At 41.2% G+C, this 49411-nt stretch carries 52 protein-coding genes, 2 tRNA genes and 1 pseudogene (1 of these 55 running past the window's edge); 19 read left to right on the forward strand and 36 right to left on the reverse strand.

The window, feature by feature from the left end; all coding sequences use genetic code 11:
* The 3 genes from OIZ54_RS18510 to OIZ54_RS18520 all read right to left on the reverse strand — a co-directional run.
* Positions 1-144, reverse strand: partial view of an endonuclease/exonuclease/phosphatase family protein gene (locus OIZ54_RS18510; RefSeq protein WP_264391018.1) — the 5' portion only. 936 nt of this gene lie to the left of the window's left edge; only the first 144 of its 1080 coding nucleotides appear in the window; it begins with the start codon at positions 142-144; its stop codon lies off the left edge, out of view.
* 23 nt (positions 145-167) lie between these two features.
* Complete coding sequence (locus OIZ54_RS18515) at positions 168-530, reverse strand: hypothetical protein (protein ID WP_096042200.1); 363 nt, start codon at positions 528-530, stop codon at positions 168-170.
* Positions 531-606: 76 nt separating this feature from the next.
* Positions 607-855, reverse strand: coding sequence for a TIGR03643 family protein (locus OIZ54_RS18520; protein ID WP_054983514.1), 249 nt, complete (start codon positions 853-855; stop codon positions 607-609).
* A 118-nt stretch (positions 856-973) separates the two neighbouring features.
* Here OIZ54_RS18520 and OIZ54_RS18525 point away from each other — a divergent pair, with 118 nt between their 5' ends.
* The 3 genes from OIZ54_RS18525 to OIZ54_RS18535 all read left to right on the forward strand — a co-directional run bounded on the left by OIZ54_RS18525 (position 974) and on the right by OIZ54_RS18535 (position 4469).
* A complete protein-coding gene (locus OIZ54_RS18525; RefSeq protein ID WP_264391019.1) occupies positions 974-1666 on the forward strand; it encodes a substrate-binding periplasmic protein in 693 nt (230 codons plus the stop codon).
* A gap of 11 nt (positions 1667-1677) precedes the next feature.
* On the forward strand, positions 1678-2334 hold the full coding sequence (locus OIZ54_RS18530) for a YoaK family protein (RefSeq protein ID WP_096042202.1): 657 nt from the start codon (positions 1678-1680) through the stop codon (positions 2332-2334).
* 74 nt (positions 2335-2408) lie between these two features.
* Entirely contained in the window at positions 2409-4469 is a 2061-nt protein-coding gene (locus tag OIZ54_RS18535; RefSeq protein ID WP_264391020.1) for a TonB-dependent receptor, read from the forward strand.
* Between the two features lie 15 nt (positions 4470-4484).
* Here OIZ54_RS18535 and OIZ54_RS18540 read toward each other — a convergent pair whose 3' ends face one another.
* Complete coding sequence (locus OIZ54_RS18540; RefSeq protein ID WP_264391021.1) at positions 4485-5267, reverse strand: AraC family transcriptional regulator; 783 nt, start codon at positions 5265-5267, stop codon at positions 4485-4487.
* A 101-nt stretch (positions 5268-5368) separates the two neighbouring features.
* Between OIZ54_RS18540 and OIZ54_RS18545 the strand changes: the two genes are divergently transcribed.
* A complete protein-coding gene (locus tag OIZ54_RS18545) occupies positions 5369-6571 on the forward strand; it encodes an MFS transporter (protein WP_264391022.1) in 1203 nt (400 codons plus the stop codon).
* On the opposite strand, the gene OIZ54_RS18550 is transcribed toward OIZ54_RS18545, so the two are convergent.
* From OIZ54_RS18550 to OIZ54_RS18600, 11 genes are all read right to left on the reverse strand, one after another.
* Positions 6568-6792 (reverse strand): hypothetical protein, encoded by a 225-nt coding sequence (locus tag OIZ54_RS18550; protein ID WP_004588490.1) that lies wholly within the window; start codon positions 6790-6792, stop codon positions 6568-6570. The genes OIZ54_RS18545 and OIZ54_RS18550 overlap by 4 nt on opposite strands.
* A 117-nt stretch (positions 6793-6909) precedes the next feature.
* Positions 6910-7752 (reverse strand): glycosyltransferase family 2 protein, encoded by an 843-nt coding sequence (locus tag OIZ54_RS18555; protein ID WP_162985982.1) that lies wholly within the window; start codon positions 7750-7752, stop codon positions 6910-6912.
* A complete protein-coding gene (locus OIZ54_RS18560) occupies positions 7742-8812 on the reverse strand; it encodes a glycosyltransferase (RefSeq protein WP_264391023.1) in 1071 nt (356 codons plus the stop codon). The genes OIZ54_RS18555 and OIZ54_RS18560 overlap by 11 nt, the downstream gene beginning before the upstream one ends.
* Positions 8796-9830: a glycosyltransferase gene (locus tag OIZ54_RS18565; protein WP_054983523.1), complete on the reverse strand. Its 1035-nt coding sequence runs from the start codon at positions 9828-9830 to the stop codon at positions 8796-8798. The genes OIZ54_RS18560 and OIZ54_RS18565 overlap by 17 nt, the downstream gene beginning before the upstream one ends.
* Positions 9827-10846: a glycosyltransferase gene (locus tag OIZ54_RS18570; protein WP_264391024.1), complete on the reverse strand. Its 1020-nt coding sequence runs from the start codon at positions 10844-10846 to the stop codon at positions 9827-9829. The genes OIZ54_RS18565 and OIZ54_RS18570 overlap by 4 nt, the downstream gene beginning before the upstream one ends.
* Complete coding sequence (locus tag OIZ54_RS18575; protein WP_096042209.1) at positions 10843-11427, reverse strand: glycosyltransferase; 585 nt, start codon at positions 11425-11427, stop codon at positions 10843-10845. Before OIZ54_RS18575 ends, OIZ54_RS18570 begins: the two co-directional genes overlap by 4 nt.
* Positions 11428-11512: 85 nt before the next feature.
* Positions 11513-11665, reverse strand: coding sequence for a hypothetical protein (locus tag OIZ54_RS18580; protein WP_024031649.1), 153 nt, complete (start codon positions 11663-11665; stop codon positions 11513-11515).
* Positions 11666-12035: 370 nt separating this feature from the next.
* Entirely contained in the window at positions 12036-12449 is a 414-nt protein-coding gene (locus tag OIZ54_RS18585) for a GFA family protein (RefSeq protein ID WP_004588484.1), read from the reverse strand.
* Positions 12450-12479: 30 nt separating this feature from the next.
* Positions 12480-13121, reverse strand: coding sequence for a TetR/AcrR family transcriptional regulator (locus OIZ54_RS18590; RefSeq protein ID WP_264391025.1), 642 nt, complete (start codon positions 13119-13121; stop codon positions 12480-12482).
* A 73-nt stretch (positions 13122-13194) separates the two neighbouring features.
* Positions 13195-14484: a M20 family metallopeptidase gene (locus OIZ54_RS18595; protein ID WP_054983526.1), complete on the reverse strand. Its 1290-nt coding sequence runs from the start codon at positions 14482-14484 to the stop codon at positions 13195-13197.
* 19 nt (positions 14485-14503) lie between these two features.
* A complete protein-coding gene (locus OIZ54_RS18600; protein WP_264391026.1) occupies positions 14504-15937 on the reverse strand; it encodes an amidohydrolase family protein in 1434 nt (477 codons plus the stop codon).
* 135 nt (positions 15938-16072) lie between these two features.
* Here OIZ54_RS18600 and OIZ54_RS18605 point away from each other — a divergent pair, with 135 nt between their 5' ends.
* Positions 16073-18142, forward strand: a complete 2070-nt coding sequence (locus OIZ54_RS18605) for a bifunctional 2',3'-cyclic-nucleotide 2'-phosphodiesterase/3'-nucleotidase (protein WP_264391027.1) — start codon at positions 16073-16075, stop codon at positions 18140-18142.
* Positions 18143-18201: 59 nt separating this feature from the next.
* Here OIZ54_RS18605 and OIZ54_RS18610 read toward each other — a convergent pair whose 3' ends face one another.
* On the reverse strand, positions 18202-19941 hold the full coding sequence (locus OIZ54_RS18610) for an alpha-amylase family glycosyl hydrolase (protein ID WP_264391028.1): 1740 nt from the start codon (positions 19939-19941) through the stop codon (positions 18202-18204).
* A gap of 20 nt (positions 19942-19961) precedes the next feature.
* Positions 19962-20930: an aldo/keto reductase gene (locus OIZ54_RS18615; protein ID WP_264391029.1), complete on the reverse strand. Its 969-nt coding sequence runs from the start codon at positions 20928-20930 to the stop codon at positions 19962-19964.
* Between the two features lie 119 nt (positions 20931-21049).
* On the opposite strand from OIZ54_RS18615, the gene OIZ54_RS18620 reads away from it, so the two are divergent.
* A complete protein-coding gene (locus tag OIZ54_RS18620; RefSeq protein ID WP_264391030.1) occupies positions 21050-21925 on the forward strand; it encodes a LysR family transcriptional regulator in 876 nt (291 codons plus the stop codon).
* 1 nt (position 21926) lies between these two features.
* On the opposite strand, the pseudogene OIZ54_RS18625 reads toward OIZ54_RS18620, so the two are convergent.
* Positions 21927-22268: pseudogene (locus OIZ54_RS18625) on the reverse strand (LysR substrate-binding domain-containing protein); the annotation flags it as partial.
* A gap of 125 nt (positions 22269-22393) precedes the next feature.
* Between OIZ54_RS18625 and OIZ54_RS18630 the strand changes: the two are divergent.
* From OIZ54_RS18630 to OIZ54_RS18655, 6 genes are all read left to right on the forward strand, one after another.
* Entirely contained in the window at positions 22394-23308 is a 915-nt protein-coding gene (locus tag OIZ54_RS18630; protein ID WP_024031645.1) for a LysR family transcriptional regulator, read from the forward strand.
* Positions 23309-23416: 108 nt separating this feature from the next.
* Positions 23417-25372, forward strand: coding sequence for a TonB-dependent receptor domain-containing protein (locus OIZ54_RS18635; RefSeq protein WP_264391031.1), 1956 nt, complete (start codon positions 23417-23419; stop codon positions 25370-25372).
* Positions 25373-25694: 322 nt separating this feature from the next.
* Complete coding sequence (locus OIZ54_RS18640) at positions 25695-26162, forward strand: DUF4405 domain-containing protein (RefSeq protein WP_138684343.1); 468 nt, start codon at positions 25695-25697, stop codon at positions 26160-26162.
* Positions 26162-26455: a hypothetical protein gene (locus tag OIZ54_RS18645; protein WP_138577629.1), complete on the forward strand. Its 294-nt coding sequence runs from the start codon at positions 26162-26164 to the stop codon at positions 26453-26455. Before OIZ54_RS18640 ends, OIZ54_RS18645 begins: the two co-directional genes overlap by 1 nt.
* A 78-nt stretch (positions 26456-26533) precedes the next feature.
* Positions 26534-27262, forward strand: coding sequence for a GDSL-type esterase/lipase family protein (locus OIZ54_RS18650; RefSeq protein ID WP_264391032.1), 729 nt, complete (start codon positions 26534-26536; stop codon positions 27260-27262).
* Positions 27259-28032: a polysaccharide deacetylase family protein gene (locus OIZ54_RS18655; RefSeq protein ID WP_264391033.1), complete on the forward strand. Its 774-nt coding sequence runs from the start codon at positions 27259-27261 to the stop codon at positions 28030-28032. The genes OIZ54_RS18650 and OIZ54_RS18655 overlap by 4 nt, the downstream gene beginning before the upstream one ends.
* A 252-nt stretch (positions 28033-28284) precedes the next feature.
* On the opposite strand, the gene OIZ54_RS18660 is transcribed toward OIZ54_RS18655, so the two are convergent.
* A tRNA-Leu gene (locus tag OIZ54_RS18660) sits at positions 28285-28369 on the reverse strand.
* 306 nt (positions 28370-28675) lie between these two features.
* Here OIZ54_RS18660 and OIZ54_RS18665 point away from each other — a divergent pair.
* Positions 28676-29176, forward strand: a complete 501-nt coding sequence (locus OIZ54_RS18665) for an RDD family protein (protein ID WP_004588476.1) — start codon at positions 28676-28678, stop codon at positions 29174-29176.
* 299 nt (positions 29177-29475) lie between these two features.
* Here the strand turns inward: OIZ54_RS18665 and lptG are convergent, their stop codons facing one another.
* Complete coding sequence (gene lptG, locus OIZ54_RS18670) at positions 29476-30543, reverse strand: LPS export ABC transporter permease LptG (RefSeq protein ID WP_031289389.1); 1068 nt, start codon at positions 30541-30543, stop codon at positions 29476-29478.
* Positions 30540-31652, reverse strand: coding sequence for an LPS export ABC transporter permease LptF (lptF, locus tag OIZ54_RS18675; RefSeq protein ID WP_024031637.1), 1113 nt, complete (start codon positions 31650-31652; stop codon positions 30540-30542). The genes lptG and lptF overlap by 4 nt, the downstream gene beginning before the upstream one ends.
* Before the next feature lie 308 nt (positions 31653-31960).
* On the opposite strand from lptF, the gene pepA reads away from it, so the two are divergent.
* The 3 genes from pepA to OIZ54_RS18690 all read left to right on the forward strand — a co-directional run bounded on the left by pepA (position 31961) and on the right by OIZ54_RS18690 (position 37095).
* Positions 31961-33472, forward strand: coding sequence for a leucyl aminopeptidase (gene pepA, locus OIZ54_RS18680; protein ID WP_264391034.1), 1512 nt, complete (start codon positions 31961-31963; stop codon positions 33470-33472).
* A gap of 268 nt (positions 33473-33740) precedes the next feature.
* On the forward strand, positions 33741-34187 hold the full coding sequence (locus tag OIZ54_RS18685; RefSeq protein ID WP_024031635.1) for a DNA polymerase III subunit chi: 447 nt from the start codon (positions 33741-33743) through the stop codon (positions 34185-34187).
* Between the two features lie 55 nt (positions 34188-34242).
* Positions 34243-37095 (forward strand): valine--tRNA ligase, encoded by a 2853-nt coding sequence (locus OIZ54_RS18690; RefSeq protein WP_138611378.1) that lies wholly within the window; start codon positions 34243-34245, stop codon positions 37093-37095.
* Between the two features lie 105 nt (positions 37096-37200).
* Here OIZ54_RS18690 and OIZ54_RS18695 read toward each other — a convergent pair whose 3' ends face one another.
* The gene (locus OIZ54_RS18695) at positions 37201-38469 is read right to left on the reverse strand and encodes an outer membrane protein transport protein (protein ID WP_029772473.1); all 1269 of its coding nucleotides are present in this window, start codon (positions 38467-38469) and stop codon (positions 37201-37203) included.
* 281 nt (positions 38470-38750) lie between these two features.
* Between OIZ54_RS18695 and OIZ54_RS18700 the strand changes: the two genes are divergently transcribed.
* The gene (locus OIZ54_RS18700; RefSeq protein ID WP_029772472.1) at positions 38751-39074 is read left to right on the forward strand and encodes a hypothetical protein; all 324 of its coding nucleotides are present in this window, start codon (positions 38751-38753) and stop codon (positions 39072-39074) included.
* Here OIZ54_RS18700 and OIZ54_RS18705 read toward each other — a convergent pair.
* Positions 39034-40260, reverse strand: coding sequence for an HD-GYP domain-containing protein (locus OIZ54_RS18705; RefSeq protein WP_029772471.1), 1227 nt, complete (start codon positions 40258-40260; stop codon positions 39034-39036). The genes OIZ54_RS18700 and OIZ54_RS18705 overlap by 41 nt on opposite strands.
* A 151-nt stretch (positions 40261-40411) precedes the next feature.
* Positions 40412-40486, reverse strand: a tRNA-Arg gene (locus OIZ54_RS18710).
* 234 nt (positions 40487-40720) lie between these two features.
* On the opposite strand from OIZ54_RS18710, the gene OIZ54_RS18715 reads away from it, so the two are divergent.
* A complete protein-coding gene (locus OIZ54_RS18715) occupies positions 40721-40903 on the forward strand; it encodes a hypothetical protein (RefSeq protein ID WP_024031630.1) in 183 nt (60 codons plus the stop codon).
* On the opposite strand, the gene OIZ54_RS18720 is transcribed toward OIZ54_RS18715, so the two are convergent.
* The 3 genes from OIZ54_RS18720 to OIZ54_RS18730 are packed head-to-tail and all read right to left on the reverse strand — an operon-like array spanning position 40900 to position 42620.
* Positions 40900-41706, reverse strand: a complete 807-nt coding sequence (locus OIZ54_RS18720) for a phosphotransferase (RefSeq protein WP_264391035.1) — start codon at positions 41704-41706, stop codon at positions 40900-40902. The two genes, OIZ54_RS18715 and OIZ54_RS18720, sit on opposite strands and share 4 nt — an antisense overlap.
* Positions 41707-41709: 3 nt before the next feature.
* Entirely contained in the window at positions 41710-42327 is a 618-nt protein-coding gene (pnuC, locus tag OIZ54_RS18725; RefSeq protein ID WP_121637034.1) for a nicotinamide riboside transporter PnuC, read from the reverse strand.
* A gap of 41 nt (positions 42328-42368) precedes the next feature.
* A complete protein-coding gene (locus tag OIZ54_RS18730; RefSeq protein WP_004588464.1) occupies positions 42369-42620 on the reverse strand; it encodes a hypothetical protein in 252 nt (83 codons plus the stop codon).
* A gap of 98 nt (positions 42621-42718) precedes the next feature.
* On the opposite strand from OIZ54_RS18730, the gene OIZ54_RS18735 reads away from it, so the two are divergent.
* The gene (locus OIZ54_RS18735; RefSeq protein WP_004588463.1) at positions 42719-42958 is read left to right on the forward strand and encodes a DUF2960 domain-containing protein; all 240 of its coding nucleotides are present in this window, start codon (positions 42719-42721) and stop codon (positions 42956-42958) included.
* Between the two features lie 14 nt (positions 42959-42972).
* Here the strand turns inward: OIZ54_RS18735 and alr are convergent, their stop codons facing one another.
* The 9 genes from alr to rpsF form a co-directional block, all read right to left on the reverse strand.
* Positions 42973-44052, reverse strand: a complete 1080-nt coding sequence (gene alr, locus OIZ54_RS18740; RefSeq protein ID WP_264391036.1) for an alanine racemase — start codon at positions 44050-44052, stop codon at positions 42973-42975.
* Positions 44052-45431, reverse strand: a complete 1380-nt coding sequence (gene dnaB, locus OIZ54_RS18745) for a replicative DNA helicase (RefSeq protein WP_004588461.1) — start codon at positions 45429-45431, stop codon at positions 44052-44054. The genes alr and dnaB overlap by 1 nt, the downstream gene beginning before the upstream one ends.
* Positions 45432-45544: 113 nt before the next feature.
* Positions 45545-46483 carry a DUF4097 family beta strand repeat-containing protein gene (locus OIZ54_RS18750; RefSeq protein ID WP_264391037.1) on the reverse strand — a complete coding sequence of 313 codons (939 nt, stop codon included), beginning with the start codon at positions 46481-46483 and terminating at the stop codon, positions 45545-45547.
* A 9-nt stretch (positions 46484-46492) separates the two neighbouring features.
* Complete coding sequence (locus tag OIZ54_RS18755; RefSeq protein WP_024031625.1) at positions 46493-46969, reverse strand: hypothetical protein; 477 nt, start codon at positions 46967-46969, stop codon at positions 46493-46495.
* Positions 46962-47510, reverse strand: a complete 549-nt coding sequence (locus tag OIZ54_RS18760; protein ID WP_264391038.1) for an RNA polymerase sigma factor — start codon at positions 47508-47510, stop codon at positions 46962-46964. The genes OIZ54_RS18755 and OIZ54_RS18760 overlap by 8 nt, the downstream gene beginning before the upstream one ends.
* A gap of 210 nt (positions 47511-47720) precedes the next feature.
* A complete protein-coding gene (rplI, locus tag OIZ54_RS18765; RefSeq protein WP_004588457.1) occupies positions 47721-48173 on the reverse strand; it encodes a 50S ribosomal protein L9 in 453 nt (150 codons plus the stop codon).
* Positions 48174-48208: 35 nt separating this feature from the next.
* Positions 48209-48436: a 30S ribosomal protein S18 gene (gene rpsR / locus OIZ54_RS18770; RefSeq protein WP_002962753.1), complete on the reverse strand. Its 228-nt coding sequence runs from the start codon at positions 48434-48436 to the stop codon at positions 48209-48211.
* A 12-nt stretch (positions 48437-48448) separates the two neighbouring features.
* A complete protein-coding gene (gene priB, locus OIZ54_RS18775) occupies positions 48449-48766 on the reverse strand; it encodes a primosomal replication protein N (protein WP_004588456.1) in 318 nt (105 codons plus the stop codon).
* Between the two features lie 43 nt (positions 48767-48809).
* Positions 48810-49151: a 30S ribosomal protein S6 gene (rpsF, locus tag OIZ54_RS18780; protein WP_004588455.1), complete on the reverse strand. Its 342-nt coding sequence runs from the start codon at positions 49149-49151 to the stop codon at positions 48810-48812.
* Between the last annotated feature and the right edge of the window lie 260 nt (positions 49152-49411).

Here is a 49411-nt window from a genome sequence, read left to right on the forward strand (position 1 = left end):
TATAATTGCAACAGCGCTGGCTATATAAAATACCTGTAGTCGAACGAAGTCGCAGCTGCGCACTAAGTAGTGCTGACTGTACGACATAGGTAACAAGGTCACTAATAAAAAAAAGCCAATGATTATAGCCAGTGCAATGAGCATTTAAATATCCTTATAAATTGTACTTAACGAGTTAAAATTGAAAGTATTTCTCGGGTATCGTGCACCATGTGTATAACTGTACTGTCTATTTTTATACTTACTGTACCATTATCTCTAGAACGTTCAATAACGCGGCCTTGTTTATATACATTGCGGTCTAGGTAATCGCCTCTATGGTAACGCTTACTTAACCCTGGTGGCGTCCACCCAGCACGCACTAACTTTTTTTGCTGCTTTTTAGATAGTTTCTTACTGCTTTTATAGTTGTGCTGCTGATGCTTATGGTGGCCATTTTTATGGCCGTGATTGCCTTTGTCGGGCTTTGCCTGTGCATTAACGCTAACCAAGGCACCCGCTAAAAAAACCGTATATAAAAACGCTTTCATAAATAATCTCTAATAATGTTAATAGCTAAAGATTATCAAACACGCCTGAACATCATATGAAACTGCAAGCAGCTATTTATCTCGGCTTGTACTGTGTTTTGCAATGGCTGCGCATTATGGCTGGGTCTCGCAGTTTTAAATGCTTGGTTTTACGCCCTGCGTGGCGTTTGCGCCACACTTTAAAACTACCCTTTGAAATATGCTCTCGCATAAACACGACCAGCTGTGAATAATTAAGCCCGTATAACTGCTCTATAGCCTCAAAGGGGGTTCTGTCTTCCCACGCCATTTCTATAATTCGCGATTGCTGCTCTGCGTTAAACATGGTTATCTCTTAAAATTTAAACTTATACGAGAAGAAAAAATACATAGATCATCACCTCAAAACCGAATATCGCTGTATAATAAACACACTAACATAAGAAAAAATCGGATTTACATTTATGCGCACATTACTGCTGCTTTTAGCTTTTAGTTTTTCTTCGCTATTATTAGCAGCGCCTAATAAAACGCTGCGCTGTGCAACGACCCATTACCCGCCTTTTACAATTTATGACGATGAAACACATACCTTTACAGGGATAGACATAGACTATTTAACTTTTATAGAGCGTAATTTGGAAGTAACCATTGAGCTGGTGCATTTACCGTGGGCTCGTATTAAAAAAGAAATGAAGTTAGGTTACTACGATTGTTACTTTGCGCTGGCAAATAATACCGAGCGTGCGCGATATTTAGAATTTACCACTGAGCCACTACACACCACCCAATTTGGTTTATTTAGCACAGAAAAAGCAAACCTTAATAATGACTTATCAAATTCACGCATTGCTATGCTAAGAGGCGTTAAATTACCCAATGTACTGGCAAAAGAATACAATATTAAACAAAGCAACTTTATGCATTCACTCTCCACTAAAGCCACATTTGATTTGCTTAATAAACAGCGTGTTGACTACGCAATTACTAATTATCAAGCCGGCTTATGGTACTCAAAAGGCTATAAAAACATACATGCTAAGCAGCTTGAAGGCTATGCCCTACCTGTTTATATTGCTTTTAAGCATGGCGTGGTCAACACCGCAATCGTTGATGAGCAAATAAAACGCTATAAAGCGCAATTCGGTGTGCATTAATAAGGTAGGCAATGTTAACTAAATTACCAAATTGGGTTGAGTACGGCGCGTTTGCGCTCGCTTTTATTGCTGGCATTGTGAATGCTGTAGGGTTATTAGGGTTTGAGCATCAGGCTATTTCTCACCTTTCCGGTAGTGTTACTTTACTTGGTATAAAACTAATGAGCAGTACCTCTGCTGCGTTACTACTAATGAGTATAATTTTAAGCTTTATGCTTGGCTCTGCCCTTTCTGGTTTTTTACTTACCGGCGGCTCGTTGAAGCTGGGGCGCCATTACGACACCCTATTATTTATTGAAGGCCTATTGCTGCTTTTAAGCGCCTATTTACTCAGCCGCGCCCATGTTTATGGCATTACGCTTGCCTCTGCCGCCTGTGGTTTACAAAACGCCCTTGCCACTAACTACAGCGGCGCAGTAGTGCGCACCACTCATTTAACCGGTATTTTTACCGACCTAGGTTTAATGATAGGCAAAGCGCTAAAAGGTGAACCCTTTGATACCCGCAAAGGCGTAATATTTATACTTATTATTGCCGGCTTTTTATTAGGTGGAGTGTGCGGGTTTATGCTTTATGAGCACTTAGCCCTACTTGCTTTAACCGTGCCCGCTGGGGCTTGCTTTATATTATCGCTAACTTATCGGGTATATAGAATACGCGCACTTTAACGCAAGCGGTTTAAAAACTGTTTAAAACACCTTACCATGGCGTTAATAAAGCGTTACTCACCTTAAAGGAATGTATGAAACCTTATATTTTGCCGCTGTTATTGCCTCTCAGCCACGTTGCAATTGCTGATAATAAAAACGATGATGCAATAGAAACCATAACAACCACCGCATCACGTACAGAAGCACTGGCTACCCCCTATCCGCTTTCTATTAGTACCTTATCTGAAGCGCAGTTAAATAGCATTGCGCCTACTCATGTTGAAGAGTCGTTACAACGTATTTCAGGTGCTAACGTACAGCGCGGAAATGGGCAAGAATACCTACCGGCCCTTCGCTCGCCGGTGCTTTCGGGCGCGGCAGCCTGTGGCGGCATACTAACCCTTGAAGATGGCATTGCACTGCGTGCTGCAGGCTTTTGTAATATTAACGAGCTTTTTGAAGCGCATAGTGAAATGGCGCAGCGCATAGAAGTACTCAAAGGCCCCGGCTCTGCACTTTATGGCTCAAATGCTGTGCATGGTGTTATTAATGTAATAACGCCCGATACCACGCAAGGCGGTGGATTAGTCGGGCTTGATTATGGCTCATACGGATATGCCCGTTATAAGCTTCGCGCTGGGCAAGACTACGGCAACAGTGGTATTGGCATAAACGCCAGTGTTACCGACGATACTGGTTACCGTGATGATGAAAGCGTTAAACAGCAAAAAATAAATATTCGCCACCGCTTTGAGCACTCAAACCTATTGCTTACCTCTGGCCTTACATACACAAATTTAGATCAGCACACTGCGGGCTTTATTACCGGTTTTGAAAGCTATAAAAACGAAGACATAGCACAGCAAAACTTTGACCCCGATGCATTTAGAAAAGCCCGTTCATTTAGAGCGTGGAGCAACGCCCAGTGGCAATTAAAAAACGGCAATGTGCTTTCTATTACGCCTTATGTGCGCGACCAAAGCATGGACTTTTTTAAGCATTTTTTACCTGGTACCCCGCTTGAAACCAACAGTCAAACAGGCATAGGTGTGCAATCGCTTTATCAACATAACTTGCAAAGTAATGTAAAAGTAAACCTAGGGCTTGATGGCGAATACACCCGCAGCGACTTTACTCAAAGTCAAAACGAGCCAACTCAAGGCTCTGCATTTTTAGTAGCCACAGTACCGCAAGGCAAACACTACGATTACAACGTAAACGCAACTCTATATGCGCCGTTTGCATCAGTTGAGTGGCAATTAAATAAATGGTTTATTAGCGCCGGCCTCAGGTATGAGCATATGCAGTACGATTACACTAATAATATGCTCACAGGGCGCACAACAGAAGACGGCACAGAATGTGGTTTTGGCGGTTGCCGTTATAGTCGCCCAGCCAGTGGTAAAAATAGCTTTAGCAATACCTCACCTAAATTTGGCGTGAGCTACAAGGTCAACAAAAATAATACGCTATACGCTAACTTTTCCCGTGGCTACCGAGCGCCGCAAGCGGCAGAGCTTTACCAATTACAACGCGAGCAAACCACCGCCGATTTAAACCCCGAAATAGCCAATAATGCCGAGCTTGGCTTAAAAGGATATTACAGCAATGTAAGTTACGCATTGGCTGTGTATGCTATGAGCAAACACAATACTATTTATCGCGATAGCGACTTCTTTAACGTTAATGATGGCAGTTCACGTCACAGAGGTATTGAGCTTGAAGTAGATTATGCATTAAGCAAAACGCTTAACTTACAATTTGCAGGTACACATGCAAAGCACACGTATACCAATAATCAGTTAATTAATGGGCTAAATATAAACGGTAACAACGTAGACACCGCGCCTCGCAATGTGGCTAACCTTGATTTAACCTGGCAAGCCTTTAATAACCTAGCGCTTGCACTGCAATGGCATAGCGTAAGTAGTTACTATACCGACCCAGAAAACCTACATAGCTACGAGGGGCATGATATTTTAAGCTTGCGTGCAAAGTGGCAAGTTACCAATAATTTAGAAGTGCTTGCACGTATAATTAACCTTACCGACGAAGCTTATGCAGAGCGTGCTGATTACACCAGCTTTACTGGCGATAGGTACTTCCCGGGTAAACCGCGTAACGCCATGCTTTCAGCTACGTACACGTGGTAAAACCATGTATAAAGGTTAATTTAAGTCGCCCATATATTTAGTGGGCGACTTTCCCATTACCTTTTTAAACATAGTTATAAACGCACTCACCGATTCGTACCCCAATAATGCCGACACTTGCTGTACACTTTGTCCATCTGATAGTGCCTGCAGCGCTGTAATTATATGTAATTGCATTCGCCACTTACCAAAGGTCATACCGGTTTGCTTTTTTATAAGCCGTGCCAACGTACGTTCGGTTAAAGCAAAATCGTGTGCCCATTGCGCAAGGGTTTTACGATTATTTGGCTGTGCGAGTAACTGCTGCCCCATTGCTTGAATAACCGAATGCTTAGATAACACAAAGTCGAGCGGCTGGGCGGGCATTTCAATTAATAAATCAAACAGTACCTGAGCTAAACGTGCTGTTTTAGAGCCTTCATTATAGGCTTGGTGTTCGCTTGCTAGTTTTAGCATTAAACTTTTTACCAGCCCCGTTATTGCTAATGTACAGGTATGCTGTGGCATGCCGTGCTTATTAGCATCAATAAATACAAAACATAATTTGGCGTTATCAGATGCGCGATTGCTATGTAAGGTGTTTGCAGGTACCCAAATAGCGCTGTGCGTTGGCACCATCCACATTTTGTTAGCCGCTTCGCAGGTTACATAACCATCAAGCGCTAAAATTAGCTGCCCCTTAGGGTGGGTGTGTAACGGGTATTCTTTACTGCCTTGTGCGGTATCTACTTTGGCAATTATAGGCTGTACCATGTGCTCGTAGTTTTGTAGGTATCCCCACCCTTTAGGCTCAAACATATTTTGTCAGTTTTTAATTATTTAATGTCAGTATAGCTAAATTATAATACTGCTGATTTGTTTATACTAGCGCCAATAATTAGCTAACTTATTTTGTAATAATGACTCACACACCTCACAGTAATGCTGGTATGTCGCGCTTTTCAAGCGTATTGCTTGTAATAGGTATTTTACTTATTGCTGCCAATTTACGTGCGCCTTTTACAGGGGTTGCCCCTGTGCTTGAACAAATAATTGCGCATTTTAATTTAACCGCTTCGCAAGCAGGCTTTATTACCACCTTACCGCTAATTGCCTTTGCCATTATATCGCCTATGGCTGCAAGCCTGGCTAAACGCCAAGGGCTTGAGCGCACATTGTTTTTTGCTGTATTTTTAATATTACTGGGTATTGCCGCACGGGTGGTTAATTCATCCATTATGCTATTTGTAGGCACAGCCATAATAGGCGCAGGTATTGCCATAGCTAACGTATTGCTACCAAGTATAATTAAACGCGACTTTGCGACAAAAGTTGCGGTAATGACCTCTGCTTATGTACTCACTATGGGCATTGCCTCGGGTGGCTTTTCAGCATTAGTTTATCCGCTTAGCCAATATGAAGGGTTAGGCTGGCAGTTTGCATTAGGGGCAAGTGCACTCATTACAATTACCACTTTAATTGTGTGGATGGCGCAATTAAATAAACACACAAAACCGGCACAAACAGCACAGGCCTCAACACTTAATAAAAGCGTATGGCGCTACCTACTTGCTTGGCAAATTACCTTGTTACTGGGGCTAAATTCATTTTTAAATTACATCATTATTACTTGGCTGCCTAGCATACTCACCGAAGCGGGCCAAAGCGCAACGCAAGCAGGCGCGTATCATGGTGCTTTTCAAATTGCGACTGCCATCCCTGGGCTTGTGCTTATACCTTTACTAGGAAAATTAAAAGATCAAAGTGCGCTTAGCTTTATACTTGCATCACTGAGTGCGTGCTGTGCGCTAGGGTTACTTTATATGCCAAGCTTTGCATTAGTGTGGACGCTACTACTTGGCTTTAGCTCGGGGGCGTGTTTTATTTTAGGGCTGTCGTTTATTAGCCTACGTACCGATAACTCCACGCAAGCGGCTTCGCTTTCGGGTATGTCACAAAGTATTGGCTATTTGTTGGCGGCTATTGGCCCTATGGTAGCTGGGGCGCTACATACAAGTACCGGCAGCTGGAGTGCGCCGCTTTGGTTATGTGCAGGTGCAGGTGTGTTATGTGCTACATGTGGATGGTTTAGCGGCAAAAACACCACGCTTAATAATAGTTAACTTACTAGCTGCTGTAACCATGAAAACAAGCCCGTTGCTGGCTTTTTAGCGGGGCGATGCTTTTGCTCAAAACGCTTATTAGCGGCTTGACGTTGCTCGCGGCGCAGCTGTGCTAAATTAGCTTTTGCAGCAAAACGCAAACGCTGCTCTTGAGTTAGTTCGTCATTAAAGTTAATAGCTGACTTTTTAACTGCTCGGCTACTTTTCGGTGAACTACACATATTTTTTCTCCAAATGACTGCCTTATAAATAGACAGTCATTTGGTTAAAAAATTTCAATTAATAATCTTTGCTTATCATTTTGTGCTGTTTAGCTTTTAGCATGTAGCGCACCTTATTTAGTACGGCGAGGTAGAGCGACATGCTTCTATCTCATCGCGGGTCGGTTTTTTTAAAAATTTAACGCTGTGGCTCTTTTCGTCAATTTTAACTATATCCATAACGGCCATTTTTTTTAGCCAACCAAACATAGGTAAAAACTGCCATTTTTTTGCAAAGGTGTTGGCGTTATTACAAATATCTTCGGCGTAGTTTATAGGAGGCGTAAACTTGTCGTGGTATTGGTGCAGTACCCAATCATCAATGTAATTAAGCTTTATGTTGTTAACTTTACACTGCATAGCAAAGTCGGTATCTTCAGCGCCGTAACCAATAAATTGCTCATCAAAGCCATTCACTTTATTAAAGTCACGTTTATTAATCGCAAAAATTAAAGACCAAAAAGTTAAAAAATCTACATTTTCGTTTATAGGCAGGTTTTTGCGTTTAGGGTGATCAACAGCCTCCTCCACTAATAGCTCGTAGTTACCATTACAAGGCACATACGGTAAATACTTTGCCTTGGCACTTACCACTAATTTATGGGTTAATTTAGTCAGTAAGTTTTCAAAAAGTGTGGGAGAGCAAATACAGTCTACGTCTATAAATATAACGTTATTTTGCTGAGCATTTTTAACCCCAGTATTACGCGCTTTAGCAAGGGGTAAACCTGTGCTTTGCATATATACATTTTTGGTTAAAAAAGACGTGCTTGGGGTAACATTGTGGCTGTTTTTTTCATCCATCCACACCACCACCATATCGGTTGGGCGCAGCGTACTATTTTCTATACTATGAATAAGGTTAGCAAGTTGCTGGTGACGCCCTTTTACAATAGTAACGACTGAAAATTTATGGCTCAATTGCAACCTCCTCAACTAACGCAATAAATTCGCTAATAAACTGATCTGTATCACTTATTATTTGTGTTTTACTCATTTGGGTTTTTCTTGCATCAATTAATGCGGCCTCTATTAGGGCATTGTTTTGCTGTAAAAACGCTGAAAAAGGTAAATGCACGGCAAGATTATTTTTAGCTAACATACGCGCTTTTTCATCTTGCTCTTGGTAGGGTCGGTTTTCGGGTATAACAATCAGCTTTTTCCCCAGTGCTAACAACTGTGATACTGCATTATTGCCACCACTTGTAACTACAACGCTTGCAGTAATCGCTTGGTTTATATTAGCCACCATCCCTTTATAGGTTACTCCTTTTATAGGCTCGCCGTGGCAGCCAATAACCTCAACGTGATCTGTGTAATTAGTAAGTACACGTGCAATTAATGCCGCTCTTCGGGCATCTGTTATTAGCAAAGTAATATGATTGCCAAAATCTGTTTTTGAGGCGCTTTCACCACCTGTGTATTTTGATATAAACCCCAAATAATGGGTTTTATTAAAATAGCCGTAGTGAGGTGTTTCTAACTGCTTTGGGTACGGGGCGTATAATTTAGTCGCGCATTCATAGGCAAACACTTGAGTAGGGTCGCCACTAATATCACCCGAATGGCGCTGCATTAAAACAGGTATACCAATACTTCTGGCCATAATAGTGAGTTCGGCCGATACATCACTTATAAATAATACCGGTTTGTATTGCTGCGCTAATAAGTTAAAAGTTATAGAGCGCTCAAGTGGCGCCTCGCTATATTCTATTCCTTCAAACGCTGCGTTATAGCTCCTTTGCACTGAGCTTTGCCCTACCCATTTTGAAGGCAGCTTTTCAAAAACGCCCCGCTTACACACTTTATTTAAAGCCATTTTGACTTTTAAATCGCCATAGAGCACTACTACGTTATAGCTATTTTGAAGCTTATTTATAAGTAACTCAGCACGTGTAATGTGGCCCGCGCCATGATGATGAACATAAAAAAATACAGTCGGTAAATTTGGCTCATAATTTGGCTCATATAAGTGCTGCATATTCGGCCTCATAATTTGAAACAGTAACGTTAAAGTCGAAGTTTTTAGCAAATGATTGGCACGCTTGCGGCGTTATTTTGCCCAGCTTTTTAATGGCTGATACAGCTTCATCCACATTGTTTAGTGCGGTGCACACATTAGAAAATCGCAATTCTTCGGGTATGGCTGTTTTAAAGCCTACAACCGGTATGCCATGAGCAAGCGCTTCAATGGTTGTTAGGCCAAAAGGTTCGTGCCACTTTGAGGTTGCTAAAAATAAGCGAGATTTAGCAAGCTCTGCAAATAACTCATCATGTTTTAAATGCCCTAAATAACAAATGGAGTCTGTAAGTAAGGGTTCGACTTTAGCTTTAAAATATTCTTCATCTTCAATGGGGCCAGCTATAGATAAATTGCGCTGTAACTTTTGCGCTATTTGAATCGCCGATACTAGGTCTTTTTCGGCGTTAATACGGCCCATCCAAAACAAATCATGGGTTTTATTTTCCTCTAATACACATTCACTTTTGGGCATAGTAACACCATTTGAAATCACTTTAATTGCGCTACCAAGCTGAGACTCCCACTCTTTACACAACCGGTTAGACACGGCTATATAACGATGATCGCTACGCGCTTTATGCAGCTTATGTATTAAGCCAAGCTTTGGTGATACAGGGGCATGTAAAGTAATCACGCTTTTTATATTGTGCAGTAATGCAACATCATAAATCGCATGATAATAACTGTGGTAATGCACCACGTCGTAATACGAGTTGTCTATTAGCGCAAACTGGGCGGCCTGATACAGTTTTTGGCCTTCTTCTTCTGTGGTTATGTTGTCTTTCATGCGCAGGGGGGATTCATCTAACTGTAAAATGTTAAACTCGTTTTCTTCATCAGCGTCTTTACACAACACATCAACAGTGTGCCCTTTTTTACAAAGTGCGTTAGCTAAATTAGCAACAAAGGCCTCTGTCCCCCCCTTAAAAGGTTGTCGCAAAGAAACTATAGGGCTTGCGACCATTAGTATTCTCATGCAATTCTCCCTAATATATTGCTGTATTCGCAGCACATTTTAGCTATAGGGAAATTACGCGCGCTTTTAATTACATCATTTTTATTTAACGAAAAAGAAGCTTCAAGCGCGGCGGCTAAACTGTTTACGTTATTGCCTTTAGCAAGTACGCCTGCCCCTTCACAGACTATTTCAGCAAACGCACCGCGATTAAACGACACCACTGGCGTACCTGTTGCCATAGCTTCTAAAGTAGAAAGCCCAAATGGCTCATCCCAGCGGGTGCCAAATACAGCAGCTTTGGCATTTGCCAATTGGAGTTTAATACTGTGGTGATCAAGATGCCCTAAATAGCTATCGCAGGGCCTTAGCAAAGGCCGTACTACATCATCCATATAGTGTTTATCTGCGATGGGGCCGGCAAATTTAATAGCAATACCCATTTGTTGCGCTGTAGATATTGCTATATCAATGCCCTTACTCGGTAATATTCGGCCATAAGTAAACACATAATCTTGAGGGTTCTTTGTTACCTGCCAACGTTTAAGGTCTATACCATTGTAAGTAACTTCTACTTTATCGTTTATAAAGGGCTTCCACGCCTCAGCTAAAGAATGCGACACTGCGGTGAAGTGTATAAACGGCGAGTAAGAAGCCAGCCCCACAACCGCTTTAAGTTTTGAATAAGGCGGCGTATGCAATGTGGTTAACATGGGAATGTTATGTTTACTGGCCCACAATATGGGGATGGGATTAAGAGAGTTATTATGTACTACGTCAAACTGCTCTTTAGTTATATCGGCCATTACCTTGAGCATAAAATCGTTTTCAATTATATCGGGATATTGTTGAAATTGGCTGTTATCTATCTGAAACGATTTTAAATTACAGTTAACCTCGCTGTCTGGGTGAGCATACAAAGTAACCTCATACACTGATTGGTAGTATTCAACCAGTGCACCAGTAAAGGCTTCTAGCCCACCAGCATAGGGCGATTTAATAGGAAATCGAGGGTGAGCTATAATCGCAAGTTTCATACTGCAAGCTCCTCGCGTCCGTGCGGCTTTTTATACAAAAGAACCCATGGCGCTTCCTTTTTGCTTTTTGCAGTAAACATTTTTTTCATTAACTGCCAATCACTGCTTGGCGCTGTTTCAAAGGGTAAAAACTCTAATAAAGAATCTTTTTTAAATATTATGCTTTCCAGCGGCCTTTGATAGGTGTGCTCTACTTTCTTTGTGTTATCAAAGTAGTAAGGAGTAAAAACAAAGTCCTCTTCAAAGCCTTCGTTTATTAGTTTAAAAGTGTGCTTTTCATCAAATACGTCATCATCTGTACGAAAAACCACAAAGTCACTCAACGTAGCTTGCAGCCCCACATTATAAGCCGCAAACCGACAATTTAGCTGGTGATCAATATAAATAATGCTTGGGTCAATCGCCTTTAACCTTAGGCGTAAGTTATACCTTTGTTTGTACTTTTGCGTTGAATTATCAACAATGGTTATGATGCAGTTACTGGCGTATTTTTGTATTTCTTTAACCCGATCTATAACACCTTCATTGCAGTGGTAAGTTACTAACACAATGGCAGTTTTACAGTATCTTTTGCTTTTCATTATTCTTCCTTAGCCACATTTTTATTTAAAACCGCTTTAAACAAGGGCATTAATTTCCGTATCTATTACGCTAATAAATTAAGCGCTAACTTTTGTAATCGTTAAAATAAGCACTTAATTGCTTTAAGCGCAGCTCTAAGGCTAATTTTTCAGAGAGTTTCCAGTGTGGTAGTTTTTTTAAACGTGATTTGGCCGCTTCTAATTCAGCCCCCACTTCGCTTGTAGATAAAATTCTCATTTGTTTCACCTCATAATAAATATGCAGTCCATAAGAATTTATCAGCAAATAACAAGCCAAATAGGTACAGCTAGAATTAAATATATATTTATAAATATCAAAAACTTATGTTTTTAAAAAATGGAAAGGCGTTTTTATAAAGGGGGGGCATAGGCATATATTTCAATAAAATATGAAAATAATTCACAAAGCGCTTTAGCTCATAAATACTTAATCACTCGCGTTAAAAAACACTCTAAAGCAACAATAAACAGATTTAAATATAAAAAAGAATACAAAAGGAAGGGGAATTTATATGGCTGCTAGTGAGACTCTCCCACTAGCAAGGCATGGCTAATAAGGCGTTTTATTTACTCAGCGCCCATTGCGCTTATGATTGAGGCGTAGTTTCAAAAGCCGGCACTTGGTGTAAATCGTTTAGCCATGTAAGCGTTGATTGCGACCAAATTTGCGCAGCTGGGGTAAACTCATCACGCTGATCAACGGCCCCTATGCGCAGGCCGTACACTCTATCGGCTTTTGCTTCGTTGGTTGCGTAAAGTGTAGTGCCGCACGTACCACAAAAACCTTGTGCGCGTTTATTACCGCTTTGTGCTGTTTTAACATACTCTTTTGGCTCGCCTTTAGTAAATACCACCGAGTTTGGCTCAGCCATAATTACGGCTCTAAATGGCCCACTCGACATGCGTTGGCAATCGCTACAATGACATACAAGTACGTTATTATTTTGCGACTGAGCTTGGTATTTAATTTCACCACAATAGCAGCTTCCGGTAATTTTCATTTTACTCTCCTTGAGTATGTTTAAAGGTGCTTAACCTAAATAAGCTAAAATAATTTTAGGTAGTTCTTGCGCGTATTGCTGCGCCGATAAATCACAGGCTATCGCAGGGGTTAAATCGTGATACAGCACTTTATCAAGCAATGAACTGACAATTAAAAATACTGCAGTACCTGCCGCCGTTTCGCTCACTTTGGTATCTGTTTGGCTAATTAGTTGCGCTAACCGCTGATAAATTACTCGCCTGTTTATGTGTTTATCACTGCCTAATAACTCACTGTGTAAACGCGAATTTAAATGCAGGGTTCTAAATACCCCCTGCTGTGATGATAAAAACACATAGGTTTTATGGCATAAAGTGTTAACTACATCGTCTAAGTTTTTATAGTGCTGCGCCTCAAGCTCACTTACCCAGTTATCTAATGCAATACCAAAGTCTTGATACAGCATAGGCAGCAGCGACTCTTTATTTTTAAAGCGACGGTAAAACGTACCTACCGACACCTCGGCGTAATCGGCCAGCTCTTTTATACTTATGTGCTCAAAAAACTTACTTTTTAAACTGTGATGCAGCGCTTTTACTAGTTTTTCTTGGGTTTGTTGGCTGCGTTGTTGCTTAGGCGCCAAAAAAGGGTGTTCAGACATAAATTCAAACATGTTGAGTTGTAAACGCACGTACTGTGCAGCTTGTTAATATAAACAACAATACCCAGCCAGCAATTACATTACTCGCTGGGTAGTTATGTCGTTATTTTTGGCTATTTAAATAATCTACCGCTAATTGGCTAAGCGCTTTGGTACCCACTTTAAACGATGACTCATCGGCATAAAAATAAGGTGAGTGGTTACTTGCTACCGTTTTCAAGTCTTGATCGTCAGGCGTACCACCTAAAAATACAAATACACTAGGTATTTCTAGGGCATAAAACGAAAAGTCTTCTGCGCCGGTTATTTTACCCATTTCTTGCACGTTTTGTTTACCGGCTGCTTTTTCAAGGCTAGGTAACATTTGCGCAGTAAGTTCAGGGTTATTAACCGTTACTGGGTAACCTTCGTGAATATGCACATCGGCCGTTGCCCCCGATGATTTAGCAATATGTGTAGCGGTTGTTTTAATATTTTCAAAGATTTGCGCGCGATTATCCATATCAAAATTACGAATAGTGCCAACCATTTCAACTTCTTCAGGAATTATATTATTACGCACACCACCGGCAATTTTACCAAACGACACAATAGCAGGCTCTTTGGTTATATTTACTTGGCGGCTAACAATATGGTTAACGCCCGTTACAATTTGCGCAGCGGCAGCAATAGGGTCAACGCCTGTCCACGGTGCTGAGCCATGCGCTTGGCGACCATGTACAGTTATTTCAAAGCGATCGGCACTGGCCATAAACGGCCCACTTCGATAGCCAATTTTCCCCGTATGTAGGCTCGATGTAATATGCAGGCCAAATGCTACGTCAGGTTTATATTTTTTAAATATACCTTCTTTAAGCATTAGCTCTGCACCGCCCTCTTCGCCTAAAGGTGCGCCCTCTTCAGCAGGCTGAAACACAAACATGATGTTGCCATGCAATTCATCTTTCATATTTGCTAATACTTCGGCTGCGCCCATTAGCATAGCTACGTGCGTGTCGTGGCCACAAGCGTGCATTATGCCTACATCAACGCCACGGAAATTTGTGGTTTTGGTTGATTTAAATGGCACATCTGTTTTTTCTGTTACCGGTAGCGCATCCATATCGGCGCGTAGCATTACTGTAGGGCCAGGCTTTGCGCCTTTTAAAATACCAACAACACCGGTGTAAGCAATATCGGTTTGTACTTGCATACCTAACGACTTTAAATGTTTAGCCACAATGCCTGCGGTACGCGTTTCGCGATTACCAAGCTCAGGGTTTTGGTGAAAGTCGCGTCGCCATTCAATTACCTGCTGCTCTACATTTTTAACGTGTTGATCAAGGTTTGCCTGCGCGTTAAACGCACCAAGTGCAGCAAAACCTAATGCCACCGAAAGTAGTGATTTTTTCATCCTGATTTCCTTTATTATTTTAATGAAGCCCAACAACCGATTTAGTGTTATCGAAAAGTGCTGTTGAGTTATAGCCTACACCATTTTTAAATACAGTTTCCATATTACGGATAGCCGACGCATCTTTAGCAAAGTCGCCATTAACAATAACCAAGTCGGCATGTTTACCTACTTCAATACTACCTATTGTATTTTGCTTATTTAAATACTGCGCTGCATTTAACGTAGCTATTTTTATTGCTTGTGGCTGCATAAACCCAGCCTCTACGAGTAATTCAATTGCACGCTGGTTGGAAAAGCCAGCAATAACGCCGCCATAACCTGTTGGGTCGGTGCCCACCATTAATTTACCACCAGCGGCTACAAACATTTTTTCTAGCTGCATCATTTTTTTAAATACTAAAGGCCAACTAGATTCGCTCTGCTTTGCTATTTTTTCAAAGCGCGACTCGTACTGTTCACGTACTTGCGGTATTAATGCATCAAGTGCTTTTGGGTAGGCTTTAGGGCGACCTTTAGTAAAGGTTTCAAATACAGTAAGTGTAGAGGTAAGTACTACATTTTTAGCCACTAAGTAATTTATTAGACTCGTTACTTCTGGCGAGTTTATATCTAACTCAACAAACGATTGCTGTACGTCTTTATTACTTGGGCATACATCTTTTTGTTTGTTTTTAACAAAGTCGGTGGCGGCAAAAAAGCCATGTTCTAGGTTATCAATACCTAAAGCGGCTGCTTCGCGGTATGTAACTGAACATAAATGAGCCGTTACTTTGTTATTTTGCTCGTGCGCTTTTTTAATAACAACATCAAGCTCATTTTGATTAATATGCATATACGCTTTATATGAGGTAACCCCCTCTAAGCCCCAGTAGTCCATCATTTTTTTAGCATCGTCTGCATCGCGTAGCGACTTTATTTTTAAAATAGGTAAACCGGGGCCATTTAAATACGGCGCCGTTACATCTATATCTGGGCCTAAACTTTTACCTGCGTTTATATCATCTCTTAATTTTAAATCAGCATATGGTGCAGTGGTGCCTGCAGTACGAATTGTGGTTGCACCGCCTGCTAAATATAAACGCGGAAAGCTGTAGAGCATTTCGGTGTAATGTGCTTTACCGGTAGGATAAAACATGTGCTCGTGCATCATCACCAAACCCGGAATTAATGTTTTTCCACTACCGTCAATAATATTCACACCTTTAGCGACGCCTACTTCTGCTGTGGCGCCTATATTCACAATTTTATTTTTATTTATTACAACCGTTTGATTAGTTTGTGCCGGTTTGCCGGTGCCATCGATTAACGTGATATTTTTAATTGCATAACGCCCCGCTTGATAACGTACAAATTGCTCATCAACTGCATAACTTGTAAAGCTAGTTAAAGCGCAAGCAATTAATAATAAAGATTTTTTAATTTTTTTAAATGCGTACATAGATATACTCATAGTGTGTGCTCATCTTGGTAGAAGACATTACTATAAATGCACCACCTAAAAATGTAAATCTGGATTCACATTTTAATTCATCATACTTTAATAAATCTTTTTTACTGTACTCTTTTTAAATTACACGGAATGACTATGAAAAATCGAATCGCTAAAAAGCACGTTTTAAAATCAACATTGGCACTGACTATTGCACTCGCATTGAGTGGCTGCGACATTGATGATGACGATAATAACGACCCTGTCGTTGTAGAAACACCAGAGCCTGCACCGGTTACTTTGCGCGTGATGGAAACAACCGACATACACATGTATTTATCTAACTACGATTACTTTGCACAAGCCCCCTCAGAAACCTTAGGGTTTGTTAATACCGCTACCCTAATAAAAGAAGCCCGCAATGAAGTGCAAAACAGTGTACTTGTTGATAATGGTGATTTAATTCAAAACAGCCCGCTTGGCGATTACGAAGCGATTGTACGTAAAGACGATATTTTAAATGGCGCAACCCATGTGGCCTTTAAAGCAATGAACTTGCTTGATTACGATGTTGCTAACTTAGGAAACCATGAATTTAATTTTGGCTTAGAATTTTTAGATGCCACATTAAGTGGTGCCGACTTCCCGTATATTAATGCCAATGTATACGTTGATGATGGTGATGATGACGACAGAAACGATGAAAACCGTTACACCCCGTACTACCTTCAAGATAAAACCGTATTTGATATAAACGGCAACGAACAAACAATTAAAATTGGTTACTTAGGCCTTACCCCACCGCAAATTATGCAATGGGATAGCGCGCACTTACAAGGTAAGGTCATTGCAAAAGATATTGTTGCTACTGCTGAAAAATTCATTCCACAAATGAAAGCACAAGGCGCCGATATTATCATTGCCATTCCGCACTCTGGGTTAACAGCCAGCGCCCAAGAAGACCTCGCTGAAAATACGGCCCTTTACCTGTCTAAAGTAGATGACGTAGACGCCATATTGTTTGGTCATAACCACCGTTTGTTTCCGGGTGATTCGTCGTACGATGGCTATGAATCGGCGGGTATTGATAACGTAAACGGTAAACTTAATGGCGTACCGGCTGTTATGCCTGGCTTTTTTGGCAATAACTTAGGGGTTATTGATTTAATTGTTGAGCCAAACGATGAAGGCGGCTGGGAAGTAACCAGCTCAAAAGTAGAAACCCGCGCCATTAGTGGTACAGATGAAAACGGCGACTTTATTGATTTAGCTGCTGTAGATACCGATGTAGCTGCCGCAATTGAGCTTGAACACCAAGCAACGATTGATTGGGTAAGCGAACCATTTGCTGAAATTTCAAACCCAATTTATAGCTTTTTTGCTTTGGTGCAAGACGACCCGTCAATTCAAATAGTATCAGATGCACAAATAGCGTGGGGTAAAGCGTTTATTCAAGGCACTGAGCTTGATGGCTTACCCGTGCTTTCGGCAGCAGCCCCTTTTAGAGCTGGCCGCAATGGTATTGAAGATTACACCAATGTAAAAGCAGGCGATATTACCTTACTAGATACCGTTAGTTTGTATGTGTTTCCAAACACTATTCGTATGGTAAAAGTAACAGGTAGCGATGTTAAAGAGTGGCTTGAACGCTCTGCAGGTCAGTTTAATCAAATTGATGTAAACAGCAGCGCTGAGCAAAACCTACTCGATACCACTTTTCCCACTTTTAACTTTGACATTATTGACGGCGTTACCTTTGAAATTGACGTCACTCAGCCAAAACGATACGACAACGATGGGGTATTAATAAGTGAAAACAATTCGCGCATTACTAACTTGCAATACCAAGGTGAAGCGATAGATTTAGAGGCAGAGTTTTTAATTGTAACTAATAACTATCGTGCATCGGGCGGCGGTAACTTCCCGGCGATTGACGGTACTAGCCGTGAAACATTTGAAGGCCCAGATGAAAACCGCGGTGTGCTGCGTAGCTACATTATTAGCGAAGCCGCTAAAAGTAGCACAGGCAGTATTGACCCTTCGGCCGATAATAACTGGCGCTTTAGCACCGTGACCACCAGCACAGAGCTAAACGTTGTGTTTAGAACATCACCGCTTGATGAGGTAGCTACTATTGCACAAACACTCCCTGCAGTTGCGCCTACCTCACCACTTAAAACAGACGAAAATGGTTTTGCGCTATACACCATAGATTTAAAGCAATAACCTTTAAGGCATAAAAAAGCCAGCTTAGCAGCTGGCTTTTACTTAACCTAAACCCTTAATTATTTAGCAATATACACACTATAGCTTAGCCCTTTTAAAGTGACCGTTAACTTGCCATTTTGTTGCTCAAGTTGCTCGGCAGCTACAAGAGGCGAAAAGTGTTTATACGGGCTATTAAACTCTATTGTTTGTGGCGTTTTTTCGCTATTAAACACAATAATATACGCCTGCTCTGCACCTTTTACTGTGCGTGAAAACGCAAACATGCCAGTGTTTTTAGCAAAAAATAAGTCGTTGTATTCACCGCGGCGAAGCCCTTCGTGATTTTTTCGTAACTTACTTAATTGCGCAATAGTTTTAAATAATGGGTGCTGCTGGTTAAAGTTATTATCGGCCGTTGTTTGCGTGGTGCCTATAAGGTTATTGTCGTTATAGCTTGCAACATTTGATGCAAACATATCTTCGCGTGCATCAATATCGTGGCCATCGCCTGTAAAACCTTGTTCATCGCCATAATAAATAACCGGTATACCGCGAGATAAAAACATAAATGCATGCGCTAATTGGCTGCGCTTTAATTTAAGCTCATCACTTTCGTGCTCAAATGTTTGGTTTATAAATAAGCCAGGTCTGCCCATGTCGTGGTTCCCTAAAAAGGTCATAAGTAAATCGGCTTGGCTGTCTTCATCTTGGTATAGTGAGTCTTGTGCAAATAGCTCCCTAATGGCGCTTGGGTTCTGTCCTTTAAAAAACACATCGGCCGCTATTTTTTGAAATGCAAAATCAAGCACCGATGGAATTTTACCTTCTGTAGTAAATACACTTAGGTTTTTAGGATTAGGGTCGTACACCTCACCAAACACATGAAAATTTGGAATCCCTTGCGCTTTAGCGTAATCAATAATAGCGGGTGTAAATGTTTGCCAAAACTCGAGATTTACATGGCGTACGGTATCGATTCTGAAGCCGTCGGGCTTAAACTCTTTTATTAAATTTTGATAAATATCGACCATGCCGCTCACCACCTGCGGATGCTCTGTTTTTAAATCGTCTAGGCCGTTAAAATCACCATTAAGTGAGCTTTCACCACTAAAGGTGCTGTCGCCTTGGTTGTGATAATAATCGACATTGTTTAGCCACTTTGGGTACTTAACATTTTTTAAGTGCTCAGGAATAAATGGGCTATACGGCTTAGGGTTATTTAGCGCTTTATACTCACAATGCGTTAAACCTGCTTTAAATTGACCGTTTGGCATGTGGCATTCGTCGTAACGAATAATATCGGCTGTGTGGTTAGTAATAATGTCAAAAAATACTTTAATGCCTTTTTTATGAGCTGCATCAATTAGCTTTTTTAAAGAAGCATTCCCACCAAAGTGCGGGTCTATTTCGCTAAAATCGACAATCCAATAACCATGGTGCGCAACACCATCTGATTGAATCGCTTGGTTGCGTAATAAAGGCGTCATCCAAATTGCTGTAACCCCGAGCGCTTCTAAGTAGTCGAGCTTTTGTTCAATGCCTGTTATATCTCCACCATGAAAACCACTGGTGGTTGTTAAATTTAACCCACCAGCCGAAATAGCATGCTCATTGCTGCCATTATCGTTTTGCGGATCGCCATTATTAAAACGATCAGGTAATACAAAATAAAATATATCGTCGCGTACATCGCGCTGTAAATAATTATCAGTGCTTGCAGTGTTTGCGTTACCGGCCGCTGGTGGCTGATTACTTTTACAGGCCGTTAATGCCACTACAGTGCTTAGTAAAAATGTTGTTAGTGTGTTTTTTATCATTTTAGTGCTCCTTTACTAAACTATGGCAACTCGCAACCTTTTACACTTTCGTAAAGTGCATACCAATGAGCGGCCGTTAATTGTATTTTGTTTACTTGTGCACACGCTTTAATACGCGCAGTTTTAGTAGTCCCTATAACAGATTGAATGTTTGCAGGGTGCCTGTTTAACCATGCCAGTACAATGGCTTCTGCACTTGTTTCGTACTGCGCAGCTAAGCTTTGTACTAATTGGTACGTGTTTTTAATACGGGTTTCAGCGCCGGTTATATCAGCACCCGAAAACAACCCTTGGCATAAACTTCCCCACGCCTGCAGCTGTATATTTTCGTGCTGGCAAAACTCGATTAAGCCCGGCGTAAAGTTAATATTTGCGCCTTGCGCGTTACCAGCATATATGCCCTCTTCAACCCAGTCATTTTTTAATAAGCTCATTTCTACTTGATTCAAAATAAGTGGCTCTGACAGGGCTTGTTGAATGGCTTTTATTTGATGTTGCTGCATATTAGACACCCCTAAAAAACGTACCTTGCCTTGGCTTTTTAGTTTTTTATAAGTGCTAGCAATTTCCTGAGGGCACATGAGTGGGTCGGGTCTGTGCAGAATAAGTACATCTAAGTAGTCTGTTTTTAGCTGCGCTAAACTTTTATTTACACTTTGCTCTATCCACTGTCCTGAAAGGTCATAACGCTTTGGGCCATGCTCATCTTCAAAGCGAATACCGCATTTAGATTGAATAATTAACTTATCACGGTCGGTGCGCGTTTTTAAAACTTCACCAAATACCTGCTCTGCTTTACCAAAAGTATAAATATCAGCATGGTCAAAGTAATTAATGTTATTTTCAAGCGCTGCCTCTACTACTGTATGTGCTTGGTTTATATCGGCTTTGGTTATTGGGTTGTTATTCCAGCCTCCACCCAAGCCCATACAGCCATAAATAAGTTCGCTAGCATTGGGTATAAATTGAGAAATAGTTTTATTGGTCATGAGTTATCGGTATTAAAAAAGAGTGACTTGTAGTTTACCGATTAAATTATTCAACTAAATACTAAAAATAAAACTCATTATTTGCTATAACAAACAATAAAAACACAGTGCTCATTTAAATGCTGAGAGAACATAAAAAATTTGAACGGTTATTTTTGTTTAACGAAGTAGCCAAACACTTAAGCTTTTCAAAGGCAGCTTTAGCGCTTGGGATCTCCCGAGGGTATTTGTCTGAGCAAATAAAAGCGCTCGAAAAAGAATACCAAAGAGCCCTACTTATTCGCACAACCCGCAGTGTAAAGCTCACCCCGCAGGGAAAGCATGTGCTTAGTTGTATGGGAAATATTAAAAGCACATTATTAGAGCTTGAACGAACCTTAGCCCATGAACACGAGGCTATTGCCGGCAACATTAGAATTACCGCGCCGAGCCAATTTACCAATAGATACCTGCTAACTATTTGCGAGCAATTTAACCAAGAGTACCCTGATGTTAAATTTAATATAGACTGCAGCTACACCCCTCACAATTTGATTCAAAGCAATTACGATATTGCATTTAGATCAACCCTTAATCCGCCCCAAAACATGATTGCCAAAAAGCTTTTTAGTTATAAACAGGTGTGCTGTGCCTCGCCTAGTTATATTGCTAAAAATGGTGAGCCAAGCGACGTTGAAGATTTATTAAAGCATAGCTGTTTAACCAGCACGCAATTTAGCCTGTGGCATTTTTCCGATAGGGCCATTGAGCTTGAAGGAAAACTAAGCATTAACGATAACCACATGCTTAAAAACCTTGCGCTGCAAGGTCAAGGAATTATATACACCCCGGAGTATTTAGTAGATTTAGAAATTAACGCGCACACTTTAAAGCCGCTATTAACGCAGTTACAGTATCCGCAATCTGATGTGTATTTAATTCACCCTCAGCTAATTAACGAATCAGCACGTATTAGCCATTTTATTAAATTTACCACTAACTGGTTTAGAAACTAGCTTACCAATTACTTTTATATTGAGATAACTGGTTTACTAAATAATCTACTAAAGCTTTAACAGTTGGGCTTAACAATCGTTGAGACGGATAAAGTAAATTAATAGGCTGTGGGCTTGGCGCGTATTCACTTGGCACCTCTACCAGCTCACCGCTTTTAAGTGCTTGGTTAACGTAAAAATTAGGTAATTGCGCTACACCTTGGCTTGCTAAAGCAAACGCTTTTAAACTTTGTGAGTCGTTAACCTCTAAACTACCTGAGACTTTTACAATGGTATTCTTACCATCAAGCCTATAACTCCAACGCTTTGCGTTAGCGACAACCGTGTTTATAATGCAATTAAAATTTTTTAGATCATATTAAAACAATTAAGCCTATTTCAGCACCTGAAAAATAAACATCTTTACCTACCTAACTAATTAAGTGCTAGGATAATGGCTTGAAATACTGATAACTTGCAAACCTAACTATGAATTTAAATCAGCTCGATCTAAACCTTCTTATTATTTTAAAGCAGCTTTTAAACGAAAAACATATTAGCAATACCGCCTTAACTTTAGGCATGAGCCAACCTTCTATAAGCCGCTCGTTAAGTAAATTGCGCTCCTTGTTTGACGATCAATTATTAATAAGAATGGCTGGAGGGTATGAGCTAACACCAAAAGCGCAATCAATTCAGCAAGACCTAAATTCTATTTTAAATATGGTAGAAACACTGGTTAACAAGCAAACCTTCGACCCTAAAACCAGCACTGCCACCATAAAACTGTTTGGCCTACCGCCGCAAATGCATTTATTTATAAAAACAATAATTAAAGATGTTCGCGAGCAAGCGCCTAATATCACCCTTGAAATAGACACCCTGCCTAAGCCGCAGTTTTCTGATTTGCTTAAAGGCGATACTCACTTTGTGATTACTGGCCACAAGCCCGCTAATTCAGAGGGTAAGTTATATCAACAACCGTTGTTTGAGCGCGAGTTTAAATTAGTAATGGCTCGCTCCCACAGGCTGGCTAAACAAGAATTAAGCGTTGATTTATTGCGTGATTGTAATTTTGGGCAAATATCAATTCAGGGTGAAAAAGCATTAACTATTGCACAAAATTTTGCCGCGCTAGGCATTGATAATATAGCGACACCAATACGCTTAAAAAACTTTTACAGTATTGGCAGCATTGCTGAAAACACTGATTTAATATTTTATGTGCCCAATCATTTTGCTGCAGATGTGTGCCAACAGCATGACGTAGTTGCCAGAACCCCGCCCCCAGAACTTAGCTCAGAGTATGCACAAGTGGCTTTATACTGGCATCAACGCCACCATAATGACCCTGTATGTCAATGGTTTAGAGAGCTTGTAAAAAATAAAGTATTTGAAGTTTAAATAACTGTTATTCATGTAGGGTATGTATTTTAAATTGCCATTTAAGGCAGTGAACGTTTTAATACGAATCATTCTTAATAATATTAAAATTAGATAAACATACTCACCATGAAAAACACGCTCCCATTTAATAAGCACGCGCTTAACGTTGTTATTGGTACTTTGTGTACTGGTATGTCATTCATAAGCTTAGCGGAACAAGCTCCCGACACCTCAGAAACCATTGAAGTATGGGGCACAACAATTACTAATGACTCGCTACTACAAGACGATATTGAAAGAAAACAAGCCAACCATTTAAGTGATTTACTCCGTGACCAAGCTGGTATTGACGTAGGTGGCTCGCACTCTATTGTACAAGGTATTAATATTCGTGGTGTTGACGATTTAGACCTCAACATTACTGTTGATGGTATTAGCCAAAACAATAATATGTTCCACCACTCAGGAAACTTACTTATTAATGCTGACATTTTAAAAGCAGTAGATATAAAAGTAGGGACTAACTCTGTGCTGACTGGCGGCCTTTCTGGTGGTGTAGCCTTTGAAACCAAAGACGCTAAAGACTTACTAGAGCCAGGTGAAGATTTTGGCGCGCGCTTATACACAAACTTAGGTACTAATGATTACGCAGGTGGCTCTGCTGCGGTATATGGTCAGCTAACCGACAACATAGACGCCCTTGCCTACTACACCTACACCGACAAAAATAACTTTGAAAACGGCAATGGTAAAGAAGTTACAGGTAACGAAGGCCGCACGGTAGATGGCATATTCAAGCTCGGCTGGGATGTAAACGAGAGTAACCGTTTAGTGTTCTCATACGACAGATATAACGATGAAGGCGATTACTACGTAAAAACCAACTTTGGTGCTGGCTTTGCTGAAGATTCAGACGCGCAAACAGAAGATATTGACTACACACGTACCAGCACTTCACTTGCCTACGAGCTAGATAAAGGCGATGCCATTACCCTACGCGCTAGCGTTTATCGCAACGAACTAAGCTATATTGCACTAGGAACTGAGGGTAACTCTGAGCATACGGGCTACACTGCCCTTGCAACATCTAAAATTGCACTTGCTGGATTTAACCATACATTACGCTATGGCGGCGAGGGATATGAGCAAGTATCAAAACGTATCGAAAACCACGTACAAACCAATAAAGACACTGCCGACTCGCACGCTATTTATATTGAAGACGAAATCGCTGTAACCGATCAGTTATTTGTAACCCCTGGCGTGCGTTACAACTACTTTAAAGTAGATATGTACTCAGCCGGTACTAACGATTCGTTAGATAAATCGTGGAACGAGCTTACATTTGGTTTAGCGGCTAAATACCTAATTAACGATAACTGGAGTGTTAACGCAAGCTCTACAGAGCTGTTTCAAGGCCCTGGCCTGCGTGAAAGCTACGTTGATTACAGCACTAACTTTGATAAAGACCTAAAAGCAGAAACCGGTGTTAATAACGCCATTGGTTTTGCCTTTAAAGATCAAAACATTATGGGCTTAGACTCATTTGGTTTTTCATTAAACCTGTTTAAAACCCGTATTGAAGATTACATAGACAACTGGGCAATTGGTAAAGGTCGCCCAATTGGTACCTATGAAAACTCGGGTGATTACGATATAGATGGTTTTGAATCAACGCTTTCACTGCGTAAAGCGCTATTTAGTGCGCGTTTAAGTTACTCTAAGTCAGACTCTGAACAACTAGAGACAGGCGAGCAACTGCGTTATGAAGTAGGTGATAGCATTTCACTAAACCTTAGCTACGAAGTACCAAAATACGACTTGAAATTTAACTGGACCAGCCTAGTTAACAGAACTGATGACTCAGTATCAAGCGGTGCTGATATTCATAAAGTGGGTTATCAGGTTCATAACATCAGTATGCAGTGGCTACCAAGCCAGCTTGAAGCACTAAGCATGACCTTAGGTGTTGAGAATATTTTTGATAAAACGTATTACTCTCACGCTTCATACTCAAGCGACACAGTGCAAGATTACGAAGCGGGTCGTAATGTTAAATTAAGCGCGTCTTACGTTTTTTAATTTAATAACTTGCTCATGATTTAAGGCTCAATATTTTATTGAGCCTTTTGCTGTTTAAGGGGGGTGTACCTTAAATAGCGTCAACCATACCAATCCGCAATAATACTTAATCATTTTTAGGGGCTAAACGTGTCGCTATCTGCGTTAAAAAACTCTCATTTACGACTGCATGGATGCAGAAGATAGAGCAATGCAGGAGCAATTGCCGAGAACAACTAAATAGCGAATTTTTTGCCTTGCTATCAACACGTTTTTCCATCCTCAAAATAGTTCACTTAATTATGCGGATTGGTATTATAAATAAATTATTTCAGGGTCAATAATGTCTGATTGGAAACAAAACTTACAAAAGTTCCGTTATGTAATGGACACCTTACTGCTTATTAGCTTTATGCTAGTAAGTGCACCTCAAGCTACTGGCATCCCTTTACACGAATGGTTTAGCCTATTTTTTATTATTCCTTTTGTTGTACATTTATTGCTACATTGGGATTGGGTAACACGCAGTTTTGGCCGTTTATTTGCCAATATAACAGCACGCGAGCGCTTTAATATAGTGTGGGATTACCTACTTTATATAATGATGTTATTAGTATTTGTAAGCGGCTTTTTAGTGTCGGTAGCTCTACTACCCGCACTTAATATTAGTTTAAACATTCAAGACTTTTGGTCGAAAATACATCACGATTCAGCCACCTTTATTATGCCCATGCTAGGTGTGCATTTAGCGCTTAATTTTTCTTGGATAGTAAAATTGACTAAACGCATGTTTGCCAAGGAGGCTAAATAATGAAGCACCTAAAACAACAGTGGAAAACCCGCACCAGCATTGTGTTAGTTGTATCTGTTTTAGTGAGCCTTTTGCTGGTTAGTTTAGAGCTCACCGATTGGGCCGCACAAATAAATCAGCAGGGATACTCCCACGGTGCAGCTGAGGGTGAAAAGCCGAAAATAGCCCCTATTTTGATGTACATTTTACCCTTTGTAAAAGAGCTTATTTTAATAGGCGTACCTATGTTACTTACTTTAGGGATTGCTAAACTCTTAGGCTTAATAAAAAGGGTGGTTAAAAACAAAGTCTGAATACGAATGCAACACGTATCAAAAACCGGCGTTTATAGATACATTGCTAAGTTAGTATGTCTATAAGCGCAGGTTTTTATGAGTTATAAACCAAGTAATTACACACTCCAACACATCACTTTTCTACTTGTCACATTAATTATAGGTGCTGTATTAATAAGCTTTAAAGCTAATGCCGAAAAGGCAATTCCTTTTCAATCGCAATGGCTAAAAAAACATTATGCTGAGCGTATAGCCCATTTTAAGCTACAACCTTTACGCAAAGGCGATATTGTTTTGGTTGGTGATAGCATTACAGAGCAAGGGCTAAATTGGAGCATTCGGTTTAACGACCTACGCGTAAGAAACCGCGGTATTAGTGGCGATATGACCTACGGTGTTTTAGCGCGTTTAAACGAATTAAAAGCAGCCCCGCCTAAAGCTATATTTTTAAAAATTGGCGTTAACGATATTTTTAATTACCATTATATAAAGCAAGTTAAAGACTTAGCATCGGTAAGTGAAAATATCGAAAAAATAGTGACTCAGCTCAATAAATCACTCCCAAATACACAAATTTATGTACAAAGTATTTTGCCCGATCATCGCGATTTTATAACGCAAATGACGCAAATGACGCAAACCGTTAACCAACAAATTAAAGCAATTGAGCACGCAAATTTTACCTATATAGACTTACACCCCGTATTTTTAGGCCCTCAAGGTACGCTTAAGAAATCGCTCACGACCGATGGCACCCATTTGAACCAAGCAGGCTATGACCTTTGGGCTAAACAACTTGCACCAATAATGAAAACCTTAAAATGAAGAGTTTATTAATTGCTATATTAATGGCGGCAAGCTTTACGTGTGCAGCCAGTAAAGCGCCTGTAAAAAGCTACCCTAACGGCGCGACTAAAGCTGTTATTTTTAGTTACGATGATGGCGTTATACAAGACAGAAAGCTCGTGGAACTATTTAATAAGTACCAGGTTGTTGGCACATTTAACTTAAACTCAGGTTTATTTGCTAAAAAGCTACCGTGGATGAAAGCCTTTACCGGTAAAGCAGGCGAATATATTAAACAAAGTGAAGTAAAAACACTTTATAAAGGCCATGAAATAGCAAGCCACAGTTACTCACATCCGGGCTTTGCAGGCTTAGATACAGCAGAATTAAAATTACAATTAGCCCGCGATAAGCACATTTTATCGCCCATAAAAGGCAGCTCCTTACACTCTTTTGCATACCCTTTAGGCTCTTACGATAAAGCCGCTATCAAATTAGTAAAGCAAACGGGCTTTACTAATGCCCGAACAGTAAACGACACCCTTAATTTTGAGCTCCCTACCAACTACATGGCATGGAACCCAACCGCTCACCACTCAAAAGCAATGCCATTAATAGAGCAATATATTGCGCTTAAAAGCAATAAGCTCACTGTAATGATGATTTGGGGCCATTCGTGGGAATTTGACAAAAACACTAAAAATAATAACTGGGATTACGCCGAGCAGCTCGTTCAGACAATCTCAAATAAAGATGATATTTGGTATGTATCGGCTGGAGAGTTCATCGCGTTTTTAGAAGGTAAATAAGCGTGCGCAGTGCTAAGTAAAGCTCATATAAGCCCATTTTAATGAAGTAAGCGTAATTAGCTCATCCTGAAGCAGTATCCATCGTAATCCATTAACTCACTTCGAGTAACCGCGGAACTTCGTTTCGGTTCCTCTTACCTAGCGGGCGGACTGTCGCTGATATTAGCGCCACTCTGAGTGGCCTCGAGTCCGTCCCAACACAAATTTCAGGCATAAAAAAACCCTAACCAATTTGGTTAGGGTCATAAAAAGTGGTACCAGCGGCCGGGCTCGAACCGGCACGCCTTTCGGCAGGGGATTTTGAATCCCCCATGTATACCAATTTCATCACGCTGGCGTCATTTTTCTTTAACCTTCTAAACACGAGAAGATAAAGAAAAACCACTTTAGAGCTCAGGATTATTTATGTGCCTTCGTCTCTATGCCAAGCATTATACAAACAATAGGGGTGGCAGCAAGCGTTTTATGACATTAGCCTGATCAACCGCTTAACATTTAGACAGCCTGTGCAAAATGTCGTTTACTGGTTGAAGTATTAAAAACAGCTAATAATAACGCCAAGGTATATCACTGAACTATAGCGCTTAGTATTTGAGAGCTTTTTTGCTAAACTAGCGCGCATATTAACAGTGAGAGTGTATTTATGTCGGGTGAGTTTCCACGAGCTGGTTTTTGGCGTCGTTTTGCGTCGTTAGTTTATGATACGTTAGCTATTATTGCGTTTGCTATGTTAACGGTTGTGCTCTATTTGTTTGCCGTACAAGGGCTTATTTCACTTGATGTTATTAGTTTAAATGGTGCTGAAGATGTATCGGCACTTATTCAAGAGTCACTGCTGCTGTCGAGCATTCGAAGTGCCTTACTTGTTATTGTTACCTTAGTATTTTTTGGCTATTTTTGGACTAAAAGCGGGCAAACTATTGGCATGCGCGCATGGCGTTTAAAAGTACAAACTAGTGAAGGAAACTTAATTAGTTGGCCGCAGTCTATTGTTCGCAGCCTAAGTGCCCTGCTTGGTTTAGGTAATCTTGTGGTATTAATTGATTTTAAAAACAAAAAAGCGCTGCAAGACTATGTCTCAAAAACTGAGGTAATTACTCTTACAAAAGAAGAAAACAAACGTATTTACCGCGAGCTAGATTAATACCTATTTATACTAATGCGCAATAATACTTAATTATTTTGCTGGGCTAACTTGTCGCTACCTGCGTTAAAAAAATTCTCATTTACGACTGCATGGATGCAGAAGGTAGAGCAATGCAGGAGCAACTGCCGAGAATAACTAAATAGCGATTTTTTTGCCTAGCTATCAACAGGTTTTTCCAGCCTCAAAATTGCTCACTTAATTAAGCTGATTGGTATTAGTTTTTGAATAACGCGTTATAAAAACAAAAAAGGTGACCATAGGTCACCTTTTTAGTATCAAATAAGCGCTTATAACGGCTATACCCGCTTATTCATCATGTACGTAGCAAAGCCTATAAATAGTATACTTGGCAATACCGCGCCTATAATAGCAGGTATTTGATAAACCATTACCACAGGGCCAAATATCTCATTTATTAAGTGAAATACAATTCCCGTTACTACACCCATAATGATACGCGCACCCATAGTAACGGTACGTAACGGGCCAAATATAAACGACAGTGCAACCAGTAGCATTACGGCAACAGACACAGGCTGCATTAGCTTACGCCACAAGGCCAGCTCATAGGTGCTGGTATCTTGCTCATTTTGCTGTAAATATCCTAAGTACGACCAAAGCCCTGTAAAGGAAAGCGACTCAGGCTTTACCGATACAACACCAAGCTTTTCGCCCGTTAATTGCGAAGGGTAAAACTCTTCATCAATGTGTTCACTGCTTATTTGCTCATCACTAATATGAACCTTGTTTACATCGCGTAATAGCCAACCTTCATCACGACCAATGGCCACTTTAGCTTTGGTTATTTGAGTTAAATCGAGTGATTTATCAAATTGATACATGTGCACACCGTTTAAACGGCCGTTTTGATCTACATCTTCAATATTAATAAAGTTGTTGCCATCTTTAGCCCATACGCCTTTTTGTGCATTGAATACATCGCCGCCATAAATTGCCTGATTACGCATTTCTTTGGCGTGTTGTTGCGCCTCTGGTGCGCCCCACTCACCAAGAGCCATCATACACACAGCCATAAACACGGCGGTTTTCATTACCGAGCCTATAATTTGCAAGCGCGACATACCCGCAGCTTGCATTACCACCAGCTCACTGTTTGAAGCCAGTGCACCTAAGCCTGTTAAGCCACCAATAAGCGCCGCCATCGGGAAGAATATAACTAAATCGCCCGGCATACTGTAAAAGGTGTAAAGCGTTGCGGTCATTAAATCGTAACTGCCACGACCAACCGACTTTAGCTGATCAATAAACTTAATTAATGTACTAATCCCTACTAGCACCAACAAAGCAAATCCGGTGGTTTGTAAAATGCTGCGGCCTAAGTACCAATCGAGTGTTTTCATCATGCGCTTAACTCCCGTTTTGTTACAACGGCTTTAAGCCAGGCGCCCAAAGGGCGACCTTTTATAATTAATAAACTACCTATAAATAAAGCGCTTAAGTGAATCCACCACAAACCAATTGAAGGCGGTATTTTGCCATCTTCTACGGCAAATTTTGCAGCATTGAGTAAGATAAAATAACCTAAGTACAAGCTAATGGCTGGCACTAATTTAGCAAACTTACCTTGGCGCGGATTAACCACACTTAGCGGTACTGCTATTAACGTTAGTAACGGAATAGAAAGCGGTATTGCAATACGCCACTGCCACTGGGCTATAGATTCAGAGGTATTGAGTGGCAATAGTTGATTAGTAGGTATTGCTTCTAATTTACGGCGCTGATGCTCTATTTCTTGCTCGCGTATTTGTACGCTGTAGCCATCAAACTGCGTTAAATTAAGCGCCGGTGTTTTGCCATCGGTTTCGTAGCGTTTGCCATCAGTTAGCACTAATTGTTGCTCACCGTTTATTGCCTCTACCACCACACCTTGTTCGGCATACACTAAACGTGCAAGGTCATCTTTTTCGGTATCCGGCAGTTGCGCTACAAATACTTTGTTAAGCTCTTTACCGCCGTTTTCAATGTTATGAATAAACACCACGGCTTTTTCATTACCGGTTTGTTGAAACCGCCCAGCCCTTAACGCAGATAAACCCGCATCGGCTTTGGCTTGCTCTTTTAATTGGTACTCTTGCTCACTCGCCCACGGCGCAAGGTACATGGTGAGAGAGGCTGCTAATATAGCCAAACCCACACTCGAAATTAAAGTAACGCGTACCACATACCACTCACTCACCCCACAGGCTTTAAGAACGGTCATTTCGCTGTCGGCGTAAATGCGGCTGTAGGCTAAAATAATGCCCAAAAATATACTCAATGGCAGGATCAGCGAAGCTAATTGCGGCAGTTTAAGCGCAATCATCGATAATACTAACTTGGCAGGAATGCTCCCTTCAGAGGCATCTCCTAAAATAACCACAAACTTTTGTGACACAAAAATGGTCATTAAAGTTAAAAATACGGCGACCTGCGATTTTAAAACCTCAGCGGTCAAATAACGAAAAATAAGCAATGCTCGCCCCTGTTAAACATAGAATTTCACTACAATAGTGATAATTTGATAATAAAGTAGCTATTTTACCCAGTTTTATCTGGTAAATAAGTCGTTATTATAAGCTAACAAAATTAATTATCCTACCTAAGTGCACGATATATTGTTGCATTAGTAGCCCTTAAACATATAAAGTTCAATCAAACAGAAAGAGTCAGAAAAAATCAGCTAAAATTAAGATTATCTCTACATAAGTTACGTAGCGAAGACTAGATTTTATTTTTTTAGCCCCAATTAATAACGTATATGACTCACAACCAGGAGTAACAATGGAATTTAACGTAAAAAGTGGTAGCCCAGAAAAACAACGCAGCGCGTGTATTGTCGTTGGCGTTTACGAACCACGTAGGTTATCCCCCATTGGTGAACAACTCGATAAAATCAGCGATGGTTATATCTCAAATTTACTACGCCGTGGCGACCTAGAAGGTAAGCCGGGGCAAGTGTTATTATTGCATCATGTACCTAACGTTTTAAGCGAGCGCGTATTGCTTGTTGGCTGTGGTAAAGAGCGCGAGCTTGATGATAAGCAATATAAGCAAATAATTTCTAAAACAATTAATACCTTAAACGAAACCGGCTCAATGGAAGCGGTGTGCTTTTTAACAGAGCAACACGTTAAAGGTCGTGATACCTACTGGAAGGTTCGCCAAGCGGTAGAAACAACACAAGATTGCCTATACACATTTAACCAGCTAAAAAGCAAAAAAGTAGACCCTCGTCGTCCACTTCGTAAAATTGTGTTTAACGTACCAACACGTCGCGAGCTGACCATTGGTGAAAGCGCTATTGAGCATGGCTTAGCCATTGCCGCAGGTAGTAAGCTATGTAAAGACGTAGCCAACATGCCACCTAATATTTGTAACCCTGCTTATTTAGGCGAACAAGCGCAAGAGCTGGCTAGCAATTTTGACAACATCACCGTTGATATTATTGGCGAAGAAAAAATGGCCGAACTAGGTATGAACTCGTACTTAGCGGTTGGTCGCGGCAGTGATAACGAATCGGTTATGTCGGTTATTAACTACAAAGGTGCAAGCGATGAGCAAGCGCCTATTGTGCTAGTAGGTAAAGGCTTAACGTTTGACTCAGGCGGTATTTCAATTAAGCCAGGCGAAGCCATGGATGAAATGAAATACGACATGGGCGGCGCAGCCGGTGTAATTGGCGCTATGCGCGCACTGGCACAAATGCAGCTGCCTATTAACGTAATTGGCGTTTTAGCCGGCTGTGAAAACATGCCAAGCTCTAACGCGTATCGCCCTGGCGATATTTTAACAACAATGTCGGGGCAAACAGTTGAAGTGCTTAATACTGATGCCGAAGGCCGATTAGTATTATGTGATGCGTTAACTTACGTTGAGCGTTTTGACCCAGATACAGTAATTGACGTAGCAACACTAACAGGCGCATGTATTGTTGCCCTTGGTGCACACGCAACAGGTTTACTGTCAAACCACAACCCACTTGCGCATGATTTATTAAAAGCGTCTGAGCAAAGTGGCGACCGTGCATGGCAGTTACCAATGTGGGATGACTATCAAGATCAACTCGATAGCCCATTTGCTGATTTTACAAACTTAGGTGGGCGCTCTGCTGGTACTATTACCGCAGCGTGTTTCTTATCTAAGTTTACTAAAAAGTATAACTGGGCTCACCTAGACGTAGCCGGTACCGCGTGGCGCAGTGGTGCTAAAAAAGGCGCAACGGGTCGCCCTGTTCCTATGCTTACTCAGTATTTATTAAACCGAGCGGGTGTAAGCGAAGCTACGCACGACTAATAACCTAATTAACCTGAGCCTTATTTAGAAAAGCCACTCAGTAGGTATTTTTAGCACTAACAGCGTTAAATTTATTTGCCATAGGCCAAATATATTTAACCAGAGCTTAGGTTATTTAACTTGTATTAAGGCGCCATTTGGCGCCTTTTTTATTGCTGTAATTATCTGTGTATTAATTGAAGCAAACCCCGTTATATGGCAAAATCTGCCTCTTAATTTATGTGTATCAACTATGTGCACATTCAATGTCATGGGAAACCCCGATACAATGAACATGAATGCTCAATTTTTCGTTCTAAAGCAACAAGATGAATCTAAAGCGCAGGCTGATGATCATTTTGCTTTAGCAGCTCAAATTGCCGCAGAGCAGTATCGATTAGGGCATCGTGTATTTATTTTTGTAGATAACGAACACACCGCCTATGCCATTGACGAAACCATTTGGGCATTTGATCCCGACAGTTTTGTGCCGCATAACCTGCAAGGCGAAGGCCCTAAAGCCGGCGCACCAGTAGAAATAGGCACCACGCCTCCTGTTGGCAAACGTAACGTTTTAATTAACTTAGCTAATAACCTGCCTGATTTTATTAGGCGTTTTAGCCAAGTTTTTGATTTTGTACCAGTAGAGTCTGTAGCTAAACAAGCCGCTCGTGAGCGCTTTAAAAAGCTGCGCCAACTTGGTGCCAATATCAGCACGCAAGAGATTAATAGCTAGCCGTTTAGGATAAAGCTAACCAACTAATTTAAGTACTTATTTAAGGTTCTGTGTAATGGATAAAACCTACAATCCGCAAGATATTGAACAGTCGCTATACCAAGACTGGGAACAAAAAGGCTACTTTAAGCCATCTGGCCAAGGCGTACCGTATTCGATCATGATCCCGCCGCCAAATGTCACCGGTAGCTTGCACATGGGCCACGCCTTCCAAGATACAATAATGGATACCCTTACGCGTTTTAAGCGTATGCAAGGTAACAACACATTATGGCAAGTAGGTACTGACCACGCGGGTATTGCAACGCAAATGTTGGTTGAGCGTAAACTACACGCTGAAGAAGGTAAAACACGTCACGATTTAGGCCGCGAAGATTTTATTAATAAAATTTGGGAATGGAAAAACGAATCTGGCGGTACTATCACTAAGCAGCTTCGTCGTCTTGGCGCATCGGTTGATTGGGACCGTGAACGCTTTACGATGGACGATGGCTTATCTGAAGCGGTTAAAGAAGTCTTTGTACGCCTTCACAAAGAAAACCTAATTTACCGCGGTAAGCGCCTAGTAAACTGGGATCCAAAATTACACACAGCTATTTCAGACCTTGAAGTTGAAAACAAAGACAAACAAGGCCACATGTGGAATTTGCGCTACCCACTTGCTGATGGCGTTAAAACACAAGACGGCAAAGACTACATTATCGTAGCAACAACACGTCCAGAAACCATGCTAGGTGACTCAGGTGTGGCGGTTAATCCAGATGACGAACGCTACACAGATTTAATTGGTAAAGAGATTTTACTGCCTATCGTAAATCGTCGTATCACAATTGTTGCAGATGAACACGCTGATAAAGACAAAGGCACGGGTTGTGTAAAAATCACCCCTGCACACGACTTTAACGATAACGAAGTTGGCAAGCGTCATAAAATGCCAATGATCAATATTTTCGATAAAAACGCTGCTATTCTAAGCCAAGGTGAAACATACACCTTTGACGGTAAAGAACTTGAGTTTGATGCGCCAATTCCTGAGCGCTTACACGGCCTAGACCGTTTTGCTGCGCGTAAAGCGATTATCGCAGAATTTGAAGAACTTGGTTTACTTGAAAAAATCGAAGACCATGCGTTAACTGTACCTTACGGCGACCGCTCTGGTGTGATCATTGAGCCACTCCTTACCGACCAATGGTATGTACGTGTTGCGCCACTTGCAGAACCTGCAAAAGATGCCGTTAAAAATGGCGACATTCAGTTTGTGCCTAAACAGTACGAGAACATGTACTTCTCGTGGATGAACGACGTACAAGATTGGTGTATTTCACGCCAGCTTTGGTGGGGTCACCGTATTCCAGCTTGGTACGACAGCGAAGGCAACGTTTACGTTGGCCGCGATGAAGCTGAGGTACGCCGCGACAACAACATTGCCGATGATGTTACGCTAAGCCAAGACGAAGACGTACTTGATACCTGGTTCTCATCTGCGCTGTGGACGTTCTCAACGCAAGGTTGGCCAGAGAACACGGATGATTTAAAAACCTTCCACCCATCTGACGTGTTAGTAACGGGTTTTGATATTATTTTCTTCTGGGTTGCGCGTATGATCATGATGACGCTGCACTTTATAAAAGATGAAAATGGTAAGCCACAAGTGCCGTTTAAAACAGTGTATGTTACCGGCCTAATACGTGATGACAACGGCGATAAAATGTCTAAGTCAAAAGGTAACGTACTTGACCCACTAGATATGATTGACGGCATCGAGCTTGAAGATTTAGTACAAAAGCGTACTGGCAACATGATGCAGCCTAAACTTGCCGCTAAAATCGAAAAAGACACGCGCAAAGTATTTGCAAATGGTATTGAGGCACACGGTACCGATGCGCTTCGCTTTACCCTTGCAGCAATGGCATCAACCGGCCGTGATATCAACTGGGATATGAACCGCCTAGAAGGTTACCGTAACTTCTGTAATAAACTATGGAACGCAAGCCGTTACGTATTAATGAACACAGAAGAGCAAGATTGTGGCTTCAACGATGCACAAAAAGAGTTCTCGTTAGCCGATCGTTGGATATTAGGTCAATTTGAAGCAACGGTTAAAACCTACACTGAGCACCTTGATAACTACCGCTTTGATTTAGCCGCTAACACGCTTTACGAATTCACTTGGAACCAGTTCTGTGATTGGTACTTAGAGCTGACTAAGCCGGTATTATTTAAAGGCAATGAAGCACAGCAACGTGGTACACGTAATACACTCATTACGGTACTAGAAAGCCTACTGCGCTTAATGCACCCAATGATGCCATACATTACCGAAACTATTTGGCAGCGCGTTGCACCACTTGCAGGGCTTGAAACTAAAGGTACCAGCATCATGGTACAGGGCTTCCCTGTTTATAATGAAGCAAACGTTGATGCCCAAGCTATGGACGACTTAGAGTGGGTTAAACAGTTTATTTTAGCAATTCGTGTTATTCGTGGTGAGATGGACATTAGCCCAAGTAAGCCACTTAACGTGTTACTAGCTAACGCATCAAGCGATGATGTGCGCCGTATTAACGAGAACGAGTCATTTATTGCCTCGCTTGCTAAACTTGAATCGTTCACCCTGCTTGAAAACAAAGACGATGCACCAGCGTGTGCAACATCCTATGTTGGCAACCTTGAAATTATGATCCCCATGGCGGGCTTAATTGACGTTGAAGCAGAGCTTGCACGTATTAACAAGCAACTCGAAAAAGCAGAAAAAGGCCTAGCCCAAGTGCAAAACAAGCTGGCTAACGAAAAGTTTGTAAATAACGCACCAGAAGCCGTACTTGCAAAAGAAAATGCTAAATTAGCTGAATTCACTGATGCTAAAACCAAGCTACTTGAGCAAAAAACTAAAATAGAAAGCTTATAATTTTAGTTGCCTGCTAAAGCAATTTAGCAGGCATTAAAAAAGCCGCTCACTGTTAAAGTGAGCGGCTTTTTTGTGCCCTGCGATTAACCACAAGGCACAGCTACATTAAAACTTGTAGTTGTACTGAGCGCCAACAAGTACAGCGTGACCTTTAGACTCGAAGCCCCACTCACTGCCTGACTCATCAGCTTCAGTAAATGTTTGTGTTTTACCACGAATAATACTTACACCTAAATCAACATTTGATTGCGTGTCGATAGTGTAGTTACCACCAAACGAGAACCAAAAACGGTCTGTATCAGGGATAGAGATAGATAGGTGAGTTTGCGATACTGGCGACTCATCAAACGCTACACCTGCACGAAGTAATAAGTCTTCGTTGTATTGGTAATCTGTACCGATAGAGTAACGAAACGCATCGTCAAACTGCTCTTGTTTTTCAAAAGCAACAAACTTATCGCCTGTTGGTGCAGTTACTTGCGCTTCTAGTGACTCAAAGCTGCTCCAACCTGTCCATAATACGCTGTAGTGTAAGCCAAGTTTTTCATCTAACTGGTGAGAACCAGAAAACTCAGCAATAGCTGGTAACGTTAGCTCTACAGAACCCGGTAGTTGTGCACCACCAGTGCCGCCTACAGCCACTGGTAAGTCATTTGAGAAATCACCTTCAAATGTGATGTCTGTTTCGCTGCGGTAGTTAAAACCAAAACGGCTATTTTCGTCTAGTTGGTACATTAAACCAACGTTTAAACCTAGGCCAGTGTCGTCACCTTGAAGGTTTACTGCATCAGCACCAAAATCAAAGCCACTTGTATTAGCGCCTACTTTACGGATTACGGTTGCATCTGCATAAATGTAGTTTAAGCCAATACCAAAGCTAAATTGCTCAGTTACTTTATAAGCAACGCTTGCATTAAGGTTAACGGTGAAAATTTCTGTCTCGCCTGCAATTTGGCCCGCTACGTAGTCATCGTTAAACTCTGTAGATAAACCAAAGTTAGAAAACGCGCCAAAACCTAGCGATACTTTATCGTTATACGGCATAGTAAAGTAAGCGGCAGGTACCACTGCGCTTGGTGCTATGCTGTCATCATCTAGGGCACTTGGATCAATACCGTTATTGGTTTGCGTCCCTTCTAAGCTCACATCTGGAATTACACCAATAGCAGCAACACTAAGTTGCTTATCTTTAAATAAAGTCATTAATGCAGGGTTGCGAGCAACAACAGACGCATCATCTGCGATAGATGCTTCACCTGCGTATGCACGGCCTAAACCTGACGCGTTTTGCTCTGCTAATTGAAACGCGGCTGCAAAACTATCAGCCGAAACAAATGCAAGCGAAGCTGCAATAAGAGTTTTAGAAAATTTCATTGTTGTGTCCTTAACCAAACAAGCGTTTGGGTATCTATGTGTTGTTATTAGGATTTTAAACTTGGCTACACTACCTTAATTTTTTATAAAAAACTGTAACAAAGCGACAAAAAACACCAAAAAACACGTTTTTTAACTACATTTTAACAACTATTTAAAACTCATCGGAGCAGAAATGTGTTATTAGAGCTTATACTCTAATTGTAATTAATTATCATTTAGATTGACTTGTAATTCCCTGCATTTTAAACTCATTACAAAATCACAAAGGAAGCAAATAGGTGATCATTTTACTTATTATTGCAGGGCTCATTTTTTGTGGCGCCAGTGTGTTTTGTTTTTATAAAGCAAACTATTGTGCCTGCACACAAGCCGGCCAATGCGATAACCCCGTAAACCATTACTGGTTAGGGGCCATGCTAAATGCATTAGTGTCGTTAGCTTTTTGCTGTATTGCACTGCATGTACAGCAAGGAACATTATTATGGCTAACGTTAATGGCGAGTTGTTTTTTAGGCGCTTATATTTCTGCTAAACGCGAAAAACTTAAGCGTTGTAAAAAAGCTAATTCAACAAGTGCTCTTTTAACAAACGAGCCAAATTAATTTGATAGTCGAGTGGCTTGATACTCGACACTATTTTAATACTTTGATCAGGCTCATTTAAGTCTAAGTCTTTAGGGGTGACGTGGTGCCCGTGTTTAGCATTATAAAATAGCTTAACTTTAGGCTTGATGGGATTTGATTTATTGCCCTCGAGCACGAGAGCTAATCGCTCATTAGTTAATTTAACAATAGTGCCTACTGGGTGCACACCTAAACATTTAATAAAGTGCTGTACTAGCTCTGCATCAAATAGCTCTTTGTTAGCCAACAAATAACGCAGCGCATTAATGGGTTCATCCCCTTCTTGGTGGGGCCTATCGGCTGTTAGCGCATCGTACACATCAACAATCGCCATTATGCGCGCTGGGCGACTAAGCTTCTCAGCTGTAATACCACGCGGATAGCCTGAGCCATCTAATCGCTCATGGTGGTTAACTATCATGTCGAGTATTAGGGGGGTAATGCCTTTTTCACCTTTAACCAAGCCTAAACCTTGAGCCACATGGCGTTTAATAATATCCATTTCGCTGCTAGTGAGTTTACTTGGCCTAGAAATAATCCCCTGCGGGAGTTTAGCTTGCCCTAAGTCGTGAAGTAACGCGCCCATAGCAAGCTGCTGCACGGCTTCTTCTTTGTATCCTAAATATTTAGCAAACACGGCGGTGAAAATAGCGCAGTTAATCATGTGGCGCCAATTGTAGCTATGTTTGTCTTTTATGCGGGTTAAAATGGTCATTGCACTGGTATTTCTAAATACCGAGCTGACAATATCGTTAGCCATTTCATCAATCACCTTTAAATTAACCGACAACCCTGTGGTTACATCACCATACAAAGCTTGCAGCTTGCGATTATGCTGCTCAAAGTTGATGCTAGCTTTGGCAAATTCTTGCTCAAGGGTAATCGCAGGTTTTACCGCGGGTGGTTTTGTTTTACTGCTTGAAGTGGTGCTCTTTTGTGGGGGCGCACTCTTAGGTTTGTACTTATCGGGTATGGCGGCATCGCCTTTGGTAAAGTCGATAAGCAGCTCTAAAACGCCTTCGGTTACTAAGCGTTTTATAATTGCCTGGTTTCGCACTAAGCCACTGGTTTTTATTTTTATACTGTTGAGCCCTTCATGCTGTTTGGTAACACTGTCAACAAACATACCTGGGGTGAGCTCTGAAATGGGTAACGCGATGAGCATGGCAGAAGCGTTTTCTACAATTAAATATGCCTACTAAATAGCATTGTTTAACCCTAAAAGTCTACTTTTTGAGTTGAGGGCAATACCATATAACTATAAAGGACTACTAAAATAAAGGTAGACGTAAACAAGGAAAACAATAAAAAGCAAATGGCGCTCTTGCTAGGAATCGAACCTAGAACTTAGCCTCCGGAGGGCCACGTGATATCCATTTCACCACAAGAGCACATTTGTTGCTAAAACACTAACTCGCGATATCAATGCTTTAGCACTGGCAATAATAAAGAGATCTTTAAATAAATACCAGCATCATTGAGTTATATGCCTATAAATCAAACTGTTTTTGATAAAACACTTCACAACTTGCCAAAAACAAGCTATTTATTGGTATTCGATAAAAAAATAGTAACCGTTTGGCAACATGTTCTGAATGCTTACGGATTATATAGAGGATGTAATTATGAGTTTAATGTCGACTGAGCAAGTGGCTGAGTTTTTAGGTGTAAAAGCCGAGCGGGTAAAACGCCTTGCTCGTGAGAGCTTGCTTATTGCCAAGTCTGAAGATGAAAACGGTGAGCCCCAATTTGATGCTGACGAAGTAGCAAAGTACAAAGAGCTTGCCGCGCGTTTTGGCGGGCTTTAATCTTTTATCTCGTTTAATAACTTATTTAGCTGCGCGCGTAATGTGCTTGCCTTATTATTTATGTCGCGCTGCTCATACCACCCTATACACAACACCAAAAACACCACTTTAAAGTAACGTAGCTTGTCATAAGCGCAATAAAACTCACTGGGTATTGCTTGCTGGGCGCTATATTGCTCAAGCAAAGTGTGCTCTGCGTGCCCATTTAGCTCTAAGCTAACCGCAAGTGCCGCTAAATCAAAATACACGTCGTTTGTTTGCGCATATTCAAAGTCAATTAAATACATGCCTCTTGAATTTACTATTAGGTTATCTTTAACTAAATCGTTATGACAAAAGCCACTGCTGTAGGGCATATCACTAATGGCGCTTAGCGTATCTTCAATTAAGCGGCTGTGCTGTTGATATATGTTGCTATTAGCGTAATACACAAGCTCTTTTGCAATGTCCATTGGCTGTGTAGCTAGAGGGTAACTATGAACGCGTGCCAACTTTTCAACTAGGTCAATACTGTAATTATTAGTAGCGATATCACCACAAATATAGCGAAATGCAGCTCGCCTGTTAGCCTTATCGAGCCAAATGGGTTTAGGGCAAACGTTATGTTGGCTAAGTGCAGTTTGGGCTTGTAGCCCTATTTTAGGCCAATGCGATTTGTAGCATTTTAATAAGTAGTTTTGCTGTGCAGTTTTTATTAGGTAATTGTCGTTACTTAAACCATTCACTAATTTAGTGGTTTGTAGCACGTGCTCAGGTTCCACAAACTCACTACATAACGCGGCAATATTTGGATTACGGTGCATGCGTTATAATTGCGCTAATGGCTTAGCTTGGCTTTGCTCGTACTCTTCGTACCAGGTTTTAAATCCCCACGCGGCCATAATAGTGTAAAAAATAAATAGCGCGAGCGTTGGGTAATAGCCTTTTTCGTAATACAAATACATAGAGGCCGCATCAATAACAATCCAATACAGCCAGTTTTCGAGTACTTTTTTAGCAACTAAATACGTGGTTACCACCGCAAAACAGGTTGTAAAGCTATCTAGGTAGGCAAAATCGGCGTGGGTGTAGTTTTGCATTACATAGCCAATAATAATGGCCGCTAAGCTCGTAGCGCCTATAAGAATGGCGTGGCGTTGTGTAGACCATGAGGTAATACTAATATTATCTGCTTTGCCTTTGCGCCATACCATCCAGCCAAATACAGCCATGTACATGTAATAAAAATTGAGTAGCGACTCCATAAGCAGCGCGCCATTCCAGTACATTATGGTATAAATAAGCGTGCTTAAAAAAGCGGCAGGCCAGCACCATAGGCTTTCTTTTATTGCCAGTAATAAATAAGCAATAGACAACCCTACCGCAATATATTCCCAATGCGACATTGCTGTAAAACCACTTAAGGTTTGTGTTAAAAAATCCATGTGTGCGGTTACCGTTTTTAATACACGTTAAATAAAGGCGATTACTCTGGAGATAAATCGCCAGATAAAAACTTACAAACAAAAATAGCCTTACCAAACTCTTCGTACGAGCGTTTAATTTCGGTGTTTAGCACTTGCATTACTAAATCGTAATCGCCAAAAATTTGCGTAGAAAGCGTATTGGTGATCACTTTTAAGTTGTCGTATTCGTTCAAACGGTCAATAAAGCCCTTAATAAACGGAATGTAATCTTGATGAAGTGGGTATTTACTGATCTCTACTGATAATTTCATTTTAAACTCTACTTTTAATTATTTGATTTCAACAAATCGTTCAATGCCAGTTCAATACAGTGTAAAATTACACTCACACTCAATTAGCTGAGCTTATTATGGCACGCAGAATAACCTATACATTTAAAAACCAACCGCGCGAAATTAACTTCGCAAAAGACAAATACCACGACATGTATCAAGCTATTGCCGCTGCCGAAGGTATTGATTTAACCAACTACTTAAACATGGTACGCCAAATAGAAATGACCTCAAAAGGCTCTTCGGCTGTACGTAACTTTCGTGACCAAGAATTTGCCCGTATGGGCTTTAGTGATATTTACTTTATTAAAGAATAAATATCACTTATTAACTATCGCTGGTACTCGTAACTTACGCGCGGTGTAATATTACACAGTAATTCGTAAGGGATAGTATCGGCGCAGTGGGCTATTTCTTCAACCGGAAGCTCCGGCCCCCACATTGTAACGCTGTCGCCTACTTTAACATTGTGCTCGTTTTCGCCTATATCAATGCTTATCATATCCATAGACACACTGCCTACAATACCGTAACGCTGCCCTGCAATCATAACCGGTGTGCCTTCTTTGGCATGACGCGGATAGCCATCGCCATAACCCATAGCCACTACGGCTAATTGAGTCGGTTTATCACTTTGCCAACGGCCTCCGTACCCTACTCGCTCATGTGCGGCAACATCACGCACTGCAATCACCTTTGTGGTTAAACGCATGACCGGCTTTAAATTGTGTTCTTGCCCTGTGCAGTTTGCCATTGGCGACACCCCATAAAGCATAAGTCCTGGGCGTATCCAATCACCGTGTCCTGCTGGCCACGCTATAATACCGGCCGAGTTTGATAAACAATGCGCTTGGTCTATGCCCTTTACAAGCGTATCAAATAAGCTAATTTGCTGCGCCGTTTTAGTATTGTGCGTATCATCGGCACACGAAAAATGGGTCATCAAATTAATGGTGCTTTTAGCATTGGGTGTGCGCTGCAAGCGACTATAAAATGCGTCAAACTGCTCCGGTGCTATGCCTAATCGGTGCATGCCGGTGTTTATTTTTAGCCAGCAAGTAATTGGCGCATCTAAGGTGGCATTTTCTATTGCTGCAAGCTGGTTTTCGTCGTGCACAATAGTTTGAAAATTATTAGCCAATAAAATAGGTAAGTCGGCTTTATTAAAAAAACCTTCAAGCAGTACTATTGACTTTGTTAAACCACCGGCGCGCAGTGCGAGGGCTTCATCAATTCGGGCAACAGCAAATGCATCAGCACTATTTAAGTGCTGGGCAATTTTTACTAAACCATGCCCATACGCATTGGCTTTTAATACCGCCATTATTTTGCTATTTGGCGCAAAACGTTTTACCTGCGATAAGTTATGCGCAAGGGCGGTTAGGTTAATTTCGGCAGTGGCTAGGCGCATTAGTATTCATCATCAACTGCTGGCCCCGCGTAATTATCAAAGCGAGAAAATTGCCCTTGGAAGGTTAAGCGCACTTTACCAATTGGGCCGTTACGCTGTTTACCTATGATAATTTCGGCGATGCCTTTTTCTGTACTGTCTTCGTTGTATACCTCATCACGGTATATAAACATGATTAAATCGGCATCTTGCTCTATTGAACCTGATTCACGTAAATCTGAGTTAATTGGGCGTTTATCGGCACGTTGCTCTAGCGTACGGTTTAGCTGCGAAAGCGCAATAACCGGGCACTGTAACTCTTTAGCGAGCGCTTTTAATGAACGCGATATTTCGGCAATCTCTAAAGTACGATTATCTGATAAACTAGGTACGCGCATTAACTGAAGGTAATCGACCATGATCATACTAATACCACCGTGGTCGCGCGCTATACGTCTTGCACGTGAACGCACATCGGTAGGTGTAAGCCCCGATGCATCATCAACATACATTTTGCCTTTTTCCATCAACAGCCCCATGGTTGATGAAAGTCGCGCCCAATCGTCATCATCTAGCTGGCCAGTACGTACCTTAGTTTGGTTAATACGACCAAGTGATGCCAACATCCTCATCATAATTTGTTCAGAGGGCATCTCTAATGAGTAAATAAGCACAGGCTTGTCTTGCGTCATTGCGGCGTGCTCAGCAAGGTTCATCGCAAAGGTGGTTTTACCCATTGAAGGACGTGCTGCAACAATAATTAAATCAGAAGGCTGCATACCTGCTGTCATTTTATCTAAATCAGCATACCCAGTGCTTACACCGGTTACACCGTCTTGCGGCGACTGGTATAGCTCTTCGATTTTATCGACGGTTTTTTCAAGAATGTTATGAATGCTTTGCGGGCCTTCGGTACTTTTTGTACGTTGCTCAGCAATTTTAAATACTTTACTCTCGGCAAAGTCTAATAAGTCGTGGCTGGTGCGCCCTTCTGGGTTAAAACCAGCTTCGGCTATTTCATTAGCTACGCCAATCATTTCGCGTACTACCGCGCGCTCACGCACAATATTGGCGTATGCATCGATATTCGCAGCACTTGGGGTGTTTTTAGCTATTTCGGCCAAATACGCAAAACCACCAATGCCTGCTAGTTGGTTATTTTTTTCAAGACTTTCTGAAATTGTGATTAAATCTATCGGATCGCCCACTTCAGCAAGCGCGGTCATGGCTTCAAAAATAAGCTTATGGGTGCGGGTATAAAAGTCCTGCGCAACAACCAGCTCTGCTACGCGGTCAAAAGCTTGGTTATCAAGCATTAAGCCACCTAAAACAGATTGTTCAGCTTCTATTGAATGGGGAGGAACTTTAAGGGTATCGACTTGCTTATCTGGTTTGGCCATAACTTCACAGTACTAAAATTGAATGGCTCTATTCTATCGACTTGGCAGGGCTGTGCAAATAGCAAAGCAGGAAATCTTTTCCTGCTTTTTGTAATCATTAACGCTAATTAGCGTTATTTAGTTCGCAGCTCAATTCGCCCGCTTATAGTATCCATTTCAACACTTGCGCTGCCACCATTGGCACTAAACTCTAAATCACTAGAAGGGCCATATTTAGCTTTAGTAACTTTATCGCTGGTAACTTTATTAATAATTTTACCGTTGGCGTGCGCTTTAATCTCAAACTGAGCCGACACGCTTTGCGGGAAGTAAAAATCAGCATCACCACTTACCGACTCATAGCGAACATCAGCCCCTTTTAGCAGTTCGCTGATGTGTATTTCAGCTTCGCCGTTTACAGTATTAATACGTAAGCTTTTTATGCTCGATAATGTAAAATCGATATCGCCATTTACGTTTTCTAATCGTACGTCGTTTGCGGTTGTGCTTGATTTAATATCGCCATTTACGGCACTAAAACGCAGCTCTCCGCTTGATTGCTTATCGTTTATTTCACCGTTTACGGTTTCAAATTGAATATTGCCGCTTAAGTTCTGTGCGTTTACATCGCCATTTACGGTGCTTAATTTAACAGTGCCGCTAATGTCATTTACCGTAATTTCACCATTAACAACATCAACCTCAGCGCCTTTTTTAAGTGTTTTTGCAGTCACTGACACATTTACGCCAGCAAATTCTAAGCGACTGCTTTTTGGCATAAATACTGTTAAGTTAGAGCCATCTCCATTGTTACCCCACCCCAAATTGCGTGGCATTTTTACTATAAATTCGGTTTTATCGCCTGTCGTTTTAAGCTCAAACCCTTCGGCCTTGTCATCAAGCTCGCCGGAGACTTTAAATTCGTTTTTATCCCAGCCGGTTATGTTTACATCGCCACGTTGGTTTTCAATAAAAATAGTGCCGCCGTTTGGCACCTTTATTTGCTTATCTATTTTTTCGCCCGCTAAAACGCTCAGTGGTAATAGGCTTAGCCCAAGTAAAATTGCTTTCATGTTATTCCCCTATATTTGCTGCCAACGCGGTGCATGCACCTTGTTAATTAAGTCGAGTTGTTGCTGGTAAACTTGCGCCAACATGGTCAGTAATGCCTGATTTTGTGGCTCGTTTTCAAGTGCCTGTTTAATTGCTTGCTCTGCTTCTTCAAGCTCTTGTAACTGTGCTTGCCAGTTATTAGTAAGTGCATCCTGGTTTTTGTACTGCACTAATAAACTTTGCTTTTGCGCTTTAAAGTAATCGCTCATAGCAACCACTTGGCTTGGCTCGTTATTGCTCATAAATATATTTATTGCTAATAAAGCCGCTGCACTGCACGCAGCAATAGCGCTCAATTTAGGCCATAATGGCGCTTTAACAGCAAGTGGCTTAGCTGTAACTATGGCGTGCTCAATGCCCTGCCAAAGTGCTTTATTGGGCGCTATGTCTTTATTTAAATTGTTTAAAGACTCGTTTAAGTAGTCATCAAAATTTTGTTTACTCATACTCGTACCACTCTTGTAATAACTGCCTTGCACGATGATATTGCGACTTACTCGACCCTACTGCCATCCCCAATTGCTGGGCTATTTCTTCGTGGCGGTAGCCTTCAATGGCATATAAAACAAACACCATGCGGGCGCGCTCTGGTAGGCGAACAATTAATTTATCTAACCCGTTTAATCCCTTACAACTTTGCGCGCTTTGCTCATCCATACCGCTTTGTTCTATGCTCACAACTTTGTTTAACCAGCTTTTGTGCTTGCGTACATAACTAATCGCAATGTTGCTTGCTACGCTATATAGCCAAGTAGAAAATTGTGAGCGCCCGTCAAACTGCGCTATTTTATGCCACACCTGCACAAACACCTCTTGGGCGGCATCTTCAGCGTGCGCTTCATCGGCCAATAAGCGCAAACATAAACCGTAAACACGCTTTATATGCAGCTCATATAATACCTTATAGGCATTTTGATCCCCCGCTTTAACACGCTCAATGAGTGCAAGGTCGCATAGGGGCGTGTGCTCGGGTTTTGTGTGTAACATCCGTGATGTCGCCTTTTAATTATTTTTATTTAAAAACGTGTATTAATGAGTGTATTGATTACTAAGACGCAAAGACAGACAAGAAAGGTTTAAACTAATAATAAAAATAGTTAAATAATTTTATATAGAGCTATTAGATGGGTATTAAAGAGGAATTTTAGATACAAAAAAGCCGCGCTAAAAGCACGGCTTTTTGGGCTTAATTAAAAATTAAGCTTCAGCAATAACGATTACTTTAATAGTAGCTGTTACGTCTGAGTGTACTGCGATTGCAACGTCGAATTCGCCAGTTTCACGGATAGTACCGTGAGGTAAACGAACTTCTGATTTAGCAACTTCAACACCAACAGCTGAGATAGCGTCAGCGATGTCACGAGTACCGATTGAACCGAATAGCTTACCTTCGTCACCAGCTTTAGATACTAAAGTAACTTCTGCTAATGCTTCTAGTTTGTCAGCGCGTGCTTGTGCTGCAGTTAACTGTTCAGCGATTTTCGCTTCTAAGTCTGCGCGACGAGCATCAAACGTTTCAATGTTTGCTTTAGTTGCAGGAACTGCCTTACCTTGCGGGAAAAGGAAGTTACGTGCGAAGCCAGATTTAACAACAACCTGGTCACCTAGGCCACCTAGGTTAGCGATCTTATCTAGTAGAATAACTTGCATGTTTCTACACCTTTTAAAAACTGTTAATCCGCTGCTTACTTATGTAAGTCAGTGTATGGAAGAAGGGCTAAGTAGCGAGCACGCTTAATAGCAGTTGCTAGCTGGCGCTGGTATTTAGCGCTAGTACCTGTAATACGGCTAGGTACGATTTTGCCACTTTCTGTAACATAGTTTCTAAGAGTAGCTAGATCTTTGTAATCGATTTGTTGTACGCCTTCCGCTTTAAAGCGGCAGAACTTACGACGTCTGAAATAACGTGCCATGAGATTAATTCCTCAAATAATTCTTTCTATATGCTGAGCATGCAAAACCAATTGGCTAAGGCCGTTACGACCTTCGTGGCGATTTAAAAAACCACTCACTTGCAATGCCTGCCCAACGTGCAAATGTTGAGTCTGTTGTTGCATTTGCTTACCACTGGCAACAACCTGAAGCCTAACGTAACTATTACGGTTAAGATCTGCTTCGGTTTGCATCGATTTATGTTCTACAACAAAAATACAATGCGGTATGCCTGCAGGGCTTTGGCTAAACTTGGGTGTTTTACAAACAACCCCCGATATAACCAGCTGATTCATATATGGGCTAACCATTACACTAACTGCTGACTACGTGCCATGCTAGGACTCAAAACAATTAAGCAGCTGGTGCTTCTTTCTTCTCTTCTCTTGCAAGAGGAGACGCTTCAGTTACTGCATTTTTAGTACGCATAACTAAGTTACGAAGCACTGCATCGTTGTAGCGGAAAGTAGTTTCTAGCTCGCTGATTACTTCAGTAGGTGCTTCAACGTTCATAAGAACATAATGAGCTTTGTGAAGCTTGTTGATTGGGTAAGCCAGTTGACGACGGCCCCAGTCTTCAAGACGGTGGATAGTACCACCAGCTTCAGTGATAGAACCAGTATAACGTTCGATCATACCAGATACTTGCTCACTCTGATCAGGGTGAACCATGAATACGATTTCGTAATGACGCATGGATATTCCTTACGGTTAATAGAGCCTTCTACCGTTTCGGCCGGTCGGTTTAAGGCAAGGAATTAATAGTGTAAAAGCCGAAATGAGCGCGCATTTTACGCTTAGATGGATAATTAAGCAAGCAGGTTTTTTAAGCTTTGATAGATAAGTGTTAAAGCTATCAGCTATCAGCTATCAGCTATCTGATCTGACCCCGATAAAGTAGACACGGGGTTTTAATTCATTGATTCATATTGTATGGGGCTAACATTTCCAATCGT

Origin of the sequence: Pseudoalteromonas sp. A3 (assembly GCF_025942345.1) — a bacterium.
Classification (GTDB): Bacteria; Pseudomonadota; Gammaproteobacteria; order Enterobacterales; family Alteromonadaceae; genus Pseudoalteromonas; species Pseudoalteromonas atlantica.

Bases quoted from the DNA above. Each gene is read 5' to 3' on its own strand.
- OIZ54_RS18515 (WP_096042200.1), bottom strand. From the start codon at position 530: ATGAAAGCGTTTTTATATACGGTTTTTTTAGCGGGTGCCTTGGTTAGC.
- OIZ54_RS18520 (WP_054983514.1), bottom strand. From the start codon at position 855: ATGTTTAACGCAGAGCAGCAATCGCGAATTATAGAAATGGCGTGGGAA.
- OIZ54_RS18525 (WP_264391019.1), top strand. From the start codon at position 974: ATGCGCACATTACTGCTGCTTTTAGCTTTTAGTTTTTCTTCGCTATTA.
- OIZ54_RS18530 (WP_096042202.1), top strand. From the start codon at position 1,678: ATGTTAACTAAATTACCAAATTGGGTTGAGTACGGCGCGTTTGCGCTC.
- OIZ54_RS18535 (WP_264391020.1), top strand. From the start codon at position 2,409: ATGAAACCTTATATTTTGCCGCTGTTATTGCCTCTCAGCCACGTTGCA.
- OIZ54_RS18540 (WP_264391021.1), bottom strand. From the start codon at position 5,267: ATGTTTGAGCCTAAAGGGTGGGGATACCTACAAAACTACGAGCACATG.
- OIZ54_RS18545 (WP_264391022.1), top strand. From the start codon at position 5,369: ATGACTCACACACCTCACAGTAATGCTGGTATGTCGCGCTTTTCAAGC.
- OIZ54_RS18550 (WP_004588490.1), bottom strand. From the start codon at position 6,792: ATGTGTAGTTCACCGAAAAGTAGCCGAGCAGTTAAAAAGTCAGCTATT.
- OIZ54_RS18560 (WP_264391023.1), bottom strand. From the start codon at position 8,812: ATGCAGCACTTATATGAGCCAAATTATGAGCCAAATTTACCGACTGTA.
- OIZ54_RS18565 (WP_054983523.1), bottom strand. From the start codon at position 9,830: ATGAGAATACTAATGGTCGCAAGCCCTATAGTTTCTTTGCGACAACCT.
- OIZ54_RS18570 (WP_264391024.1), bottom strand. From the start codon at position 10,846: ATGAAACTTGCGATTATAGCTCACCCTCGATTTCCTATTAAATCGCCC.
- OIZ54_RS18575 (WP_096042209.1), bottom strand. From the start codon at position 11,427: ATGAAAAGCAAAAGATACTGTAAAACTGCCATTGTGTTAGTAACTTAC.
- OIZ54_RS18580 (WP_024031649.1), bottom strand. From the start codon at position 11,665: ATGAGAATTTTATCTACAAGCGAAGTGGGGGCTGAATTAGAAGCGGCC.
- OIZ54_RS18585 (WP_004588484.1), bottom strand. From the start codon at position 12,449: ATGAAAATTACCGGAAGCTGCTATTGTGGTGAAATTAAATACCAAGCT.
- OIZ54_RS18595 (WP_054983526.1), bottom strand. From the start codon at position 14,484: ATGAAAAAATCACTACTTTCGGTGGCATTAGGTTTTGCTGCACTTGGT.
- OIZ54_RS18600 (WP_264391026.1), bottom strand. From the start codon at position 15,937: ATGAGTATATCTATGTACGCATTTAAAAAAATTAAAAAATCTTTATTA.
- OIZ54_RS18605 (WP_264391027.1), top strand. From the start codon at position 16,073: ATGAAAAATCGAATCGCTAAAAAGCACGTTTTAAAATCAACATTGGCA.
- OIZ54_RS18610 (WP_264391028.1), bottom strand. From the start codon at position 19,941: ATGATAAAAAACACACTAACAACATTTTTACTAAGCACTGTAGTGGCA.
- OIZ54_RS18615 (WP_264391029.1), bottom strand. From the start codon at position 20,930: ATGACCAATAAAACTATTTCTCAATTTATACCCAATGCTAGCGAACTT.
- OIZ54_RS18620 (WP_264391030.1), top strand. From the start codon at position 21,050: ATGCTGAGAGAACATAAAAAATTTGAACGGTTATTTTTGTTTAACGAA.
- OIZ54_RS18630 (WP_024031645.1), top strand. From the start codon at position 22,394: ATGAATTTAAATCAGCTCGATCTAAACCTTCTTATTATTTTAAAGCAG.
- OIZ54_RS18635 (WP_264391031.1), top strand. From the start codon at position 23,417: ATGAAAAACACGCTCCCATTTAATAAGCACGCGCTTAACGTTGTTATT.
- OIZ54_RS18640 (WP_138684343.1), top strand. From the start codon at position 25,695: ATGTCTGATTGGAAACAAAACTTACAAAAGTTCCGTTATGTAATGGAC.
- OIZ54_RS18645 (WP_138577629.1), top strand. From the start codon at position 26,162: ATGAAGCACCTAAAACAACAGTGGAAAACCCGCACCAGCATTGTGTTA.
- OIZ54_RS18650 (WP_264391032.1), top strand. From the start codon at position 26,534: ATGAGTTATAAACCAAGTAATTACACACTCCAACACATCACTTTTCTA.
- OIZ54_RS18655 (WP_264391033.1), top strand. From the start codon at position 27,259: ATGAAGAGTTTATTAATTGCTATATTAATGGCGGCAAGCTTTACGTGT.
- OIZ54_RS18665 (WP_004588476.1), top strand. From the start codon at position 28,676: ATGTCGGGTGAGTTTCCACGAGCTGGTTTTTGGCGTCGTTTTGCGTCG.
- lptG (WP_031289389.1), bottom strand. From the start codon at position 30,543: ATGATGAAAACACTCGATTGGTACTTAGGCCGCAGCATTTTACAAACC.
- pepA (WP_264391034.1), top strand. From the start codon at position 31,961: ATGGAATTTAACGTAAAAAGTGGTAGCCCAGAAAAACAACGCAGCGCG.
- OIZ54_RS18685 (WP_024031635.1), top strand. From the start codon at position 33,741: ATGAACATGAATGCTCAATTTTTCGTTCTAAAGCAACAAGATGAATCT.
- OIZ54_RS18690 (WP_138611378.1), top strand. From the start codon at position 34,243: ATGGATAAAACCTACAATCCGCAAGATATTGAACAGTCGCTATACCAA.
- OIZ54_RS18695 (WP_029772473.1), bottom strand. From the start codon at position 38,469: ATGAAATTTTCTAAAACTCTTATTGCAGCTTCGCTTGCATTTGTTTCG.
- OIZ54_RS18705 (WP_029772471.1), bottom strand. From the start codon at position 40,260: ATGCTCATCGCGTTACCCATTTCAGAGCTCACCCCAGGTATGTTTGTT.
- OIZ54_RS18715 (WP_024031630.1), top strand. From the start codon at position 40,721: ATGAGTTTAATGTCGACTGAGCAAGTGGCTGAGTTTTTAGGTGTAAAA.
- OIZ54_RS18720 (WP_264391035.1), bottom strand. From the start codon at position 41,706: ATGCACCGTAATCCAAATATTGCCGCGTTATGTAGTGAGTTTGTGGAA.
- pnuC (WP_121637034.1), bottom strand. From the start codon at position 42,327: ATGGATTTTTTAACACAAACCTTAAGTGGTTTTACAGCAATGTCGCAT.
- OIZ54_RS18730 (WP_004588464.1), bottom strand. From the start codon at position 42,620: ATGAAATTATCAGTAGAGATCAGTAAATACCCACTTCATCAAGATTAC.
- OIZ54_RS18735 (WP_004588463.1), top strand. From the start codon at position 42,719: ATGGCACGCAGAATAACCTATACATTTAAAAACCAACCGCGCGAAATT.
- alr (WP_264391036.1), bottom strand. From the start codon at position 44,052: ATGCGCCTAGCCACTGCCGAAATTAACCTAACCGCCCTTGCGCATAAC.
- dnaB (WP_004588461.1), bottom strand. From the start codon at position 45,431: ATGGCCAAACCAGATAAGCAAGTCGATACCCTTAAAGTTCCTCCCCAT.
- OIZ54_RS18750 (WP_264391037.1), bottom strand. From the start codon at position 46,483: ATGAAAGCAATTTTACTTGGGCTAAGCCTATTACCACTGAGCGTTTTA.
- OIZ54_RS18755 (WP_024031625.1), bottom strand. From the start codon at position 46,969: ATGAGTAAACAAAATTTTGATGACTACTTAAACGAGTCTTTAAACAAT.
- OIZ54_RS18760 (WP_264391038.1), bottom strand. From the start codon at position 47,510: ATGTTACACACAAAACCCGAGCACACGCCCCTATGCGACCTTGCACTC.
- rplI (WP_004588457.1), bottom strand. From the start codon at position 48,173: ATGCAAGTTATTCTACTAGATAAGATCGCTAACCTAGGTGGCCTAGGT.
- rpsR (WP_002962753.1), bottom strand. From the start codon at position 48,436: ATGGCACGTTATTTCAGACGTCGTAAGTTCTGCCGCTTTAAAGCGGAA.
- priB (WP_004588456.1), bottom strand. From the start codon at position 48,766: ATGGTTAGCCCATATATGAATCAGCTGGTTATATCGGGGGTTGTTTGT.
- rpsF (WP_004588455.1), bottom strand. From the start codon at position 49,151: ATGCGTCATTACGAAATCGTATTCATGGTTCACCCTGATCAGAGTGAG.